General features: G+C 64.7%; 49 protein-coding genes, 1 tRNA gene and 1 pseudogene (2 of these 51 only partly in view). 25 read left to right on the forward strand and 26 right to left on the reverse strand.

The window, feature by feature from the left end; genetic code table 11:
- From FFY45_RS15010 to asnS, 9 genes are all read right to left on the reverse strand, one after another.
- Positions 1-385, reverse strand: the beginning of a protein-coding gene (locus tag FFY45_RS15010) for an FAD-dependent oxidoreductase (RefSeq protein ID WP_176341031.1). Its footprint begins 983 nt before the window's first position; 385 of the gene's 1368 nt are visible here — the first part of the coding sequence; the start codon lies at positions 383-385; its stop codon lies beyond the left edge, outside the window.
- 171 nt (positions 386-556) lie between these two features.
- Entirely contained in the window at positions 557-1828 is a 1272-nt protein-coding gene (gene kynU / locus FFY45_RS15015; RefSeq protein WP_176341032.1) for a kynureninase, read from the reverse strand.
- A 35-nt stretch (positions 1829-1863) separates the two neighbouring features.
- Positions 1864-4005: an FUSC family protein gene (locus tag FFY45_RS15020; RefSeq protein WP_176341077.1), complete on the reverse strand. Its 2142-nt coding sequence runs from the start codon at positions 4003-4005 to the stop codon at positions 1864-1866.
- Positions 4006-4223: 218 nt separating this feature from the next.
- Complete coding sequence (locus FFY45_RS15025) at positions 4224-4754, reverse strand: 3-hydroxyanthranilate 3,4-dioxygenase (RefSeq protein ID WP_176341033.1); 531 nt, start codon at positions 4752-4754, stop codon at positions 4224-4226.
- An 85-nt stretch (positions 4755-4839) separates the two neighbouring features.
- Positions 4840-5502, reverse strand: a complete 663-nt coding sequence (gene can / locus FFY45_RS15030; protein ID WP_176341034.1) for a carbonate dehydratase — start codon at positions 5500-5502, stop codon at positions 4840-4842.
- 91 nt (positions 5503-5593) lie between these two features.
- Positions 5594-6232, reverse strand: coding sequence for an FMN-binding negative transcriptional regulator (locus tag FFY45_RS15035; protein ID WP_176341035.1), 639 nt, complete (start codon positions 6230-6232; stop codon positions 5594-5596).
- 1 nt (position 6233) lies between these two features.
- On the reverse strand, positions 6234-6560 hold the full coding sequence (locus FFY45_RS15040; RefSeq protein WP_006451590.1) for a hypothetical protein: 327 nt from the start codon (positions 6558-6560) through the stop codon (positions 6234-6236).
- Entirely contained in the window at positions 6557-6862 is a 306-nt protein-coding gene (locus FFY45_RS15045) for a hypothetical protein (protein WP_115038144.1), read from the reverse strand. Before FFY45_RS15045 ends, FFY45_RS15040 begins: the two co-directional genes overlap by 4 nt.
- 117 nt (positions 6863-6979) lie before the next feature.
- Positions 6980-8374 (reverse strand): asparagine--tRNA ligase, encoded by a 1395-nt coding sequence (gene asnS / locus FFY45_RS15050; RefSeq protein WP_074057727.1) that lies wholly within the window; start codon positions 8372-8374, stop codon positions 6980-6982.
- Positions 8375-8582: 208 nt separating this feature from the next.
- On the opposite strand from asnS, the gene FFY45_RS15055 reads away from it, so the two are divergent.
- From FFY45_RS15055 to FFY45_RS15085, 7 genes are all read left to right on the forward strand, one after another.
- The gene (locus FFY45_RS15055; RefSeq protein WP_006451586.1) at positions 8583-8921 is read left to right on the forward strand and encodes a HesB/IscA family protein; all 339 of its coding nucleotides are present in this window, start codon (positions 8583-8585) and stop codon (positions 8919-8921) included.
- Positions 8922-9249: 328 nt separating this feature from the next.
- Positions 9250-9684, forward strand: a complete 435-nt coding sequence (rpsF, locus tag FFY45_RS15060) for a 30S ribosomal protein S6 (protein ID WP_006451585.1) — start codon at positions 9250-9252, stop codon at positions 9682-9684.
- Positions 9685-9695: 11 nt separating this feature from the next.
- Positions 9696-9926, forward strand: coding sequence for a 30S ribosomal protein S18 (gene rpsR / locus FFY45_RS15065; protein ID WP_005991243.1), 231 nt, complete (start codon positions 9696-9698; stop codon positions 9924-9926).
- A gap of 188 nt (positions 9927-10114) precedes the next feature.
- The gene (gene rplI / locus FFY45_RS15070; RefSeq protein ID WP_176341036.1) at positions 10115-10564 is read left to right on the forward strand and encodes a 50S ribosomal protein L9; all 450 of its coding nucleotides are present in this window, start codon (positions 10115-10117) and stop codon (positions 10562-10564) included.
- Between the two features lie 209 nt (positions 10565-10773).
- Entirely contained in the window at positions 10774-14277 is a 3504-nt protein-coding gene (gene smc, locus FFY45_RS15075) for a chromosome segregation protein SMC (RefSeq protein WP_176341037.1), read from the forward strand.
- A 56-nt stretch (positions 14278-14333) separates the two neighbouring features.
- Positions 14334-15065: a cell division protein ZipA gene (gene zipA / locus FFY45_RS15080; protein ID WP_006451582.1), complete on the forward strand. Its 732-nt coding sequence runs from the start codon at positions 14334-14336 to the stop codon at positions 15063-15065.
- Positions 15066-15073: 8 nt separating this feature from the next.
- Entirely contained in the window at positions 15074-15457 is a 384-nt protein-coding gene (locus FFY45_RS15085; RefSeq protein WP_176341038.1) for a hypothetical protein, read from the forward strand.
- Between the two features lie 401 nt (positions 15458-15858).
- On the opposite strand, the pseudogene FFY45_RS15090 reads toward FFY45_RS15085, so the two are convergent.
- Positions 15859-16984 (reverse strand): annotated as a pseudogene (locus tag FFY45_RS15090) (pyridoxal phosphate-dependent aminotransferase).
- 191 nt (positions 16985-17175) lie between these two features.
- On the opposite strand from FFY45_RS15090, the gene ligA reads away from it, so the two are divergent.
- The 6 genes from ligA (at position 17176) to FFY45_RS15120 (ending at position 28699) form a co-directional block, all read left to right on the forward strand.
- On the forward strand, positions 17176-19677 hold the full coding sequence (gene ligA / locus FFY45_RS15095) for an NAD-dependent DNA ligase LigA (protein WP_176341039.1): 2502 nt from the start codon (positions 17176-17178) through the stop codon (positions 19675-19677).
- The gene (epmA, locus tag FFY45_RS15100; protein WP_176341040.1) at positions 19674-20636 is read left to right on the forward strand and encodes an EF-P lysine aminoacylase EpmA; all 963 of its coding nucleotides are present in this window, start codon (positions 19674-19676) and stop codon (positions 20634-20636) included. The genes ligA and epmA overlap by 4 nt, the downstream gene beginning before the upstream one ends.
- Before the next feature lie 169 nt (positions 20637-20805).
- A complete protein-coding gene (locus tag FFY45_RS15105; RefSeq protein WP_176341041.1) occupies positions 20806-21492 on the forward strand; it encodes a DUF3011 domain-containing protein in 687 nt (228 codons plus the stop codon).
- A gap of 545 nt (positions 21493-22037) precedes the next feature.
- Positions 22038-23102 carry an S-methyl-5-thioribose-1-phosphate isomerase gene (gene mtnA, locus FFY45_RS15110; protein ID WP_176341042.1) on the forward strand — a complete coding sequence of 355 codons (1065 nt, stop codon included), beginning with the start codon at positions 22038-22040 and terminating at the stop codon, positions 23100-23102.
- A 212-nt stretch (positions 23103-23314) separates the two neighbouring features.
- Positions 23315-26026 carry a DNA gyrase subunit A gene (gene gyrA, locus FFY45_RS15115; RefSeq protein WP_176341043.1) on the forward strand — a complete coding sequence of 904 codons (2712 nt, stop codon included), beginning with the start codon at positions 23315-23317 and terminating at the stop codon, positions 26024-26026.
- Positions 26027-26221: 195 nt separating this feature from the next.
- Positions 26222-28699 carry a membrane-bound PQQ-dependent dehydrogenase, glucose/quinate/shikimate family gene (locus tag FFY45_RS15120; RefSeq protein ID WP_176341044.1) on the forward strand — a complete coding sequence of 826 codons (2478 nt, stop codon included), beginning with the start codon at positions 26222-26224 and terminating at the stop codon, positions 28697-28699.
- A gap of 238 nt (positions 28700-28937) precedes the next feature.
- Here FFY45_RS15120 and FFY45_RS15125 read toward each other — a convergent pair whose 3' ends face one another.
- Positions 28938-29663, reverse strand: a complete 726-nt coding sequence (locus tag FFY45_RS15125) for a hypothetical protein (RefSeq protein ID WP_023903654.1) — start codon at positions 29661-29663, stop codon at positions 28938-28940.
- Between the two features lie 113 nt (positions 29664-29776).
- Between FFY45_RS15125 and FFY45_RS15130 the strand changes: the two genes are divergently transcribed.
- Positions 29777-30964, forward strand: a complete 1188-nt coding sequence (locus FFY45_RS15130) for a hypothetical protein (RefSeq protein WP_343204109.1) — start codon at positions 29777-29779, stop codon at positions 30962-30964.
- Between the two features lie 343 nt (positions 30965-31307).
- Here the strand turns inward: FFY45_RS15130 and hutU are convergent, their stop codons facing one another.
- The 4 genes from hutU to hutI form a co-directional block, all read right to left on the reverse strand.
- Entirely contained in the window at positions 31308-32975 is a 1668-nt protein-coding gene (hutU, locus tag FFY45_RS15135; RefSeq protein ID WP_176341046.1) for a urocanate hydratase, read from the reverse strand.
- A gap of 16 nt (positions 32976-32991) precedes the next feature.
- A complete protein-coding gene (gene hutG, locus FFY45_RS15140; protein ID WP_176341047.1) occupies positions 32992-33852 on the reverse strand; it encodes an N-formylglutamate deformylase in 861 nt (286 codons plus the stop codon).
- A 67-nt stretch (positions 33853-33919) separates the two neighbouring features.
- Positions 33920-35458 (reverse strand): histidine ammonia-lyase, encoded by a 1539-nt coding sequence (gene hutH, locus FFY45_RS15145; RefSeq protein ID WP_439333539.1) that lies wholly within the window; start codon positions 35456-35458, stop codon positions 33920-33922.
- Positions 35459-35471: 13 nt separating this feature from the next.
- On the reverse strand, positions 35472-36677 hold the full coding sequence (hutI, locus tag FFY45_RS15150) for an imidazolonepropionase (RefSeq protein ID WP_176341049.1): 1206 nt from the start codon (positions 36675-36677) through the stop codon (positions 35472-35474).
- Positions 36678-36737: 60 nt separating this feature from the next.
- On the opposite strand from hutI, the gene FFY45_RS15155 reads away from it, so the two are divergent.
- On the forward strand, positions 36738-38108 hold the full coding sequence (locus tag FFY45_RS15155) for a formimidoylglutamate deiminase (RefSeq protein ID WP_176341050.1): 1371 nt from the start codon (positions 36738-36740) through the stop codon (positions 38106-38108).
- 4 nt (positions 38109-38112) lie between these two features.
- Positions 38113-38886, forward strand: a complete 774-nt coding sequence (gene hutC / locus FFY45_RS15160) for a histidine utilization transcriptional repressor HutC (RefSeq protein ID WP_074057953.1) — start codon at positions 38113-38115, stop codon at positions 38884-38886.
- A 36-nt stretch (positions 38887-38922) separates the two neighbouring features.
- On the opposite strand, the gene FFY45_RS15165 is transcribed toward hutC, so the two are convergent.
- The 3 genes from FFY45_RS15165 to FFY45_RS15175 form a co-directional block, all read right to left on the reverse strand.
- Positions 38923-39918: a restriction endonuclease gene (locus FFY45_RS15165; RefSeq protein ID WP_176341051.1), complete on the reverse strand. Its 996-nt coding sequence runs from the start codon at positions 39916-39918 to the stop codon at positions 38923-38925.
- A 242-nt stretch (positions 39919-40160) separates the two neighbouring features.
- Positions 40161-40721, reverse strand: a complete 561-nt coding sequence (locus tag FFY45_RS15170) for a phasin family protein (protein ID WP_023903663.1) — start codon at positions 40719-40721, stop codon at positions 40161-40163.
- A 251-nt stretch (positions 40722-40972) separates the two neighbouring features.
- The gene (locus FFY45_RS15175) at positions 40973-41248 is read right to left on the reverse strand and encodes a polyhydroxyalkanoic acid system family protein (RefSeq protein WP_176341052.1); all 276 of its coding nucleotides are present in this window, start codon (positions 41246-41248) and stop codon (positions 40973-40975) included.
- Between the two features lie 171 nt (positions 41249-41419).
- On the opposite strand from FFY45_RS15175, the gene FFY45_RS15180 reads away from it, so the two are divergent.
- Positions 41420-42229, forward strand: coding sequence for an FHA domain-containing protein (locus FFY45_RS15180; protein ID WP_176341053.1), 810 nt, complete (start codon positions 41420-41422; stop codon positions 42227-42229).
- Here FFY45_RS15180 and msrQ read toward each other — a convergent pair.
- Positions 42171-42827 (reverse strand): protein-methionine-sulfoxide reductase heme-binding subunit MsrQ, encoded by a 657-nt coding sequence (gene msrQ / locus FFY45_RS15185; protein ID WP_176341054.1) that lies wholly within the window; start codon positions 42825-42827, stop codon positions 42171-42173. The genes FFY45_RS15180 and msrQ overlap by 59 nt on opposite strands.
- Before the next feature lie 152 nt (positions 42828-42979).
- Entirely contained in the window at positions 42980-43948 is a 969-nt protein-coding gene (gene msrP, locus FFY45_RS15190) for a protein-methionine-sulfoxide reductase catalytic subunit MsrP (protein ID WP_176341055.1), read from the reverse strand.
- Positions 43949-44127: 179 nt separating this feature from the next.
- Between msrP and serC the strand changes: the two genes are divergently transcribed.
- The 3 genes from serC to aroA all read left to right on the forward strand — a co-directional run bounded on the left by serC (position 44128) and on the right by aroA (position 47918).
- Positions 44128-45213 carry a 3-phosphoserine/phosphohydroxythreonine transaminase gene (gene serC, locus FFY45_RS15195; protein WP_176341056.1) on the forward strand — a complete coding sequence of 362 codons (1086 nt, stop codon included), beginning with the start codon at positions 44128-44130 and terminating at the stop codon, positions 45211-45213.
- 66 nt (positions 45214-45279) lie between these two features.
- Positions 45280-46479: a prephenate dehydratase gene (gene pheA, locus FFY45_RS15200; RefSeq protein WP_095574583.1), complete on the forward strand. Its 1200-nt coding sequence runs from the start codon at positions 45280-45282 to the stop codon at positions 46477-46479.
- Positions 46480-46601: 122 nt separating this feature from the next.
- Positions 46602-47918, forward strand: coding sequence for a 3-phosphoshikimate 1-carboxyvinyltransferase (gene aroA, locus FFY45_RS15205; protein WP_176341057.1), 1317 nt, complete (start codon positions 46602-46604; stop codon positions 47916-47918).
- Here aroA and FFY45_RS15210 read toward each other — a convergent pair.
- Complete coding sequence (locus tag FFY45_RS15210; RefSeq protein ID WP_176341078.1) at positions 47902-48369, reverse strand: energy transducer TonB; 468 nt, start codon at positions 48367-48369, stop codon at positions 47902-47904. The genes aroA and FFY45_RS15210 overlap by 17 nt on opposite strands.
- Positions 48370-48730: 361 nt before the next feature.
- Positions 48731-49396 (reverse strand): energy transducer TonB, encoded by a 666-nt coding sequence (locus tag FFY45_RS15215; protein ID WP_176341058.1) that lies wholly within the window; start codon positions 49394-49396, stop codon positions 48731-48733.
- Between the two features lie 111 nt (positions 49397-49507).
- Here FFY45_RS15215 and serS point away from each other — a divergent pair, with 111 nt between their 5' ends.
- The 5 genes from serS to FFY45_RS15240 all read left to right on the forward strand — a co-directional run bounded on the left by serS (position 49508) and on the right by FFY45_RS15240 (position 54927).
- Positions 49508-50788: a serine--tRNA ligase gene (gene serS, locus FFY45_RS15220; RefSeq protein WP_176341059.1), complete on the forward strand. Its 1281-nt coding sequence runs from the start codon at positions 49508-49510 to the stop codon at positions 50786-50788.
- 487 nt (positions 50789-51275) lie between these two features.
- Positions 51276-52292 carry a LysR family transcriptional regulator gene (locus FFY45_RS15225; protein ID WP_176341060.1) on the forward strand — a complete coding sequence of 339 codons (1017 nt, stop codon included), beginning with the start codon at positions 51276-51278 and terminating at the stop codon, positions 52290-52292.
- A 324-nt stretch (positions 52293-52616) separates the two neighbouring features.
- Positions 52617-52706 (forward strand) — tRNA-Ser (locus FFY45_RS15230).
- Between the two features lie 83 nt (positions 52707-52789).
- Positions 52790-54304 (forward strand): site-specific integrase, encoded by a 1515-nt coding sequence (locus FFY45_RS15235; RefSeq protein ID WP_176341061.1) that lies wholly within the window; start codon positions 52790-52792, stop codon positions 54302-54304.
- Between the two features lie 338 nt (positions 54305-54642).
- Complete coding sequence (locus FFY45_RS15240; RefSeq protein ID WP_176341062.1) at positions 54643-54927, forward strand: hypothetical protein; 285 nt, start codon at positions 54643-54645, stop codon at positions 54925-54927.
- Between the two features lie 105 nt (positions 54928-55032).
- Here FFY45_RS15240 and FFY45_RS15245 read toward each other — a convergent pair whose 3' ends face one another.
- The 4 genes from FFY45_RS15245 to FFY45_RS15260 form a co-directional block, all read right to left on the reverse strand.
- Entirely contained in the window at positions 55033-55317 is a 285-nt protein-coding gene (locus FFY45_RS15245; protein ID WP_176341063.1) for a hypothetical protein, read from the reverse strand.
- Positions 55318-55446: 129 nt separating this feature from the next.
- Positions 55447-55827: a hypothetical protein gene (locus FFY45_RS15250; protein ID WP_176341064.1), complete on the reverse strand. Its 381-nt coding sequence runs from the start codon at positions 55825-55827 to the stop codon at positions 55447-55449.
- Positions 55824-56138 (reverse strand): hypothetical protein, encoded by a 315-nt coding sequence (locus tag FFY45_RS15255; RefSeq protein ID WP_176341065.1) that lies wholly within the window; start codon positions 56136-56138, stop codon positions 55824-55826. The genes FFY45_RS15250 and FFY45_RS15255 overlap by 4 nt, the downstream gene beginning before the upstream one ends.
- A gap of 42 nt (positions 56139-56180) precedes the next feature.
- Positions 56181-56559 carry the 3' portion of a hypothetical protein gene (locus tag FFY45_RS15260; protein ID WP_176341066.1) on the reverse strand. Its footprint extends 374 nt past the window's final position, so only the last 379 of its 753 coding nucleotides appear in the window; its start codon lies beyond the right edge, outside the window; the stop codon is at positions 56181-56183.

Below are 56559 nucleotides of genomic sequence, written 5' to 3' on the forward strand. Positions count from 1 at the left end.
GCACACGTGCACCGGCCTGTTCGGCCAGATCCAGCAACGCGACATTCAATGCGGCGCGGTGGATCGACCAGATCACTTCGCTGTCGTCGCGCCCGTAGCGTTGCAGCTGCGGCTCGCCAACCAGCGGATGCACCATGCGCCCGCGCATCATCACCGCCTTGGCCATTACTGCGTCTTCGGCGCCGGCCTGGCGTAGCGCGTGGCGGCCGCGTTCGGCCAGCGCCAGGTTGATCGAGCGGCCGGACTCGTAGCCCTTGATGCGCGGATCGCCGCGGCGCTCGTAGACGGTGACCTGCCAGCCGCGACGCGACAGCAGGATAGCCAGCAGGCAACCGGCCAGGCCGGCGCCGATCAGGGTCAGGGAACGAGGAGAGACTGCGCTCAATGCGGTATCCGGCAGCGGCCGGACGCGGGTGCCGGCGGAGAGGGAGAAAATGAAGCGGCTGGCAACAGCGCAAGCCGGTCAGCCAGGTGCGGGCTTGGAGTGTACGTGCGCGTGTGCCGGTTCCGGCTCACGCGCACACCTGTTCGATGGCACAGTCTGTGCCGTACGTGCTCAGGCGGCGGCCCAGGTTTCCACCTGCTCGACCAACCGGTGCAGATCGCAGAAGCGGTTGTACAGCGGCACCGGTGCGATGCGGATGACGTCCGGCTCGCGCCAGTCGCCAAGCACGCCGACCGACTGCAGATACTCGAACAGCGAGCGCCCTTGCGCGCGCCCGCCTGCCACCCGCAGCGACAGCTGGCAGCCACGCTGCGCAGGGGCGGCCGGGGTGACGATCTGCAGCACCTGCGGCACGCGTGCGTGGATCAACTGTTCCAGATGGCCGGTGAGCTGTTCGGATTTCGCACGCAACGCCGGCATGCCGGCCTGGTCGAACACATCAAGCGACGCACGCAGCGGGGCCAGCGCCAGTACCGGCGGATTGCTCAGCTGCCAGCCTTCGGCACCAGGCGAGGGCACGAACTGCGGGTCCATGCGGAAGCGGGTTTGCTGCTCGTGTCCCCACCAACCGGCCATGCGCGGCAGGTCGCTGTTGGCGTGGCGTTCGTGCACGAAACAACCGCCCACCGCACCGGGCCCTGCGTTGAGATATTTGTAGTGGCACCACACCGCGAAATCCACGCCATCGTCGTGCAGCGTCAGTGGGATATTGCCGACCGCATGCGCCAGATCGAAACCCACCGCGGCGCCTTGCGCGCGCGCCAAACGCGCGATCTCGCCCAGCGCGAAGGCCTGGCCGGTGCGGTACTGGATGCCGGGCCACAGCACCAACGCAAGACGCGGGCCATGCAATGCGATGGCTTCGGCAATCGCCGCCATCGACAAGGTACCGTTGGGCTCATCGGCTTCCACTTCGATCAGGTGCGTGGCCGGATCCAGCCCATGCAGGCGCAATTGCGATTCCACCGCATGGCGGTCAGAAGGAAACGCACCGGCTTCGATCAGGATCGCGCCGCGCTCGGGCGTGGGACGGTAAAAGCTGGCCATCATCAGATGCAGATTGACGCTCAGCGTGTTCATCGCAACGACTTCGCCGGGCAGTGCACCGACCACACGTGCCAGGCCATCACGCACCAATTGGTGATACGTCAGCCATTGCGTGGGGCCGGTGAAGTGGCCTTCCACCGCGAGTGCGCCCCACTGGTCGAGCACTTCGGCCACCATTGCGCGCGCGGCGCGCGGCTGCAGGCCCAGCGAATTGCCGACGAAATAGGTCTGATCCTGGCCGCCATGCTGCGGGAACACGAATGCATCGCGCAAGCGGCGCAGCGGGTCGGCGGCGTCCAGTGCATCGGCATGGGCGCGGGACAGCGGGTCGGTCATCGTCAAGGCTCGCAGCGCGGGTCGGTGAGCTCAGTTTACCCGCCGGCAGTGGGGGCGCCGTCATGCACGGCCGGTGCCTCTGCAGAGGCGCCGGTTGACGCTGGTCGGGCCGGGCGCAACAGATGGGTCAAGGTGCCGATGCTGTCGGTGATGCGGTCGATGGTGTCGGCCAATGCAGCGGTGGTGGGCGAGCTGTCGGGCAGCGCGGCCAACGCATCGGACAAACGGCGCTCGGCGCTGCGCAAGGTAGCCGCTGCGGGGATGCCGCCGTGGATCAGGCAGTCGATCAGGTCCGTCAGCGCCTGATCGGCCTGTTCCGCAAATGCGGGCAATGCCGCCAGCGTGGGTAAGGGGTGGCCATCGCGCAGCACCGCTTCCAGCGACAAGGTGGCGCGGATCAGCCGGTTGCCGTTGGCCAGCAGCGATTCGGCGAGTTTGAGTTCGTGCAGATTGCGCCGGCTGCGTGGCTCGCCGCGCAGCCGTTCGATCGAGGCCTGCGCATTGGTGCGTGCCACACGTGCGGCGGCACGGGTATCGCTTAAATCCTCCATCTGGCCGAGCAACAGATGGCGTAGATGATCACGATACGCGCTGAGCAGTTGCGCCAGCGATGCGCGGATATGCCGGCGTTCGCGCGTGGGCCACAACGCATAGGCGATCAACGCCCATGCGCTGCCGGCCACCGTCGCCTGCAGACGCGCACCGATGGCGTCGCCCGGCGCCACGCCTTCGAACGACAGCAACAGCACCAGCATGCCGGTCAGAAACGCGACACCGATACCGTAATTCACCTGCGTCAACAAGCGGAAACCCAGGCAAAACAGCGCCAGCAACGCCAGCCGGATGCTGGCGCCATCCATCGCAAAATGTGCGAGTAACGTGGCCACCAACAAGCCGACGAAGGTACCTGCCACGCGCAAGGCGCCGAAGCTGAAAGTGCCGCCGAAATCCGGCTTGAGCACGATGGCGGTGGTCATCGGAATCCAGAAGCCGTGCGGAATCTGCTGCCAACGCTGGAAGGCGATCGCCAGTGCCAGACACACGCCGCAACGCAATGCATGCCGAAACGCCACCGAGGACAGATCCAGATTTGCGCGCAAGGTGGCCAAGGTCGCCGCTGGCCGCAAGGCTGCCGGCAAGCGCGCTTCGGCCAACTGCGCCTGGATCTCGCCACGGCTGCTGGCCCAGTGCGCATTGCGGATCAGGGCGCGCAACTGACCGCCTAGGCCTTGCGCGCGCGCCACCGCCACACGCACCAGCCGGCGTTCGCGGGTATCGGCGTTGTCGTGCTGAAACTGCGCCAGGGCGGCGACCAGATCGTCGAAGCCGGTCATCGAGGCATCCGCCGCTGACGGGTCTTCGCCAACGGTCATGGCATGCGCGAGTTGTTCCAGCACGATGGCGCTGCGTTCGAGCACGCGTTCGATGGCCGGGCGCGCCTGCGAGTCGGTCAGGCGGGTGTCGGCATCGGCCAGCGACAGCAGCTCCAGCCGTACCCGATCGCAGAGCTCGGCAATGATGCGAAAGCTCTGCACGGCGATCGCGCGCGAGCGATGTTCGCCGTGCAGCATCACCATCGCATCGAGCACTTCCTGCGTTGCCGGTGGCGCTGCGCTGGCTTCCGGGCGCTGGCGTGCGATGCCTGCCAGCTGGCGCATCAGATCGGCCAGTGCGAAGCGTTCCGGGCGATAGCGTTGCAGCGGCCACGCGGCCAATGCCAGCACGACCTGAAGCAGGCCGCCGGCGAAGATCAAAGCGGCCACGCCCGGTGCCTGCGCGATCGGCAAGCGCATATCGGCACTGACCACCAGCAGGATCATGCTGGTCAGGCCCACGCGCGCGGCCACCGGGCCGAGTGCCACCAGCAGCCCGCCGCCCAGGCCGAGCAACAAGCCGGCGACCACCAGGGCAGGGGTGTTGTGGCCGACCCAGATGCCCAGCAACGCGGCCGCACCGGCGGCCAGCGCGGCCATCAACATGCGTTGCAGGCGCGCGCGATACGGGCCGGGCTGGTCGGTGAACATGGTGTTGAGCGCGCCGGTGCACACCGCCAGACCCGCAGCGACATGCCCGGTGGCTACGCCCACCGCCAGTGGCAGCACCACTGCGGCGGTGTTGCGGAGCGCGACACGCAGCGGCACGTCACGCGGTTTGAGGTCGATCAGTGCGCGCAGCATGGCATCGTTGGCAGTGCGTTCGAGCGGCATGCACGTCGCGCGTGTGCACGGATGACAGTTGCGCGGATGACAGACAGGCGTGTTGTTGGCCGGCGTGCAGTCGCTGCGTCGCCTGCCATTGCAACCTCGCCGCACGACGCGCGCAACGGCCACTGTCGTTCGAGCGCCGTCGAGCGCCTCCCGCTACGCGTGTTCTGCATCGTCACCCTTGGCGCCACTTACGCCTCAGTTGCGGCATAACGCTCGGGCGCCGGATGCACGTGCCCGCACTGGGTGCAGGTGCGCAGCGCAAGCGAGCGGTAAAAATGATCGAACACCGGCGGAAAATCGGTTTCGATGTTCTGCAGCGGAAACATCGCTTCGTATAGTTTGTGATTGCACTGCGGGCAATACCATTGCAGGCCGTCCTGCTCGTTGGGCAAGCGCTCGCGCTCGATCACCAGGCCGATCGAGCCGGCCGCGCGCTGCGGCGAGTGCGGCACCTTCGGTGGCAGTAGAAAGATTTCGCCGGCGCGGATTGGAATGTCGCGTGCCACGCCTTCGTCCTGCACCTTCAGCACCATCTCGCCTTCGAGCTGGAAGAACCACTCCGGGCCTTCATCGTAGTGATAGTCGGTGCGCGCGTTCGGCCCGCCGACGATCATGATGATGAAGCCGTCCTGCTGGATGCATTTGTTGCCCACCGGCGGTTTGAGCAGGTGGCGGTGTTGTTCGATCCAGGCATGCAGGTTGATCGGCGGGACCAGCATGGACGTTCCTCGGCAAAGAAGACCTCCAGCATAGCCAACCGACGGCGCCGATGGGCGCCACGGTGAGATGGTGTGCGAGTGCGACTCAGCGTTCGGTGTGATCGGCCTGAATCTGCGCCAGCGCCGTGTCGTAACGCTCCTGCAGCAGCTCGGAGCGGTCGATCGACATGCCCAGATCGTGCACGCGGCCATCGCGCAGGCTATAGACCCAGCCATGCACGCACAGCTCCTGGCCGCGCTCCCATGCATCGCGCACGATGGTGGTGCGGCAGACATTGACCACTTGCTCGAGCACGTTGAGCTCGCACAACCGCGCGTGCTGCGCCGGCAATTCACCGGCATCGTGCAGGCAGGCCTCGTGCTTGTCGGCCACATCGGTGACGTGGCGGATCCAGTTGTCGACCAGGCCCATGCGCTTCTGGGTGAGGCTGGCGAAGACGCCGCCGCAGCCGTAATGACCTACCACCAACACGTGCTTGACCTTGAGCACGTCCACCGCGAACTGGATCACCGACAGGCAATTCAGATCGGTGTGCACCACCACGTTGGCGATATTGCGGTGCACGAATACCTCGCCCGGCGCCATGTCGATGATCTGGTTGGCCGGCACGCGCGAATCCGAGCAGCCGATCCACAGATATTCCGGGGTCTGCTGGGTGGACAGCTTGGAGAAGAATTCCGGGTCTTCGCGACGGATGCGCTCGGACCAGGCCTGGTTGTTTGCGAGTAAATGGTTGAGCTCGTTCATGCGCGCAGTATTCCAGAGCAAAGAGGGCAGGGTGTGTTCGAGAGAGGAGCCATAAAGCGGTGGTGCAGAAATCGACTGTGTGCCGTGCCGGTTAGGCGGTGCCATTGCGTGCGCGTAAGGCATCGCGCATCAGCGTGGCCAGCTCGCGTGACTCGCTGGAGGCTTGTTGTTCCAGTGCATCGCTGACCGCAGCGACATTGCCGGCCGGATGGTTCTGACTGAGTTTGAAGGTAAGCTCGATGCGGCTGGGCACGAAGCGAAAACCGACCAGGCCGCGCAGTTGCCGGCGGTGGCTGTCGCGCTCCATCTCGAACAACCAATCGCTGCCCACACGCTGTTCGAAATGCGCGCTCATGCGGCCGATCAGATCGCCGACCTCCCGCTCATCGGTGATCTGGCTGCAACGGCCATGCAGATGCGCCACCGCGTAATTCCAGGTCGGCACGCGCGCGGCAGGCTCCTTGTCCAGATACCAGCTGGGCGACACGTAGGCGTGCGGTCCCTGCACCACGATCACCGCATCGCCGGGCTGGCGTGCCTGCGGGTTGGGGCGCGCCCAGTGGCCTTCGATGACAACTGCTTGGTCATCGCGCCGGTACAGCACCGGCAGATGCGTGATTGCCGGCTGGCCGTCCTCGCCCTGGCTGATCAGGGTGACGAACGGGTCGCGCGCGATCAGCCAGTCCAGCAAGGCCAGATCGGTCTGCACAAACGCACGTGGGGCGTACATGTCAGGCGCGGCCACCCAGGGTCACGACCATGCGTTCGCGCAGATCCGCATCGTCTTCGCCGCGCGGCGGCGAGACTTCGTTGAGCGAGAAACCGCGCATCAGCGCGTCTTCTTCGTCCAGCCCGTCGAGCGAGACGAATTCGGCATCGAACAAGGCCGCACGGGCGCTGTCTTCGCTGTCGTAGGGCAGCGTCTTGCCGTCGCTGTCCAGCACCTCGGCGGTGCCTGCCTCATTGACGCGCAGGCGTGCCCAGATCAGCGTGCGGCCGATCGTGGCCAGCCACCAGGAATCCTGTTCGCCCTGGGCAGTGTCTTCGTACGTGTTCATTGCATTACCTTGGAAAGCAGGCCGAGCAGGGCCGCCATGCCCAGGCCGAAAAAGATGGTGAGCAGCGACAGCCAGGCGGGAGTGGCCAAGCCGGACAGCGCGCTGTCGTGGTGGCTGCGGTAGCGCCGCGTCAGCAACCAGCGCAGCGCCGTGGGACTGATGAAGGCCGGGTCGCCGAAGCTGGCCAATGCCTCCGGGTGACGGTCGCGCATGTGTACCAGCGTCAGCGGCCAGAAGATCAGCAACGCGGTGAGCCCGGCCACTGCGACACCGACAAAACACAGTGCGAAGAACAGCGTCATGTGGAGTGCTCCTGGGGCGGGGCGTCGAAGCGGCAGATGCGTGCAGTGATGTGGGCCACGCACGTCTGCGTCCCTGGTGGACGGTGTCTGATCGCCAGGGACGCAGCAGTCGTCACATCAGAACTCGGCGCTGCCCGGCGCGCGCGGATACGGGATGGCGTCGCGGATATTGCTCAGCCCGCACACGTACACCACGAGCCGCTCGAACCCCAGGCCGAAGCCGGCATGCGGCACCGAGCCGTAGCGACGGAAATCGCGGTACCAGCTGTAGTGCTCCTTATCCAGGCCGAATTGCGCCATGCGTGCATCCAGTACATCCAGGCGCTCTTCGCGCTGGCTGCCGCCGATGATCTCGCCGATGCCCGGTGCCAGCACGTCCATCGCCGCGACGGTCTTGCCGTCGTCGTTCAGGCGCATGTAGAAGGCCTTGATGTGCTCTGGATAGTTGGTCACCACCACCGGACGGCCGATATGTTCTTCGGTCAGCCAGCGCTCGTGTTCGGTCTGCAGGTCCAGGCCCCATTCGACCGGGAAGTCGAACTTCTTGCCGGAGTTCTGCAGCAGCTTCACCGCCTCGGTGTAATCGATCTGCTCGAACGGCGCATTGATGAAGGCTTCCAGCTTGCTGATCGCGTTCTTGTCCACGCGCTCGGCCAAAAACGCCAGGTCGTCGCCGCGCTCGTCCAGCACCGCGCGGAACAGGTACTTGAGGAACTGCTCGGCCAGGCGCGCGTCCTCGGCCAGGTCGGCAAAAGCGATTTCCGGCTCGATCATCCAGAACTCGGCCAGATGGCGCGTGGTGTGACTGTTTTCGGCGCGGAAGGTGGGGCCGAAGGTGTAGACCTTGCTCAGCGCCAGGCAATACGCCTCCACGTTGAGCTGGCCGGACACGGTCAAGAAGGTCTCCTTGCCGAAGAAGTCGCGGCTGAAATCGACCTCGCCCTTCTCGTTGCGCGGCAGGTTGGCCATGTCCAGGGTCGAGACGCGGAACATCTGCCCGGCACCTTCGGCGTCGGACGTGGTCACGATCGGGGTGCTGATCCAGTTGAAGCCGTTCTGGTGGAAGAAGCGGTGCACCGCCTGCGCCAGGCAGTTGCGGATGCGGGTGACCGCGCCGAACAGATTGGTGCGCGGGCGCAGATGCGCTACCTCGCGCAGGAACTCCGGCGACATCGGCTTGGGCTGGATCGGGTAGGTCAACGGGTCCTCGACCCAGCCGACGATCTCGACACCGCTGGCCTGGATCTCGAACGACTGGCCCTTGCCCTGCGACTTGACCAGCACGCCCTTGGCGATCAGCGAGCAGCCGCTGGTCAGGCGCTTGACCTCGTCGAAATTGGGCAGGGTGTCATTCGCCACCACCTGGATCGGAGCGAAGCACGAGCCATCGGTCACGTTGATGAAGGCCAGTCCGGCAGATCCGCGCAGCGTGCGCACCCACCCCCGTACCGTGACTTCGCCGCCTTCGGGGAGCTTCCCCGCAAGCGCATGTTCAACGCTGACCACCGTCATGACTTGTCCTCGCCGTAGCGACTTTGAATGGTCTGCGAGTTTACTGGCTGCGGGCGCGCTGGCGCGAGCATCTGAACCGCTTGCGGGTCGAGGTGCTTGTCGCAGGCCTGCTGTGCCCCCATTTGAGGGAGGTGCCGCAGCTGAGGGCGCCGCCGAAGGTGTTGCGGCCTCGCTATACTTGCCACCATTGTTTTTCGGAGCACCTCCCATGGCCATCAGCCTCACCCCCGCCGCGCTGGAGCGCGTGCAGCGTTTCGTGCAGCAGACCCCGGGGACGCTGGGCCTGCGCTTCGGCGTGACCAAGACCGGTTGCTCCGGCTGGGGCCACATCACCGACCTGGCGCGCGACCAGCGCGATGACGACGCAGTGTTCGAGCAGGACGGCGTGCGCATCTTCGTCGACCCCACCAGCCTGCCGCTGGTCGATGGCACCTGCATCGACTTCGGCAAGCACGGTCTCAGCGAGACCTTCACCTTCAGCAACCCTAACGCCACTGCCGAGTGTGGGTGTGGGGAGAGCTTCACGACGGCAGCCGAGCACCGCTGATCCCTTCTCCCCTCGGGAGAAGGTGCCCGAAGGGCGGATGAGGGTACGAGCGAAGCCTCGCGTGGTTGAACGACACGAGTGGCTTTGCCCCGTACCCTCACCCCAACCCCTCTCCCGGCGGGAGAGGGGCTTAAGCAGTCGCTGCGCAGACATCACATTCGTACGCTTGGTCGTCGGCCCAGGCGGTTGCGGCTAAGCACCTGAACTGCCATACTTTCCTGCTTCCTACCCGGTTCTGGGCAGGAATCCTTGCTCCACCGGCCGCCTTGCGCGGTTCACCGGGGAGCTGTCCGGCCCACGTGGCCACATCCGAAAGGTAATAACAAACATGAGTCGTCATTACGAAGTCGTGTTCCTGGTCCATCCGGACCAGAGCGAGCAGGTCCCGGCCATGATCGAGCGCTACAAGTCGCTGATCGAGGGCGGTAACGGCACCATCCACCGTCTGGAAGACTGGGGCCGTCGTCAGCTGGCTTACCCGATCCAGAACCTGGTGAAGGCGCACTACGTGCTGCTCAACATCGAAGTCGACCAGGCCGTGCTGAGCGAGCTGGTGGAAAGCTTCCGCTTCAACGATGCGGTGCTGCGTCACCTGGTCGTCAAGCGCGATGGCCCGGACACCGAGCAGTCGCTGATCATGAAGAGCAAGGACGAGAAGGGCGACAAGCCCGAGCGTAGCGAGCGTCGTCGTCGTGATGACGATGAGGGCGATGCTGCACCTGCCGCCACCGATACCGACGGCGACAACGCCGAAGCCGCTTAAGGAGCGCTGTCATGTCCAAGTTCTTCCGTCGTCGCAAGTTCTGCAAGTTCACCGCCGAAGGCGTGAAAGAGATCGATTACAAGGATCTCAACACCCTGCGTCAGTACCTCACCGAGAACGGCAAGATCGTGCCGAGCCGCGTGACCGGTACCAAGTCCAAGTACCAGCGTCAGCTGGCTACGGCCGTCAAGCGCTCGCGTTTCCTGGCGTTGATTCCGTACACGGACAATCACGACGTCTAATCCGAGTCCCTCGGAAGAGCCCGCACATCCATGTGCGGGTTATTAAAATATAGAGGCCGGTCATTCGAGATGCGGTGTTGATCGTGCTCTTGCGATTCCCAAATCCCGATTCCCGAATCCCCGTCTTTTCGGACAGCAAACGTTGCGTCGGCCAAAGCGCCGGCGCTAACGAATAACGGAGCACCACCATGGATCTGATTCTTCTGCAGAAAGTGACCAACCTGGGCAACCTGGGCGACAAGGTCAGCGTCAAGCCGGGTTACGGCCGCAATTTCCTCGTGCCGCAGGGCAAGGCCGTTCCGGCCACTGCTGCCAACGTGGAAGCGTTCGAAACCAAGCGTGCCGATTACGAAGCCAAGGCCAACAGCATTCTGGCCGATGCACAGAGCCGCGCCAGCAAGTTCGAAGGCGCGAGCGTCACCATCGGTGCGCATGCGTCCACCGAAGGCAAGCTGTACGGCTCGGTCGGCCCGCGCGACATCGCCGAGGCGTTCACCGCCGCCGGCCTGCCGCTGGAAAAGAGCGAAGTGATCCTGGGCGAAGGCGCATTCCGCAATGTCGGCGAGTACGACGTTGTGCTGCACCTGCACGCCGATGTGGAAACCTCGGTCAAGGTCATCGTCGAATCCGACGCCTGATCCACGCCGCACGCTGTATCCGAAGGGCGCCTTGTTAGGCGCCCTTCGTCTTTATGGCGCCGCCGCCAGCGATGGCCGGCCCGTTATACTCATGCTCCATTGCCGGTTCCACGGCCTGCTGATCTTATGGATCAAGGGTTTAGGGACTGGCTTCACAGGAAAAAGCGCCTGCCGGCTTCGTCCGCGCGGTGCCCGGAACCTCCAGTCCCATGCGCCTGTCCACGATCAAACTGTCCGGTTTCAAGTCGTTCGTCGACCCGACCACGTTGCATCTGCCCACCAACATGACCGGCATCGTCGGGCCCAATGGTTGCGGCAAGTCCAACATCATCGATGCGGTACGCTGGGTGATGGGCGAAAGCTCGGCCAGCCGCCTGCGCGGCGACTCGCTGACCGACGTGATCTTCTCCGGTTCCTCGGCGCGCAAGCCGGTGTCGCAGGCGACGGTGGAGCTGATCTTCGACAACTCCGATCACACCATCACCGGCGAGTTTGCCTCGTTCAACGAGATCTCGGTCAAGCGACTGGTCAGCCGCGACGGCACCAGTGCGTATTACCTCAACGGCACCAAATGCCGACGCCGCGACATCACCGACCTGTTCCTGGGTACGGGTCTGGGTCCGCGCAGCTACTCGATCATCGAGCAGGGCATGATCAGCCAGATCATCGAGGCGCGCCCGGAAGACCTGCGCGTGTATCTGGAAGAGGCCGCCGGCATTTCCAAGTACAAGGAACGCCGCAAGGAAACCGAAACACGCATTCGCCACACTCGCGAAAATCTCGATCGCCTGGGCGATCTGCGCGAAGAAATCACCAAGCAGCTGGCGCATCTGCAGCGCCAGGCGCGCCAGGCCGAGCAGTACCAGGCCCTGCAGGAAGAGCGCCGGATCAAGGACGCCGAATGGAAGGCGCTGGAATACCGCGGCCTGGATGGCCGGTTGCAGGGCCTGCGCGAAAAATTGAATCAGGAAGAGACCCGCCTGCAGCAGCTGATCGCCGAACAGCGCGATGCCGAAGCGCGGATCGAAACCGGCCGCGTGCGTCGCGAGGAAGCCGCCGAAGCGGTGGCCAAGGCGCAGGCCGATGTCTATCAGGTCGGTGGTGCATTGGCGCGCATCGAGCAGCAGATCCAGCATCAGCGCGAGCTCTCGCATCGCCTGCACAAGGCACGCGATGAGGCGCAGAGCCAGCTGCAGGAACTGACCCAGCACATCAGCGGTGACTCGGCCAGATTGGCGGTGCTGCGCGAGGCAGTGGACGCGGCCGAACCGCAGCTGGAACAACTGCGCGAAGACCACGAATTCCGCCAGGAATCGCTACGCGAAGCCGAAGCGCGCCTGGCCGACTGGCAGCAGCGCTGGGAAACCCACAACCGCGACACCGGAGAAGCCTCGCGTGCCGGCGAAGTGGAGCGCACGCGTGTCGATTATCTCGATCGCCAGTCGCTGGAAGCCGACCGCCGCCGCGAAGCATTGGTCAACGAGCGCGCCGGGCTGGATCTGGATGCGCTGGCCGAAGCGTTCGAGCAGATCGAGCTGCGGCATGAAACGCAAAAGACCTCGCTGGACGGGCTGACCGAGCAGGTCGAAGCGCGCAAGCACGCGCTTGGAGGGCTGCAGGAACAGCAACGGGCCAGCCAGGGCGAACTGGCCGAAGTACGCAAGCAGGCGCAGGCCGCGCGTGGTCGGCTGTCGTCGCTGGAAACCCTGCAGCAGGCCGCGCTCGGTCAGGAGCAGGGCGCGGCGGTGGCATGGCTGAAATCGCGCGGGCTGGATTCGGCCGCGCGTGTCGGCGAACGCATCACGGTCGAAAGCGGCTGGGAAAATGCGGTCGAAGGTGCGTTGGGGCAATTGATCGAAGGCGTGCTGGTGGATGCGCCGGAGCAACTGGTCGACGCGCTGGGCGAGTTGGGCGACGGCCGCATCGCGCTGGTGTCCAATGCCAGCGACAACGCCACCTTCGCACCGACCTCGCTGGCGGCCAAGGTGCAGGGGCCGATCGCGATCCGTCGCCTGCTCGCGCGCCTGCATGCGGCCGAGGATCTGGATGCCGCACGCACGCTGCAGCGCAGCCTGCCCGAGGGCGATTCGGTCATCACCCGCAATGGCGAGCGGCTGGGCGAGGGCTGGGTGCGCGTGTCGCGTTCCGGTGCCGCCAAGCAGGGCGCCTTGTTGCGCGAGCGCGAGATTCAAGAATTACGCGCGCAGATCGAAACCTTGCAGGAGCGCGAAGCCGACCTTGAGCAGCGCCTGGGCAGCTTCCGCGAGCAGTTGCTGGCTGCCGAGCAGCAACGCGAAGATGCGCAGCGTCAGTTGTACATGGCGCACCGCAGCGTCTCCGAGCTGGCCGGTCAGCTGCAGAGTCAGCAAGGCAAGGTCGATGCCGCACGCACGCGCATCGAACGCATCGAAAGCGAGTTGTCGCAGCTGCTGGAAACGCTGGACACCAGCCGCGAGCAGGCACGCGAAGCGCGCGCCAAACTCGAAGACGCGGTGACCCTCATGGGCGATCTGCAGGGCACCCGCGCGGCTTTGGAAAACGAACGCCGTCAGCTCACCGATGCGCGCGACCAGGCCCGCGACGCCGCACGTGGCGTGCGCGATGCGATGCACGCACTGGCACTCACGCTGGAATCGCAGCGCACGCAAATCACCTCGCTCAGTCAGACGCTGGAGCGCATGGACAGCCAGCGCGGCCAGCTCGATACGCGCCTGGAAGATCTGGTCGCCCAGCTCAGCGAAGGCGATTCGCCGGTGGAAACGCTGGAGCACGAGCATCAGGCCGCCTTGAGCGAGCGTGTGCGCACCGAGCGCGTACTGAGCGAAGCGCGCACCATGCTGGAGAGTGTTGACGGCGAACTGCGCAGCTACGAACAGACCCGTCAGCAGCGCGACGAACAGGCACTGGGCCAGCGCGAGCGCATCTCGCAGCGCAAGCTCGATCAGCAAGCCCTGGTACTCAGCGCCGAACAGCTGGAGGCTGCGGTGGTGAAGGCCGGCTTCGTGCTCGAAGACGTGGTCAACGGCTTGCCCGAATCGGCCAATCTGGCCGAGTGGGAAGCAGCGGTCGGTCAGATCGATGGGCGCATGCGGCGGCTGGAACCGGTCAACCTGGCCGCGATCCAGGAATACGGCGAAGCGGCGCAACGCTCGGAATATCTCGACGCGCAAAACCTGGATCTCAACACCGCGCTGGAAACCCTGGAAGAGGCGATCCGCAAGATCGACCGCGAAACCCGCGGCCGTTTCAAGGACACCTTCGACCGCGTCAATTCCGGCGTGCAGGCGCTGTATCCGCGGCTGTTCGGCGGCGGGCATGCCTATCTGGAACTTACCGGCGAAGATCTGCTCGACACCGGCGTGACCATCATGGCGCGCCCGCCGGGCAAGCGCGTGTCCAGCATCTCGCTGCTGTCTGGTGGCGAAAAGGCGATGACCGCGGTGGCGCTGGTGTTTGCGATCTTCCAACTCAATCCCGCGCCGTTCTGCCTGCTCGACGAGGTCGACGCGCCGCTGGACGAAGCCAATGTCGGCCGTCTGGCCAACATGGTTCGGGAAATGAGCGAGAAAGTGCAGTTCCTGTTCGTCAGCCACAACAAGGCGACGATGGAGGCCGCGCGTCAGCTCTCCGGCGTGACCATGCGCGAGCCGGGCGTCAGCCGTCTGGTCAGCGTTGACCTGGAAGAAGCCGCACGTTTGGCGGGTGCGGCATGACGTGCCATGCTTGTTGGAATATCGACACCTGTCACTCTTATGCGGAGGCACGCTGAATGTCCGACATGGCCATGATCCGGATCGGGATCCTGATCGCTGGACTGCTGCTGGTCGCGGCCATCTTTCTGTTTGGTCGCCCGAAAAAATCGCCGCAAGGGCGCCGGGTCGACAAGGACGACGGGCAGCCGCGCGAACGCCGCGAGCCGGTGATTTCCGGCGAGCCGGGCGTGGAGGGCGACCCGTTCGAGCGCACTGAAGGTGCCGAGCAGAGCGAACTCAATCTGGACGATGCAGATGCGGCCGGCGGCAACGATGTCGGCAAGCGTCCGAACCAGGACTTCGACAAGATCGTCTCGCTGTTCGTCGCGGCCAAGGCCGGGCAGGTGCTGCGTGGCGAAGACGTGGTGGTGGCTGCCGAGAAAACCGGGTTGGTGTTCGGCCACATGAATGTCTTCCACCGCTTGGTGGAAGGGCACCCAGAGCGCGGGCCGATCTTCAGCATGGCCAGCATCCTCAAGCCCGGCAGTTTCGACATGGCCAACATCCGCGAGATGCAGACCCCGGCGATTGCGTTTTTCCTCACGCTGCCGGCGCCGATGACTGCGCTGGATGCCTGGGAAAAAATGCTGCCAACCGTGCAGCGCATGGCCGAACTGCTCGATGGCGTGGTGCTGGACGACAGCCGCAATGCGCTGGGCCGTCAACGTGTGGCGCATATCCGCGACGAACTGCGTGCTTACGACCGCCAGCATCAGGCGCCGCCGCTGACCAAGTCGCCGCGCTGGTAAGTTGAGCGATGTTGAGCCTGCAGGGCGTGTTGGCAGTCGCGTTGTTGCTGGTGCTGTGGGCGATATTGGCGATGCCGTTGTTGTGGATCTTTACAAGGATCGCCGCACGCCTGCGCAAGCGCCCGCGTCGTTCGCCCTGGCTTGAGTACGGTTTTGCAGCTGCAATCACGCTGCTTGTTGCGCCAGTGCCGACGCCCTTCATCAGCGTGTTGATGCCGCATGCCATCGCGCTGCTGGATCGCCGTTACTACACGCACCTCCTGCAAGGCCCGCCGATGCTGCGCGAGCTATTGCTATGGAACGCCAGCTCGATGGCATTGACCTTTGTGATTAGCTACCTCTGGCTCCGGCGCACGCTGCGCGCTCCGGAGCCAGAGGCGTTGGATCAGTAGGAATCCAAAGCCCCTCTCCCGACGGGGCGAGAAGGCGCGACTTTCGCGCCGCAGGTGCGCATGCCTTGGAGTGCCCGCGCTCGAGCCGCAGGCGCAGGGGTCGGGGCAAGGACGAAGCTCTCGTGCAGCCGGGCAACGCCGGGCTTCGCGCGTACCCTCATCCGCCCCTTGGGGGCACCTTCTCCCGAGGGGAGAAGGGAATAACGCAGTACGCACTCAGAGCAGCGTCATGCAATGCGACTGATTAAAGCCCCTCTCCTGCGGGAGAGGGTTGGGGTGAGGGTACGGGGCGAAGCCCTCGTGCAACCGGACAACACTAGGCTTCGCACGTACCCTCATCCGCCCCTTCGGGGCACCTTCTCCCGAAGGGAGAAGGGTAAGCGCTTCGCTTTACTACGCGATCAGCGTTTCGCCTTGGCAAACGCCTCGCGAAAACGCAGCATCTCTGCCTCGGTGCCGACGCTTACGCGCACGCGCTTGGGCCAGATCGGCCAGCTGCGGCCGACGATGACGCCCTGTTTCTGCATCGAATCGGCGAACACGCTGGCGTCGCGCTTGACGTCGAGCAGGAAGCAGTTGGCCTGCGTGGGCAGGCAGGTGTAGCCCTTGGTCTTGAGCCAGGCGATGGTGTCGTCGCGCACGCGCGCATTTTCCGCGCGACGGGTCTGCACCAGTTGCGGGTCGCGCAGGCTGGCGATGCCGGCGGCCATTGCCGGGACCGACAACGGGTTGCTACCCAAGCTGGCGAGCTTGGTCTGCAGCCCCGGCGGCGCCAACGCAGCGCCCAGGCGCAGGCCGGCCATGCCGTAGAGCTTGGAGAAGCTGCGCAACACGATCAGGTCCTGGCGCTGACGCACCAGATCGGCCACCGACGGCTCGTTGCTGTAATGGATGTAGGCTTCGTCGACCACCAGCACCGCGCTGGCCGGCTTGTTGGTCAGCAGCCACTCGATCTCGGCACGCGGGGTGATGGCGCCGGTGGCGTTGCCGGGGTTGCATAGATAGATCAGGCCGGCGGTTGGGTCGGCCTTGGCCATCGCCTTGACGTCGTGCGCGCCATCGGCCCGCAGCGGCACCTTGCGCACCGGCACGCCGCGCGCGTTTGCGCTGTCGACGATGGGATCGAAGCTCGGGTCGGCCACCACCAGCCCGGCACGGGCCGAGGTGAACAGGCTGCCGGCACGATTCAATGCGTCCCTGGAACCGGGAAAACAACGCCAGATGGTCGCCTGGCAGCTGCAACTCGCCAGTCATCAGATTGCGCAGGTCCTGCTCCATCTCGAACAGGTAGCGGCCCGAATGCGCCAGCGAGCGCGTCGCGGCATCCAGCGCGGCCGGCGCCGGCCCGAGTGGATGCTCGTTGAGGTTGAGATACACCGCACCGGCGGCCGGCGCCACGCTGGGCGTTGCCGCTGCGGCTGCGCGCTTGCGGGCTGCCTCGGCGGCGGGTGCCAGTCCCAGTGCGGACACCGCCACGCCAACGCTGGCGAGGCTGAGAAACGAACGGCGCGAGACGGGCAACGACACGGGTGAACTCCAGACGGGTGGGCGGCAGAGGGCGCCACGCTATCGGGTTTGTGCTTGTCTGCCTATCGGGAAATACCCGTAGGGCTTGCTGTCGACGGCGGCTGCGTGGTCGCGGCAGTGGCCGGGCCAGCTCTTGCGCATCGGCACGGCCCGTTAGAATAGGCGGCCCCTCAAGCCAGCCCAGCGATCGTATGACTGTCAGCCCGGATCCCGCGCAGCGTGTCGACGCCCTGCGTCATCGTCTCGAGGACGCCAACTACCGGTATCACGTGCTCGACGAGCCGCAGATGGCCGACGTCGACTACGACCGCCTGATGCGCGAACTGGAGGCGTTGGAGGCCACGCATCCGCAGCTGGCCAGCGCCGATTCGCCAACCCAGCGCGTCGGCCATCTGGCTGCCTCGCGCTTTGCCGAAGTGCGGCATGCCTTGCCGATGTTGTCGCTGGGCAATGCCTTCAGCGATGAGGAAGTGGCCGAGTTCGTGCGGCGCATCAGCGAGCGGCTCGAGGTCAAGCAGCCGCTGTTTTCTGCCGAGCCCAAGCTCGATGGTCTGGCGATCAGCCTGCGCTACGAAAACGGCGAGTTCGTGCAGGGCGCCACGCGTGGCGACGGCGCCACCGGCGAGGATGTCAGCGCCAACCTGCGCACCGTCAAGGCGATTCCGCTGCGTCTGCGTGGCGAAGGGTGGCCACAAATTCTGGAAGTGCGCGGCGAGGTGTATATGCCGCGCGCCGCATTCGAAACCTACAACGCGCAGATGCGGCTGCATGGCGGCAAGGTATTGGCCAACCCGCGCAACGGCGCCGCCGGTTCGCTGCGGCAGCTGGATGCGCGTATTACCGCGCAGCGCCCGCTGAGTTTCTTCGCGTATGGCGTGGGCGAAGTGAGCGAAGGCGCATTGCCGCAGACCCATTCGGCGATCCTGGCGCAGCTGCGCGAATGGGGGTTCCCGGTCAGCGCCCTGGTCGAGGTAGTGCATGGCAGCGACGGGCTGTTGGCGTATTACCAACGCATTGGTGCCGCGCGCGACGGGCTGCCATTCGATATCGATGGCGTGGTCTACAAGCTCGACGATCTGGCCGGGCAGCGTGAGATGGGCTTTGTCTCACGCGCGCCGCGTTGGGCGATTGCGCATAAATTCCCGGCGCAGGAGCAGTCCACCACGGTGGAGGCGATCGAGATCCAGATCGGCCGTACCGGTGCGGCCACGCCGGTGGCGCGCCTGAAGCCGGTGCATGTGGCCGGGGTGATCGTCACCAACGCCACGCTGCACAACGCCGACCAGATCGCGCGGCTGGATGTGCGCGTGGGCGATACGGTGATCGTGCGGCGTGCCGGCGATGTGATTCCGGAAGTGGCTGGTGTTGTCGCCGATCAACGGCCACCCGGCACGCAGCCATGGCAGATGCCCACGCAATGCCCGGTATGCGGCTCGGAGATCGTGCGCGAGGAGGGCGAGGCGGTATGGCGTTGCTCCGGCGAGCTGACCTGCCCGGCGCAGCGCAAGGAAGCGTTCCGGCATTTCGTCTCGCGCCGCGCGATGGATGTCGATGGCCTGGGCGAAAAATTCATCGAGGTGCTGGTCGACAGCGGCGTGGTGCAGGGCGTGGCCGATCTGTATTTGCTCAGCGTGGATCAGCTGCTGCAGTTGCGCCTGATCAGCACCGCCGAAAGTCCGCACGCCTTCTTGCGCGAGGCGCGCGAGCATCTGGCCACCGGTGCGTATGCGCAGCTGGAAAACACGGTAGTCAGTATCGGTGTGGATCTGGCCGGCGAGCGCGAGGCGCCGCAGACCTGGCAGGCCGATCTATTGCGCGCCGGCCTGCCGCCCTTTGACTGGAACCGCAAGAAGATCGCCACCAAGTGGGCGGAAAACCTGATCGAGGCGATTGAAAAATCGCGGGACACCACGCTCGAACGTTTCCTGTTTGCGCTGGGCATCGAGCATGTCGGTGAAAGTACGGCCAAGGCGTTGTCGGCCTGGTTCGGCGATCTGGAGTTGATCCGCCACCTGCCGTGGCCGCTGTTCAAGCGCGTGCCGGATATCGGTGGCGAGGTGGCACGCTCGCTCGGGCACTTCCTGGATCAGCCCGGCAATCAGCAGGCCATCGACGATCTGCTGCAACGTGGCGTGCGCATTGGCGATGCACATCCGCCTTCGCCCAAGCTGCGCGACGCGCTGAGTTTTGCCAGCGTGCTGGAAGACATGGATATCCCCAAGGTGACGCCGGTGCGTGCGCAGCAACTGGCCGCCGCGGTGGACTCGTTCGATGCGTTGCGCAGCGCCGGTGCCGATGCCTTGCTGCAGGCCGGCGTGCCTGCGGCGGTCGTCGCCTCGGTGCAGCAATGGCTGGAGCGGCCGGAAAACGCGGCCTTGGCCAGCGCCGCGCAGCAGGCGATGGAAACGGTGCTCTCGCGCCTGCCCGAAGCCGATGCGCTGCAGACCGGCCCGCTCGACGGCCAGACCGTGGTCATCACCGGCACCTTGGCCGCATTGACGCGCGATGCCGCCAAGCAGCGCCTGGAAGCGCTGGGCGCGAAAGTCGCCGGCAGCGTCTCCAAGAAAACCGCGTTTCTGGTGGCTGGCGAAGAAGCCGGTTCCAAGCTCGACAAGGCGCAGTCGCTGGGCGTGGACATCTGGGATGAGGCGCGGCTGCTGGCGTTTCTCGGCGAGCACGGCCAACAGCCATGAGGGCGACGCAGATCGATCTGGCCGCGTTGCAGTTACGCGCGCGGCTCAATGCGCTGATCCGCGCGTTCTTCGCCGAGCGTGGCGTGCTGGAAGTGGAAACGCCGGTGCTCTCGGAGGCCGGCAACACCGAGCCGAATATCGACAGTTTCAGCACGCGTTTCAGCGGGCATGTGGATGCCGGCGCAGCGGTACGTTGGCTGCGCACCTCGCCGGAGTATCCGCTCAAGCGCCTGCTCGCGGCCGGGGTGGGCGATTGCTACGAGCTGGGGCGGGTGTTCCGCAATGGCGAAGCCGGCGGCCGCCACAATCCCGAGTTCAGCATGCTCGAGTGGTACCGGGTGGGCTGGGACGATCGCGCCTTGGCGCAGGAGACCATCGCGTTGGTGCAGCAGGCGCTTGCGTTGGTCCAGCGCCAGGCGCGCGTGCAGGTGCTGAGCTATCGCGACCTGTTCCTGCAGCAGTTGGGTATCGACCCGTTGCTCGATCCGATCGAAACGCTACGCACGCCGTTGCACGACATCGCCATCGATCCGCACGGCCTGACCCGCGACGACTGGCTGGATCTGCTGATGACCCATCGCATCCAGCCCAGCTTTGCCAACGACACGCTGACCGTGGTGCACGACTGGCCGGCCAGCCAATGCGCATTGGCGCGCATCCGCCACGACAGCCCGCCGGTGGCCGAACGCTTCGAGCTGTATCTGGGTGCTTACGAGGTGGCCAACGGGTATCACGAGCTCAACGATGCGCAGGAGCAACGTGCACGTTTCCTGCGCGACAACGCGGTGCGTGCCGCGCGCGGGGTGCAGCAGTTGCCATTGGATGAACGCCTGCTCGCGGTGTTGTCGCAGCTACCCGATTGTGCCGGTGTGGCGGTCGGCGTCGACCGCTTGTTGATGGCCTTGCGTGGCACCGCGCAGATAGCGGATGTGCTCGCGTTCGAGTTCGCCCGCGCCTAGCGCCGGCGCAGCCTGCTCGGGCCGTGCCGCCGACTCCATGGCGTATCGCAGGCACGAAGTGCCATCCAGTTGTCATCGGCACCGTATTGCTTTCTTCACATCGATGATGCTCTCATCCTCACGTCCACGGGGGCGCGGCGCAGAGTGTGTTTGGGTGAGGAGTGTCGGCATGAAGTGGCTGGTCAGCTTATGCGGTTTGTGGTGCTTGCCGCTGCTGATGCTCGCCGATGCGCGTGCCTCGGATCGCGCCTCCGGCGTGGTGCGCTGCGAGTCCAAGGACATGGCTCGTACGCACTGTGCGATGGATACCGAACACGGCGTGCAACTGGTGCGCCAGCTGTCCGAAACCAGTTGTATTCGCGGCAGCGAGTGGGATGTGGAACGCGACGGCGTGTGGGTCGAGCAGGGCTGCCGTGCGGAGTTTGCCTCTGCGCGCGCGCCAGCCTCGCCGCAGATGCGCCGGGTGGTGCGCTGCGACTCCAACGGCGGCAAAGTGGCCTGTCCGGTGATCCTGCGCGGTGCGCCAGTCCGCTTGTTGCGTCAACGCTCGATGTGGCCGTGCAAGGAGGGCCGCACGTGGGGCACCCGCCGTAACGAAATCTGGGTGTCACGCGGTTGCGATGGCGAGTTCGAAGTCGGTGCCGAAGATGGTTCCGGCTTTGTGGCCGTGCCGCGCATGGTCACCTGCGAGTCGAAGAAGAGCTCGCGCCGCACCTGTGGGGTGTCGGTGGAGCGCCAGGTGCGTCTGGGCCGGCAGATCTCCAAAAAAGAATGCGTGGAAGGCCAGACCTGGGGCTGGAGCCGCGATGGGGTGTGGGTGAACGACGGCTGCCGTGCCGAGTTCATCGTCGACTGAGCGGCTGACGAACCTGCTGCGTATTGGTCTATTGCAGAGCGGTGGATCTTGGCTTTCGCTGCACAGGGCGGCTGATCTGCGGTTTGGCTGCAGGGCCCTTGCCCGCCCACCATCGCGGGACACGCTGCAAGTACGTCCTTGTAAGCTCTTACGCGGCATCCATGCCGCGTAAGGTCCCGCGACGGTGAGCGGGCAAGGACCGTGGAGACGGTCGGTGTGCATGCTTGCAAGCAAAGCATGGTGTGTTGTTTGGATAACACCGCGACGGATCAGCTTCACAGCGCAACGCGATCGACGGGCAGGTTTCAACAAAGCAACCGGCAAACTTCCTGGTGCGGTGCCCTCGCCGATTGCGGGACCGTGTGGCGGCATGGATGCCGCCACCGAGCCTACATGGACGTACTTGCGGCGTGTCCCGCGAGCGGCGAGGGCACCGCGCGCTCGACCAACCAGGCTTTTGCGCCTGATGCATTGCTGCGCTCGGACGACGGGCTGAGCAATGCCGGTCCACTGACTGGGCTGCCCGCGCGCCTTACAATAGCGCCATGAACGACAGCGCCCACATCGATTACGCCCGCTACGACCACATCCGCCCACTGCTGTGGACCGGCGATGCCCTGGAATTGCTCGACCAACGCAAGCTGCCCTTCGTTGTGGAGCATGTGCGTTGCGAGAGCAGCGATGCGGTGGCCGAGGCGATCCATTCGCTGGCGGTGCGCGGTGCCCCGGCGATCGGGATTGCGGCCGGCTGGGGCGTGGTGCTGGCGGCGCGCGACATTACTGCCGATGACGGCAGCGCGGCATTGCAGAAGCTCGAACCGGCGCTGTTGCGGCTCAATGCCGCGCGTCCGACCGCGGTCAATCTGGCCTGGGCGCTGATGCGCATGCGTCGCGTGCTGGGCGCTGCCGGCGCCGACTGGCGCGCGGTGATCGCGCGCGAGGCGCAGGCCATCGCCGATGAAGATCTGGCAGCCAATCGGCACATGGGCGCACTCGGCGCTGCGCTGATCGCGCCGGGTAGTGGCGTGCTGACCCACTGCAATACCGGCTCGCTGGCCACCGCCGGCTTCGGCACCGCGCTTGGCGTGATCCGTGCCGGCATGGCGCAGCAGCGCATCGGCAAGGTGTTTGCCGGCGAGACCCGCCCGTGGTTGCAGGGCGCGCGCCTGACCGTGTGGGAGCTGCAGCAGGATGGCATCGACGCGACCTTGATTGCCGATTCGGCCGCCTCGCACCTGATGAAATCCGGCCTGGTGCAATGGGTGATCGTCGGCGCCGACCGCATCTGCGCCAATGGCGATACCGCCAACAAGATCGGCACCTATCAGCTGGCGATCGCCGCGCGCCACCACGGCGTCAAGTTCATGGTGGTGGCGCCGTCGTCGACGGTGGATATGGCGACCGCCAGCGGCGATCAGATCGAGATCGAGCAGCGCGACCCGGGCGAATTGTTCGGGGTGGGCGGGGTCAGAACGGTGGCCGATGGCATCCATGCCTGGAACCCGGTGTTCGACGTCACCCCCGGCAGCTTGATCGATGCGATCGTCACCGAGCGCGGGGTGATTGCGCAGCCCGACCTGGCGCAGATGCAGGCCGCATTCGGCGCCTGAGCCCGGCGCGGTGCGATAACGCTGCCAACACCGCGCAAACGCCCTGCAAGTGCTTGTTTCTGGCTGGTAAACCGGCGGCATCGGGCTGCCCCTTCGTGGTACAATCCGGGGCTTGAATCGATCGGCGGGAGCGTGGGGCCGGCAGCCTGTTATAGGGTGCTCCCCGACGCGGCTTTCCGGCTCGCCCGCCACCTCAAAATTACGGAACCCGAATGGCAGAAACCGCCAAGGAAATCATCCAGGTCAATCTGGAAGACGAGATGCGCAAGAGCTATCTCGATTACGCGATGAGCGTGATCGTGGGTCGCGCACTCCCCGATGCCCGTGATGGCCTCAAGCCTGTGCATCGCCGCGTGCTGTTTGCCATGCACGTGCTGGGCGCGCACAGCAACAAGGCGTACTTCAAGTCGGCGCGTATCGTCGGCGACGTCATCGGTAAATACCACCCGCACGGCGACCAGTCGGTGTACGACACGTTGGTGCGCATGGCGCAGCCATTCTCGCTGCGCTACATGATGGTCGACGGCCAGGGTAACTTCGGTTCGGTCGATGGCGACTCTGCCGCGGCGATGCGTTACACCGAGTCGCGCATGTCGCGACTGGCGCATGAGCTGATGGCCGACATCGACAAGGAAACCGTCGATTTCCAGCCCAATTACGACGAAAAGGAACTGGAACCGACGGTCATGCCGACCCGGTTTCCGAGCCTGTTGGTCAACGGCTCGGCCGGTATCGCGGTGGGCATGGCCACCAACATCCCGCCGCACAATCTGACCGAAGCGATCAACGCCTGCATCGCCTTGATCGACACGCCGGAGCTGGATGTCGAAGGCCTGATGGAGTACATCCCGGGCCCGGATTTCCCCACTGCCGGCATCATCAACGGCACCGCCGGCATTGCCGCCGGCTACCGCACCGGGCGTGGCCGGGTGCGCATGCGCGCCAAGGCCGACGTGGAAGTGGCCGATAACGGCCGTGAAGCGATCATCGTCACCGAGATCCCGTATCAGGTGAACAAGGCGCGGTTGATCGAGAAGATCGCCGAGCTGGTGAAGGAAAAGAAGCTCGAGGGCATCAGCGAGCTGCGCGACGAGTCCGACAAGGACGGCATGCGCATCTACATCGAGGTCAAGCGCGGCGAGTCGGCCGAGGTTGTGCTCAACAACCTGTATCAGCAGACCCAGATGGAGTCGGTGTTCGGCATCAACATGGTGGCGCTGATCGACGGCCGCCCGCAGTTGATGAACCTCAAGCAGATGCTGCAGGCGTTCATCCGCCACCGCCGCGAAGTGGTCACCCGCCGCACCATCTTTGAACTGCGCAAGGCGCGTGCGCGTGCGCATGTGCTGGAAGGCTTGACCGTCGCGTTGGCCAACATCGACGAGATGATCGAGCTGATCAAGACCTCGGCCAATCCGCAGGAAGCGCGCGAGCGCATGCTGGCCAAGACCTGGGAACCGGGGTTGGTCGGCGCCTTGCTGGGCGCAGCCGGTGCCGAGGCCTCCAAGCCGGAAGATCTGCCGCCGGGCGTGGGCCTGATCAAGGGCTTTTACCAGCTCACCGAAGTGCAGGCCTCGCAGATCCTGGAAATGCGTCTGCATCGCTTGACCGGGTTGGAGCAGGAAAAGCTGACCGACGAGTACAAGCAGTTGCTCGAGGTCATCCAGGGCCTGATCCGCATCCTGGAAAACCCCGACGTGCTGCTGCAGGTGATCCGCGACGAGCTGATCAATATCCGCGAAGAGTACGGCGACGAACGCCGCACCGAAATCCGTCACAGCGAAGAAGATCTGGATATTCTCGATCTGATTTCGCCGGAAGACGTGGTGGTGACGCTGTCGCACGCAGGCTATGCCAAGCGTCAACCGGTGAGCGCGTACCGCGCGCAGCGTCGTGGTGGTCGTGGTCGTTCTGCGGCAGCGACCAAGGAAGAGGATTTCATCGATCAGCTGTGGCTGGTCAACACGCACGACACGCTGCTGACCTTCACCAGCAGCGGCAAGGTGTTCTGGCTGCCGGTGTATCAGTTGCCGGAGGCCGGCTCCAATGCGCGCGGCCGTCCGATCATCAACTGGATTCCGCTGGAACCCGGCGAGCGCGTGCAGGCGGTGCTGCCGGTGCGCGAATACGCCGACAATCGCTATGTGTTCTTTGCCACGCGCAACGGCACGGTCAAGAAGACCCCGTTGAGCGAGTTCGCGTTCCGTCTGGCGCGCGGCAAGATCGCCATCAACCTCGATGAGGGCGATGCGCTGGTCGGTGTTGCCTTGACCGATGGCGACCGCGACGTGCTGTTGTTCGCCTCCAATGGCAAGACCGTACGCTTTGGCGAATCCACGGTGCGTTCGATGGGCCGTACCGCCACTGGTGTGCGCGGTATCCGTCTGACCAAGGGCGAAGAGGTGGTCAGCCTGATCGTGGCCGAGCGTGCCGGCGGTATCGAAGGAGATATCGAGGAAGAGGGTGTCGAGGACGTTGTGGAGACCACAGACGTGGCCGATGCCGCAGTGATCGAGGTCGCCGATAACGACGACACGGCCTACATCCTCACCGCCACCGAGAACGGCTACGGCAAGCGCACACCGCTGGCCGAGTATCCGCGCAAGGGACGTGGCACGCAGGGCGTGATCGGCATCCAGACCACCGAACGCAACGGCAAGTTGGTGCGTGCGGTGTTGCTGGGCGGCACCGACGAAGTGCTACTGATTTCCGATGGCGGTACGCTGGTGCGCACCCGCGGCTCGGAGATCTCGCGCGTGGGTCGCAACACGCAGGGCGTCACGCTGATCCGTCTGTCCAAGGGCGAAAAGCTGCAGGCGGTGGAACGTCTGGATGCCTCGCTGGATGAAGTGGAAGACGTGGTGGACGATGCAGCCGTCGCACCGGCAGCAAGCACCAGCGAGTTGCCGCCGACCGAAGCGTGATCGCGCCAAGCGAGTAACGCAGTTGAAGAAAGACGCCGGCGCACAGCCGGCGTTTTTTATTGCACGCGGTGACATCTGCAACGCAGTGTTTTTCGACGAGGGCCGCAAAGAACGCGGCTCTTTCACCGTTGCGGGTCGAAGGTGGTTGGCGGTGCGGCGGCGTTGCGTCGCCGCAGAATCGAAGAGGAACAACTGATGACGATCGTGCATCGTCCTTCCCGTCGCGGCCATTGGGCGCTGGCGACATTGGGAGGCGTGATTGGAGTGCTCGGCGCTGTGCTGCTTGCAGGCGGCGTGTGGTTGGCGGCGCTGGGCGGCTCCTGGTACTACGCGCCTGCGGGCGCGGCCATGCTGGTTGCCGGCGTGCTGCTGTTTCGCGGTCGCAATGCGGGCGCGTGGTGGTTTGCTGCAGTGGTCGTGGCGTCGTTGCTGTGGACAGGGTGGGAATCGGGCAGCGATTACTGGCGTTGGGTGCCGCGTGCGGGCTTGATCGTCGGCCTGGCGTTCGTGCTGGCGCTGCTGCTGCCCAAGTTGGAGCGCCCGGTGTCGCGTGCGGTTTCGCACAGCGTGGCCGGCGTACTGGCGGCGGTGTTTGTGGTGGCCTTCGCGCTGGCGTTCGTGCCGTTTGGGGTGACCGAGGCCGACGGCGCGTTGGCGCATGCGGCCGGTGTTGCCGCGAGCCTGGTCAATCGCAACACGCCGGCATCGTCTGCAGCGTCTGGCGTGCAGCCGGCCAATGCACCGGCCGATGACGACTGGGCCGCGTATGGACGCAGCCAGGCCGGGCTGCGTTATTCGCCGCTGCAGCAGATCAATCGCGACAACGTCGCTCAGTTGAAGCAGGCCTGGCTCTTCCACACCGGCGATCTGCCGAGCAAGCGCTGGGGCGCGGAAACCACGCCGTTGAAAGTGGGCGACAGTCTTTATTTGTGCACCGCGCGCAATCAGGTGATCGCGCTGGATGCATCCAGCGGGAAGGAGCGTTGGCGCTACGATCCCAAGGTTAAGGACGAGGCAATTCCGTATACGGCCGCCTGCCGTGGCGTGTCGTATTACCAGGTGCCGGCGGCCGCCAACGATGCCGCAGGAGCGGTGGCAGCGGATGCCTCAGCGCTGTGCCGCACGCGCATCATCGAAGGCACGCTGGATGGTCGCCTGATCGCACTGGATGCACGCAGCGGCAAGCCGTGCGCGGACTTCGGCAACAACGGCCAGGTCGATATCACCGTGGGGATGGGCGAGACCCCGCCGGGCTATGTGTCGATCAATTCGCCACCGGCGATCGTGCGCGGGGTGGTGGTCACCGGGCATCAGGTGCTGGATGGGCAGAAGCGTTACGAGCCCTCCGGTGTGATCGAGGGCTTCGATGCGGTGACCGGCAAGTTGCGCTGGGCCTGGGACATGACCCATCCGGACTGGAACGGCGCACCGCCGCCGGGCCAGAGTTGGACGCGTGGCACGCCGAACATGTGGACCACCGCCGCGGCCGACGAGCAGTTGGGCTATGTGTATCTGCCGATGGGCAATTCCACCGCCGATTACTGGAGCAGCTCGCGTACGCCGCAGGAGAATCGCTATGCGACTTCGTTGGTAGCGCTGGATGTCACCACCGGCAAGCCGGTGTGGAATTTCCAGACCACGCATATCGATGCCTGGGATTACGATCTGGGGTCGCAGCCGAGCCTGATCGACTTCCCCAAGGACGGGGTCAAGGTGCCGGCGGTGTTGTTGCCGAGCAAGCAGGGCGAGCTGTACGTGCTGGACCGGCGTACTGGCAAGCCGCTGGTGGGCGTGCAAGAACGTGCGGTGCCCGGTGGCGGCGTGGAGCCGCAGATGCGCGCCAAAACCCAGCCGTTCTCGCTGTATCACACGTTGCGCAAGCCGGATCTGACCGAGCGCGACATGTGGGGGATGACGCCGATCGATCAACTGGTGTGCCGCATCCAGTTCCGCAAGGCCAGCTACAAGGGCATCTACACGCCGCCGGAGGCCGACCGGCATTCGATCGAATATCCCGGTTACAACGGCGGGTCGGATTGGGGCAGTGTGGCGGTGGATCCGCAGCGCGGCGTGATCGTGGCCAACTACAACGACATGCCCAACTACAACCTGCTGGTGCCGCGCGCCAAGGCCGATAAACTGGGCTGGGCACCGCGCGATGAAGTGCGTGGCGATGCGGGCGGTGCGGAAGGTGCGGGCGATCCGCAGGCTGGCACGCCATATGCGATCAACGTCAATGCCGGCTGGCGTTTGCCGTTCACCAAGTTGCTGTGCAAGGAGCCTCCTTATGGCGGCATCCGCGCGATCGATTTGGCCAGCGGCAAGACGCTATGGGACCGTCCGTTCGGCAGTGCGCGCGGCAATGGGCCGTTCGGTATCCGCTCAGGGTTGCCGATCGAGATCGGCACGCCGAACAACGGCGGTTCGGTGGTGACGGCAAGCGGGTTGATCTTCATTGCCGCAGCCACCGACGACCTGATTCGCGCCATCGATCTGTCTACCGGCAAGGAGCTGTGGCACGCCAAGTTGCCGGCCGGTGGTCAGGCCAACCCGATGGTGTATGCCTACGGCGGCCGCGAGTATCTGGTGATCATGGCCGGTGGCCATCACTTCATGGAAACGCCTGCAGGCGATGCGGTGGTGGCGTATGCGTTGCCGCAGAAAACGCCTTGATTTGAGCCGTTCTCGAACCTGCTCGCCAGAGTTCGTTAGCCGTTCCTAAAGCTTGAAACAAAAAAAGCGCACCGTAAGTGGTGCGCTTTTTTTATGAGCAGTCGCAATGTACGTTTCAGCCAACGATGCTCATCGATACGCTGTCAGACAGCCATGCATCTACGTGTTGACCTAACAGAACACCGTGCCCACGCTCTTGCGAATCCCGAATCCCGAATCCCGAATCCCGAATCCCGAATCAAGCCACATTCGCCGCAACTGCTTCTTCCATCACCGCATCTTGCGCGTCCTGCGCCAGCGTGGCCTTGACGATGATCGAGCGGATGGCGTCGGTGGCATCGGACAGTGGCACATCGCTGCTCAGACGCTGAAAGGTGTCGCGGCTGTTGTAGCCGGAACCGTCCTTGAGATAGTGGTCGTACATCGACAGCAGGTCCTGGCAGGCCGTGATCAACGCGGCGACGTTACCGCGCACCAGCGCATGGCCGATCTGGTCGAAGCTGTGCAAGCAGTCCGCCAACCAGTGCAGGTCGTAGCGAGCGGTGTTCGGTTCGGGGGCATTGTGGCCGCGGCTGTAAGCGCTATAGCGACGCAGGCTGCGCGCAACGCGTGCCACATGCGCAAACAAGGTGCCGATTTCGTTGGCGATGTCCAGTTGCTGCACCATCACCATCGGAATCACCTGGGCCGTGGTCGCCTGTTGCTCGGCCGCGTTCTGTTCCTGCTGCTCCAGTGACTGTTTGAGCACCGCGTAGCTGCGCTGCAGCGATTCCAGCTCCAGGGTGCTGGCGGCCGCGCGTGCCTTCAATTGCGACAGCGCAGCCTGGTAGCGGGCAAGACTGTCCTGGGTGTTCGCAAGCTGGCCGGACTCGGCACGCAGTTGCCGGCCACGCACGAACGCCAGCCCGGTGGCGATGAGCGCCCAGAGTGCGAATGCAGGCACCAGGTAGATCAGGATGCCCATGGAGGCTCCTCGAAACGTTGCATACCTTGTCGGCCTGATCCCGGCAGTCTTGAGGGCAATTGTCGAGAATGTGACGGGCTACGGTGGTTTTGCCGTCAAAGCAGGCCGCCAGCGTGCAGGTCTGCGCACCTCTGACGAAGGACACGTTGCGAGCGGTATCCCTGCATGCTCGAATCAACGTACTCGCCAGCCCAGAGTTCCGCATGCGCAGATGGAGTGATTGCTGGCCGACCAAACTGCGGAACATGCGCGCAGTCGCACCGATCTGGATGTTGCTGTGCGCCACTGCGCATGCCGCGCCACCCACACCGCCATCGACGTCATCGACGCACGTCCAGGTGGGCTACAGCGAGGCGACGGATCTGTTCAACCTGCTGGATAACCTGTCGGACTGGTTGCCGGGTTTTACGGTGCCCGTCTACCGCAGCTACATGGAAGTCCATGGGGGGCTGGATCAGGCGGACCTTGCCGCGCTTGCCGCCTATGCGGATTTCCGCCGCCGCACCTCGGGGCTGGCAAAAGACGACGATCTGGAGGTGGTCGACCGAGTCTTTGCGCCAGACGTCACCCGTGAGGCGGATCCGTTCTCCCGACATTTCCTGGGGAGCGAAGACTTCGAAGCGTCGGCGAACGCCGCCATTGCAGAGCAGTCGGCAGATGATCAGAGACTGTTGCGCGCGTATTTTGCGCGGTTCGTTCCGCGTGCCAGCCGTTTGATCGCAGTTGCACCCCGTTTCGAGCAACAGATGCGCGTGCTGAGCGAGGAGCTGTCCAACCCGGCCGTTTCCCGGTTGGCATTGCAGATGCGTGATTTCTTTGCGGTGCCGGAACCTCCGGTGTTCGAGGCACGATTCGTGTGGTGGCCGGAGATGGATACCACCCAGGCCAAAGTGCGTGGACGCACGATGCTGCTCTATTCGCAGCACGATGCGCTCACCGGCACGGCATCGATGGACTGGACGCCGATCGTGTTGCACGAGTTGAGTCATTACTTGTCTGCGGGGCAGCCCTCCGCGCGTAAACGCATGCTCGCTGCCAATTTCTTGCAGCTGTGTCCGGGTGCGGCCAATTTGCGTAACCCGCTCAACGCGCTGGAAGAGCCATTGGCGATTTACTGGGGGCAGTATCGATTCGAACACGCAGTGCGTGGACGTGCCTTGCCGATGGCGTCGCAGTGGTATATCCAGGCGGATGCAGATCGCGCGGCGAAGGCGATCGCAGCTTCTTACCCGGCAAGCGGGGCGGTGCCGCTGCTCGATGACAGCGCATTGCTGGCTGCTGCTGCATCGGCCTGCAAGTAAACAGAGCTGGAAACCAAAGCCGACTGAGGCGATGCATTTCCTGCAGAGTATCTGGCTCGCTCATCTGGAGAGTGGCTTGTAGATGTCGAGTCCATTTAGAGCGGCTAACAAAACGCGTGTAGAGCGATTGATCTGCAGCTTGGCTGCGGGGCCCTTGCCCGCCCACCATCGCGGGACACGCCGCAAGTACATCCATGTAGGCTCTTACGCGGCATCCATGCCGCGTAAGGTCCCGCGACGGTGGGCAGGCAAGGACCAGTCGAGATGGTCGGTGTGCATGGTTGCGAGCAGTGCACACAGCCTGCCGACAGCGTGCGGTATACCGCGCTGTCGGTGGGCGAACTCAGCCAAGAATCCCTGGCAAATCCAGCCCTTTCTCCTTGGCGCATTCGGTGGCGATGGCGTAGCCGGCATCGGCGTGGCGCATGACGCCGGTGGCCGGGTCGTTCCAGAGCACGCGTTCGATCCGCTTGTCGGCTGCTTCGCTACCGTCGCAGACGATCACCATGCCGGCGTGCTGCGAGAACCCCATGCCGACGCCGCCACCGTGGTGCAGCGACACCCAGGTGGCGCCGCTGGCGGTGTTGAGCAGGGCGTTGAGCAGCGGCCAGTCGGACACCGCATCCGAGCCGTCGGCCATGGCTTCGGTTTCGCGGTTGGGCGAGGCGACGCTGCCGGAATCCAGATGGTCGCGCCCGATGACGACCGGCGCCTTCAATTCACCACTGCGCACCATCGCGTTGAAGGCCAGACCCAGCCGGTGCCGGTCGCCCAGACCGACCCAGCAGATGCGCGCAGGCAGGCCCTGGAAGGCGATCTTTTCAGCAGCCATGTCGAGCCAGCGATGCAGATGCGCATCGTCGGGAATGAGTTCCTTGACCTTGGCATCGGTCTTGGCGATGTCCTGCGGATCGCCACTGAGCGCGACCCAGCGGAACGGGCCGACGCCGCGACAGAATAGTGGCCGGATGTAGGCGGGCACGAAGCCGGGAAAGTCGAACGCGTTGTCGACGCCTTCCTCCAGTGCCATCTGGCGCAGGTTGTTGCCGTAGTCCACGGTGGGCACGCCCAGCGCGTGGAAGGTGAGCATGGCGCGGATGTGGCTGGCCATCGACTCGCGCGCGGCTGCTTCCACTTCCTTGGGCGCGCGCTCGCGCTTTGCGTCCCATTCTTCCACGCTCCAGCCCTGCGGCAGGTAGCCGTTGACCGGGTCGTGCGCGGAGGTCTGGTCGGTCAGCAGGTCCGGCTTGATCCCGCGTATCAGCAGTTCGTCGAGCACGTCGGCCACGTTACCGAGCAGGCCGACCGACAGCGGCTTCTTCGCCGTGCACGATTCCTCGATCAGGCGCAGCGCTTCGTCCAGCGAGTCGGTCCAGGTGTCCAGATAACCGGTGCGCAGGCGCATGTCGATGCTGGAACGGCGGCATTCCACCGCCAGGCACGAGGCGCCGGCCATCACCGCGGCCAGCGGCTGCGCGCCACCCATGCCGCCGAGGCCGCCGGTGAACAGCCACTTGCCGGCCAGGTTGCCGCCGTAATGCTGGCGGCCCATCTCGACGAAGGTTTCGTAGGTGCCTTGCACGATGCCTTGCGCGCCGATGTAGATCCAGCTGCCGGCGGTCATCTGGCCGTACATCGCCAGGCCCTTTTTATCGAGTTCGTTGAAGTGGTCCCAGGTGGCCCAGCGCGGCACCAGGTTGGAGTTGGCGATCAGCACGCGTGGCGCATCGGCGTGCGTGCGAAACACGCCGACCGGCTTGCCGGATTGCACCAGCAAGGTCTGGTCGTCGTCCAGGCGGGTGAGCGCGGCGACGATCGCATCGAAGGATTCCCAATCGCGCGCGGCGCGGCCGATGCCGCCGTACACCACCAGTTCCTGCGGGCGCTCGGCCACGTCCGGGTCCAGATTGTTCATCAGCATGCGCAGCGGTGCTTCGGTGAGCCAGCTCTTGGCGGTGAGCGTGGTGCCGGTGGCGGCGCGGATGACGCGGGTTGCGTCGTGACGGGTCATGCCGGATTCCTTGCAATCAACGGTGCGCCGCAGGCGGCGTGGTGTCGGAGGAGGGGGGTGTTGCGTTGGCGAAGTGCAGGCAGGTCAGCAGTACGTGCCGCAGCACGGCGCGTAATGCCACTGCGTGCGCTGGCTGCCACGGCGTGGGCCAGGTGTCTGGCGTGATGTTGTCGGGCTCGCGCATATAACCGCGGCAGGCCAGCTCCATCTGCAGCGTATGCACGCCGCGCTCGGGCTGCGCGTAGTGGCGGGTGATCCAGCCACCCTTGAAACGCCCATTGCGCACGGTGCTGGAGCCACTGCTGCGGCACAGCCGTTCTACCGCATCGGTCAGGTCTGGATCGCAACTACGGTCGTCATTGCTGCCGATATTGAACTGCGGCAACTCGCCGTCGAACAGATGCGGAATATGCGAGCGGATCGAATGCGCGTCGTAGACCACGATCTTTGGGTGTTGCGCGCGCAGGCGCGCAATCTCGATATCGAGCGCAGCGTGATAAGGATCGAACCAGCGGGTACGGCGTCGCTCGATCTGCGCCTGATCAGGTGCGTCACCGTCTGCGTACAACGGCTGATTGTCGAAGGTGGTCAGCGGGCACAGACCGGTGGTGTTCTGGCCCGGATACAACGATGCGCCGCTCGGGTCGCGATTGACGTCGATCACCGAGCGCGAGATCGCGGTACGCACGGTGGTGGCACCGAGCGATTGCGCGAAGTCGTAGAGCTGATGCACCCACCAATCGGCATCGCGGCGCGCCAGCCACGGCGACACGAATTGATCGGCCACGTCGTCAGGTAGCTCGGTGCCGGTATGCGGGAAGCTGACGATCAGTGGCGCGTCGCCGCGGTGAACTTCGAGCCAGGGCAGGGCGCTCATCGTTGCGTGCCTTGCATCAGTGCAATCGTCCAGACGTCTTGATAGCGCGTCTTGTCGGCCTGCCGATTCATGCGTCCTGCTCCACGCCCGGCAATGCCATCGCCACCACACGCGCCAGTGCACCCGAGCGCACCAGCGCGCTGGCAGCCAGCATGTCGGGATGGAAGTAGCGGTCGTCCTGCAGCATTGGCACCTGCGCGCGCAGCAGTGCGCGTGCGGCTTCCAACGCGGCGCTTGAGCGTAGCGGCGCATGGAAATCGCAGCCCTGCACGGCGGCGAGCAGCTCGATGCCGATCACATGCGTGGCGTTCTCTGCCATCGCCAACAAGCGACGTGCGCCGTGCGCTGCCATCGACACATGATCTTCCTGATTGGCCGAGGTCGGAATCGAATCGACACTGGCCGGATACGCGCGCTGCTTGTTCTCCGACACCAAGGCGGCAGCAGTGACCTGCGGAATCATGAAGCCCGAATTCAAGCCCGGGCGCGGGGTGAGAAATGCTGGCAGGCCGGACAACGCAGGGTCGACCAGCATCGCGGTGCGGCGTTCGCTGATCGAGCCGATTTCGCAGACCGCCATCGCCAGCATGTCGGCGGCAAATGCGACCGGTTCGGCGTGGAAGTTGCCGCCCGACAAGGCCTCGCCGGTGTCGCTGAACACCAACGGATTATCGGACACGCCATTGGCCTCGATTTCCAGCGTGCGCGCGGCCTGACGCATGATGTCCAGCGCCGCGCCCATCACCTGCGGCTGGCAGCGCAGGCAGTACGGATCCTGCACGCGTACATCGCCGAGCCGGTGCGATTCGCGAATGCTCGAATCTGCCATCAGCGCGCGCAGCGCTGCAGCGGTGGCGATCTGCCCAGGCTGCCCGCGCAAGGCATGGATGCGCGCATCGAACGGCGTATCCGAGCCCTTGGCCGCTTCCACCGACAAGGCGCCAGTGACCAGCGCGGCCTGCAGCACGGTTTCGATCTCGAACAAACCGGCCAATGCGCAGGCAGTGGAAAACTGGGTGCCGTTGAGCAGCGCCAGGCCTTCCTTTGCGCCGAGCACGCGCGGCTGCAACTGCGCCTGTGCAAGCGCCTCGGCGGCAGGTAAACGTTGCTCGCCGACGAAGGCCTCGCCAACGCCGATCATCACTGCGGCCAGATGCGACAGCGGCGCCAGATCGCCGGAGGCACCGACCGAGCCCTGGCACGGCACCACCGGCGTGATGCCCAGACGCAGCATCGCGTCCAACAGCGCCAGCGTCTGCGGCTGCACGCCGGAGGCGCCTTGGGCCAGGCTGGTGAGCTTGAGCGCCATCATCAGCCGCACCACCGGTACGGGTGTGGGCTCGCCGACACCGGCCGCGTGCGACAGCACGATATTGCGTTGCAGGGTCTGCAGGTCTTCGCGCTCGATGCGCACGCTGGCCAGTTTGCCGAAGCCGGTATTGACGCCGTAGACCGGCTCGCCGCGCGCGACGATGGCCTCCACCGTCTGCGCGCTGCGCAGTACGGCCGCTGCGCAAGTGTCGTCCAACACGACCTCGGCGCCGCGATACAACGCACGCCATTGCGCCAGGGTGACCTGGCCGGGCTGCAAGACAACAGAACTCATGACGACTCCGGATTCAGCAGGAATGCCCGCGCCAGACGCGGGCATGAAGTGGGTTGAAGCCCATGCGGTAGACCAGATCGGCCGGCGCGTCGATGTTCCAGATCGCCAGGTCGCAGTGCATGCCGGCGCGCAGCCGGCCAAGCCGTTCGCTGCGTCCGAGCGCACGTGCAGCCTCGCGGGTAAAACCGGCGATGCATTCGTCCACGGTCATGCGGAACAAGGTGGCGGCCATGTTCATCGCCAACAGCGGGCTGGTCAGCGGCGAGGTGCCTGGATTGCAATCGGTGGCCAGGGCCAGCGGTACGCCGGCGGCGCGCAACGCGGCGATCGGCGGCAGCTGGGTGTCGCGGGTGAAATAGAACGCGCCCGGCAACAGCACCGCCACCGTGCCGGCGCTGGCCATCGCGGCAACGCCGTCGCTGTCCAAGTATTCGATGTGATCGGCCGACAGCGCGCCATAGCGTGCGGCCAGTGCTGCGCCGTGCTGGTTGCTCAGTTGTTCGGCATGAATCTTGATGCCCAAGCCGTGCGCTTGCGCGGCGACGAAGACCTGTTCTGCCTGCGCGGTAGAGAACGCCAGGTGCTCGCAGAACACGTCCACGGCCTCGGCAAGACCTTGCGCGGCGATTGCCGGAATCATCTGCGTGCAGACCGCGTCGATATAGGTCTGCGCATCGCCGCCCGGTGGCACCGCGTGGGCGCCGAGGAAGGTCGGCACCACTTCGACCTTGCGCAGCGCGGCGAGCTGGCGTGCCACGCGCAGCTGTTTGGTTTCGTCCTCCAGCGTGAGCCCGTAGCCGGATTTGATTTCCAGCGTGGTCACACCTTCGGCAAGCATGGCGTCCAGGCGCGGCAGGCTGGCGGCCAGCAGCGCTGCGTCGTCGGCCGCGCGGGTTGCGCGCACGGTGGCCACGATGCCGCCGCCGGCCGTCGCGATTTCGGCGTAACTGGCGCCGCGCAGACGCTGTTCGAATTCGTTGGCGCGGTTGCCCGCGTAGACCAGATGGGTGTGGCAATCGATCAGGCCGGGGCCGATCCAGCGACGCTGGCAATCGTGCGCGGTGTCGGGCTCCAGCGCCGGGGCCTGTGTGGCCGGGCCGGCATAGGTGATGCGGCCGCCCTGGCAGGCAACCACGCCATCGTTCACGATGCTCAGGCCGCCATCGGCGGCGTCCAGTGTCATCAGTTGCGCGTTGTGCCAGAGGACGTCGCAATGCATGGCGCAGGCTCGTGGTGTCTGATATGTATATACAATAGGACCGGCAATCGAGGGTGTCCAGTGGCAGACCAACAGGTGCAGGCGGTGTGGGCAGCGCGGGTGCTTTTGCCTGATGGCTGGGCGAGCGGTGTGCGGATCGCGCTGGCGCAGGGGCGTATCGCCTCGGTGCAGACCGAGACTGCTATGGCCGCCACCGATACCCGTGCCGAGGTGCTGCTGCCCGGGCTGGGCAACCTGCACAGCCACGCGTTCCAGCGCGGCATGGCCGGCCTGACCGAAGTGGGCGGGCGCAGCGGCGACAGTTTCTGGAGCTGGCGCGAGTTGATGTATCGCTTCGTCGACCGGCTGGACCCGGACAGCCTGCAGGCGATCGCCGAACAGGCCTATGTGGAAATGCTCGAAAGCGGCTTCACCCGCGTTGGCGAATTTCATTATCTGCACCACAGCCCCAGCGGCGCTGCGTATGCGCAGGCCGGCGAAATGTCCGAGCGCATCGCCGCCGCTTCCGCCACGACTGGCATCGGGTTGACGCTGTTGCCGGTGTTCTATGCGCATTCGGATTTCGGCGGTGTAGCGCCAAGTACAGCGCAGCGTCGTTTGATCCACGACATCGACGGTTTCGCGCGCTTGCTGGACGACTGCACGCGCAGCCTAAAAGCCTTGCCCGATGCAGTGCTCGGGTTGGCGCCGCACAGCCTGCGCGCGGTCACGCCAGAACAACTGGCCGCGCTGGTGCCGCTCACCACTGGCCCGATCCACATCCATATCGCCGAGCAGCAGCGCGAGGTCGATGCGTGTCTGGCCTGGTCGGGCATGCGCCCGGTGCAGTGGCTGCAGGCCAACGCGTCGGTGGATGCGCGCTGGTGTCTGGTGCACGCCACGCATGTGGATGCAAGCGAACTGCAGGCGATCGTCGATAGCGGTGCGGTGGTCGGGCTCTGCCCGATCACCGAGGCGAATCTGGGCGACGGGCTGTTTCCGATGCAGGCATTTGCTGCTGCGGGCGGGCGGTTCGGGGTGGGTTCGGATTCGAATGTCTTGATCGATGCGGCCGAAGAACTGCGCCTGCTCGAATACGGCCAACGCCTGCAATTGCAGGCGCGCAATGTGCTGGCGCAAGCTGGCGTTTCCAGCGGGAGGTGGTTGTTCGACCAAGCCAGCGACGGAGCGGCGCAGGCCTTGGGTATTGCAAACGGTGGAATCCGTGTCGGCGCATCGGCCGATCTGCTTGAGCTGGATCTCACCCATCCGGCGCTGCTGGCGCGCAGCGACGATGCCTTGCTCGACAGTTGGCTGTTCGCCGCACGCGGCAGTGCCGTGCGTACTGTCTGGCGCGCCGGGCAACAGGTGGTGCGCGACGGGCAGCATATGGATCGCGCGCGCATTGCCACGCGTTTTGCCGGCGTTTTGCGATCGCTGCTGAGCAACTGAGCGGATGCGCGCACAATGCGGTTCTGACCGGAGACCTGCTTTGACCGCCCACCCCATCGCCGCGCCCGGCACCCTGCATCAACGCATCCGTCAGGATCTGGAACAACGCATCCACAGCGGCGACTGGCCGCCCGGTCACCGCGTGCCGCCCGAACACGAGTTGATGACGCAGTACGGCTGTTCGCGCATGACGGTCAACAAGGTGCTCGGGCTGCTCGCCGACGCCGGCATGATCGAACGTCGCCGCCGCACCGGCTCGTTCGTGGCGCGGCCGCATCCGCATCTGGAACAGGTGGCGCTGTCGATCCCGGATATCGAAGTGGAGATGACCACGCGCGGCCATGCCTATCGGTTTTCGTTGTTGTCGCGGCGACTGCGCAACCTGCGTCAGCGCGTGCCGCAGGAACGCGCCCTGGGCAGCACCGGCAAGGTGCTGGCGCTGGAAAGCGTGCACCTTGCCGATGGCAGCCCGTTCGCGCTGGAGCAACGCGTGATCGACACCACCACGGTGCCGGAGGCGTTATTGCAATCGTTCACCGACGTGGCACCGGGCAGTTGGCTGTTGCGCAACGTGCCATGGACGCGCGCCGAACACCGCATCAGCGCGGTCAATGCCGACGCCGCGCAGGCGCAACGCCTGCAGGTGGACGATGGCGCCGCATGTCTGGTGATCGATCGCCACACCTGGCGTGGCGATCAGCCGGTCACCTACGTGCGCCAATGGTTCCTCGGCGGCTCGTACGATCTGGTGGCGCGGTTTGCGCCGGGAATGCGCTGAGATTCGCGGCGGCTGACCAACGCGGCAATCACCCACTCAAATCGTCGTGCACTGACGCCAACGCACTGGCTCGTCCACACCTGTGCGCGGGTTGAGTTGCACACGCACGGTGCGCAGGTACGGGTAGCGTTCCAGTTCGCGGCAGATCAGCGGCCATGCGGCGGCGTCTTCGACCGTGCGGTCCACCGCCAACGTTGCCTGAGTGATCCAGATCCCGCGGAGTAGACCGGGCGTCTGTGCGAGCGCTTTGGAAACCTCGCGTTGATAGCCCTGCATGGTCGCTGCATCCGGTTCCTTGCCGCTTGCGAATGGCATGGCTGCCGGAGTGGATGCCGTTGTCGGCGCAGCCTGCGACGTAGCAGTAGCAGCGGAAGGCGCAGCACGCACGGGTGCGGCAACCGGTGGGGTAGGTGCAATTGCAGTTTGCGTCAGCGCCGCTTCCTGCAGCGCCGGCTGCAGTGCCAGCACAGCGACCAGCGCCAAGGTTGCGAGAGCCACACCGGCGATGACGCTGTGGCGGATCGCGCGGCGCCTTGCCATGCGGACCACGCCGGTTTCCATGTCGCCGGGCAGGTAGGGTTTGAGCAGTGGCCACAGGCGCGTGCCGTCCAGCACTTCGATGGATTGCTTGTCGGCGGCCGCGATGCCTTCGCGCTCCATGCGGCCCTCGGTCACCATCACACCGCCGCCGGCACCGGCCAGCCGCGCCATCGCGCCCAACTCGTTGACCGCCGCCACGCCGATGCGATAACCGCGCCCGTGCTTGCAGGCAACCAGGCGGGTGCCGTGGTCGGTCTGCATCATGAAATCGGCGGTGGGCAGGCCGTCCTGCGGCAACCGGGTCGGTTGCCAACCGCGTTGGTCCTGCAGCACGCGCAGCACCAGGGCGGAAAAATCACGCCAGTGCATCGCTGCCAGGGCGCGCACGCCCTCGGTGGTTTCGTCGGCGCGACGGCGCACCAGCCAGACATAAGCGCACACCGCCAGCCACAGCAAGAGGGCGGCCAACAGCGCCAAAATCCAGGAAGGCATCAAAATCAAACGAAGTTATGGCGCGTATAACGAAATGGTGCGCCTAGAAGAATCCCTCGCGGCAGATTCGTCAATGGATCGCGCGCGGCGAACTCACGAGCCGTGATCCAGATAGCGAAAGACCCGCCAGTCCGAAGCCGTGAGGGGAGGGGAGCAAACGGACTTCGTGTTACAGGACTGGCGGGTCCTTCTCGATTGTGTGGAAAATCATGCTGCTTTGCAACATTCGCCGGGTGCCAGGCTTATTCGCCGTCGAAAGCAGCGGTGTTTCCGGTTGAGGCGCTGCCTGGCGTGGTTGATCCAGTGCCGGCCGTGTCGCTACTGGCAGCCTGCGCCGCTTGATTGGCGGTACGGTTGGCACGCTTGGTGGCGGCGGTATTGGCACGCACCTGGGCCTTCAACGATTCCACTTCTCGACGCAGGTTTTCCAGCTCGTCCTGTTCGGGGATGTTGAGGGTGCGCAGCACGCCCTTGACGCGTTCGTCGAAGGCCTTGCCCAGCCGGTCCCAGCCACGCACGGCGGTGTCGCGTGCCTGCTCGAACTGGGTCTCCACCTCTTCGCGCAGTTCATCGACGCTTTCGCTGGCCTTCTGCTGGCCCGTGCGCTCATAGGCCGCGCCCTCGCGAACCAGGGAATCGAACAATTTGCCGCCCTCGGTCTGGACGCGACCCAGCGCGCCGAGCCCGGCCAACCACACCGTCTGTGCCGATTCGCCAAGCCGGCGCGAAATCTGCTCTGCCTGCGCCTGGAACCCATGGGCCGCGTTGTTGCGGTTGCCGTTCTGATCGTATCCGGTCGTCATGCGATGCTCCTGTAGGTTGCTAAAGCGACGTTGCTTTCACCCTAGTTCCGACGCTGCATCGGGCAGGTGAAGCATTGCCTGCTGGCGTCTATCTAGGTCATGTGTGCGCGAGACGCGTTTTCAAGCATCCGCGCATCCAGCGTGATGCGGGTGACCTGGCGCTGAAGGGCCGGGACCTTCAGCGCGGCCTGCTCAAGTTCGCAGGCCCCAGGCTTGGCCCGCTTGGGGCAAGGACCATCAGACCGGCCTGCTCAGGCGAGTTTTTCGCTCAGCAACCGTCTGATTTCCGATTCCACCATCGGCTGCACCGCCGATAACAGAAAGCCAAGCTCGGCGGTGACATGCACCTGCTGCGGCAGCAAGGTGATCGCCCCGTCCACACCGGCACGCGCGATGCGCAAGGTATCGCCTTCCCAGTGCGAAGCGATGCCGTAGCGATCGGTCAGTTTGCGTGCCGCCTCGTCGATCGCTGCGCGGGCCTGGGCCGGCGTCAAGGAATGGTCGTGGCGGATATCGATGCTGGACATGGCGTGGATAGGTGAGACGAAAGGAGCGCGCATTGTGCGCATGCGCGGGCCAGGCTCCAAGTGCGGCTGCTTGCAGCGGACCAGGAACGACGCGCAAACACCGCGCCTGTTGGGCGGACGCCGGTCACGTTGTTGGCCGCTGCAAGGGGCAGACCTGCTAGGCTACGGCGGGTGCGCGATCTGCAAGTTCATTTCACTCACCGGCAGCAGCCGGATCATTCTCTCAAGCCCGGCGTCCACCGGATCGTCCGTCATGCCTCCGGCAGCGTGCGGGTGGTGGACGATGCGCAGGGCGCGTTGCTGTTGGCGCAGTTCTGCCTGGACCAGCGCGGCCTGTGGCTGCAGGTGGCCAACGGAATCCGCGGCATCCATGTCAACGGACGCCCGGTACGCCGCATGGCACTGCTGCGCCCCGGCGATGCGATCTACGCCGACGGCGTGGAGATGCTGCTGCGCAGTGCGCCGTCGAGCGCGCCGGCCAACGATGTGCCAGAGGACGACGCCGGCCTGAGCGAGGTCTGCCTGTTGTTGCGCGGGTTGGGTGGCCGTCATCACGGGCGCAGCTTCACGCTGGATCGCTCACGGCTGGTCGGCAGCGACCCGGCCGCAGACATCGTTATCGACGACCCGGCCTTTGCGGCCCAGCATGCACGCCTGGAACGCCACGGCGACCGCGTGCTGATCCGCGATCTGGGGTCGGAAGAAGGCAGCTGGATCAATGGCGTGCAGGTGCGCGACGGCTGGCTGCAGGCCGGCGACCAGGTCGTATTCGATGCCCGCCACCGGTTTGTCGTCGAGGTACCGCGTACCCATCACGGCACCACCTGGGATATCCCCGACACCGAGCCGTTGCCACCGCCGCGCGCCACCACCGAACCGACGCATGCGCCGGTCAAGGTCGCGCGCTGGCCGTGGCTGCTGCTCAGCGCGGTGTTGCTGGCGGCGGCGCTGAGCGCCTTGCTGTGGTTCGGCGCGCGCTGAGTTTTTTCCAGGCCCGCCAGCCCAGCAATACCGCAAGAATCCCGGCATACAGCGCCGGTTCGCGGATATCGGATTTCACCAGCCACCAGAAGTGCAGCACCGCCAACAGCCCGATCGGGTAGATCAGCATGTGCAGGCGGCCCCAGTTGCGCTTGAGCCGACGCATCCAGCCCTGGGTGGAGGTGATCGCCAACGGCAACAGCAACAGCCAGGCCGTGAAGCCGACGGTGATATAGGGCCGTTTGATGATCTCTTCGAAGATCTGGGTCCAGAAGCCGCGCAGATCCAGGCTCAGGTAGGCCGCCAGATGCACGCTGGCGTAGAAGAACGCGTACAGCCCGAGCATGCGGCGGAAGCGGATCAGTACCGCCTGGCCGGTGAGCTGGCGCAGTGGCGTGACTGCCAAGGTGATCAACAGGAAGCGCAGCGCCCATAGCCCGGTGCGGTGCTCGATCTCGGCGACCGGATCGGCGCCCAGCGCATCGCTGCCGGTTTGCCACACCTGCCAGAACTGCCAGCCGAGCAATGCGATCGGCGCCAACGCGGCCGCATGCAGCAGCGTCTTGGCAGCGATCAGGGAGGTGGATGTCTTGGCCATGCGATCTCGAAGAAGGAAGCGATGCCGCGCGGGCATGAAGCGTGCACGGACATGAAACGTAGGAGCGCACCTGGGCGCGACGGGCTTTGCTGGTAATGCCCGTCGCGCCCGGGTGCGCTCCTACGATGGGTCGATATCAGATCGTTTGTTGCCTAGAACCACTTCTTCAAATCCATCCCCGCGTACAACGAAGCGACCTGATCCGCATAGCCGTTGAACGGCTTGGTCGCGATGCGCTCGGCGAACAACTTGCTGGCGGTGCCGGCGATACGCCGCTCGGTCTTCTGGCTCCAGCGCGGATGGTCCACCGCCGGATTGACGTTGGAAAAGAACCCATATTCGGACGGCTGCAGATCGTGCCACGCGGTCTCGGGCATCTTCTCGACGAAGCGGATCTCCACGATCGACTTGATGCTCTTGAAGCCGTACTTCCACGGCACCACCAGCCGCAACGGCGCGCCGTTCTGCTGCGGCAGCGGCTTGCCGTACAGGCCGGTGGCCAGCAAGGTCAGCGGATGCATCGCTTCATCGATGCGCAGGCCTTCGCGATACGGCCAGTTGATCGAGCGGTAGCGCACGCCGGGCATTTGCTGCGGGTCGGCCAGCGTGGTGAACGCCACGTACTTGGCCTTGGAGGTCGGCGCAAAGCGCTTGAGCACCTCGCCCAGCGGTACGCCGGTCCACGGAATCACCATCGACCAGCCTTCCACGCAGCGCAGCCGGTAGATGCGTTCTTCGGCAGGAATGCCCTTGAGCAATTCGTCCAGCGACAGGCTGCCCGGCTTTTCACACTCGCCGCTGACCTTCACCGACCACGGTGACAGCTTCAAGGTCTTGGCGGCCTTCGAAGGGTCGGTCTTGTCGGTGCCGAATTCGTAGAAATTGTTGTAGCTGGTGACGTCTTCCAGCCGGGTCAGTTCCTCGGCGGTACGGAAGCCGCTGCGCGCTTGCGCCGGCGTCACCACGGTTTTGGGCGGAGGCGGCGGGTCGGCCTCGGCGCACCCGGCCACGCCCAGAGCCGGGGTCAGCGCGAACAGCTGCAGCAGCCGGCGCCGGTCGCGGTAAACGGCCTCATCGGTGATCTCGCTGGACGGCGTCTTCAAGACATCGCGAAGGGACATGGCTCGCTCCTGACAGTGGCTGCAGATGAGAATAACGGACCACGGTGACGGTGCTGCCCATGGACGCTGCAACACCATACGTCGGCGTCGGTGAGAAGGATGCAGCTGCAACTTTTCTGCAACGCTGCCAAGGCCGATGCGCTGCGGCATACTAGAAGGCTAGCTCGACAAGGTGTGCCATGACACGCGCGTTCAATTTCAGTGCCGGCCCTGCGACATTGCCGGAATCGGTCCTGCGGCAGGCGCAGGCGGAGATGGTCGAGTGGAATGGCGTCGGCGCCTCGATCGTGGAAATCAGCCACCGCAGCGCCGATTTCATGGCCGTGGCGGCCGCGGCCGAAGCCGATCTGCGCACCCTGTTGTCGATTCCCAACGACTACGCGGTGCTGTTCACTGCCGGTGGCGCCACCACCATCCAGGCGCTGCTGCCGCTGAATTTCGCCGCGCCCGGTCAGGCCGCCGACTATGTGATCAGTGGGCACTGGGGCAAGACCGCGATCAAGCAGGCCGCGCCTTATGTGGATGCACGGATCGCTGCCGACGGCCAGGCGGAAGGCTTCACCGATATCCCGCCGGTGGCCAGCTGGACTTTGTCGCCGCACTCGGCCTATGTGCACATCACCGCCAACGAGACCATCCATGGCGTGGAGTTTCGCGACACGCCGGATGTGGGCACGTTGCCGTTGTTCGCCGACTTCAGTTCGTCGATCGCCTCCGAGCCGCTGGACATCTCGCGCTACGGATTGATCTACGCCGGGGCGCAGAAAAATCTTGGGCCGGTCGGCATCTCGGTGCTGATCGTGCGGCGCGACCTGCTCGAACGTGCCGGCCAGCCGCGCGCGGATATCTTCAACTACGCCTCGCACGCGGCCCGCGATTCGATGCTCAACACGCCGCCGACCTGGAACTGGTATCTGCTCGGCCTCAACGTAAAGTGGATGCTGGAGCAGGGCGGGGTGGAGGAGTTCGCGCGTCGCAATGCGGAGAAAGCCGCGCTGGTGTATGGCGCCATCGATGGCTCCGGCGGCTTCTATCGCAACCTGATCAAGCCCGCCGTGCGTTCGCGCATGAATATCCCGTTCTTTCTGCCCGATGAGCAGTTGGATGCGTTGTTCGTCAGCGAATCCAAGGCGGCCGGCCTGTTGGCGTTGAAGGGGCACAAGGCCGTCGGCGGCTTGCGTGCCTCGCTCTATAACGCGATGCCGGTGGCAGGCGCGCAGGCGCTGGTGAGCTTCATGCACGACTTCCAGCAGCGGCACGGCTGAGTCTTCTCTTCGACTGCGGCAACTGCCGCGCAGGCGCATGCGCCGTTATTCAAGGAATGCCCAGCGATGGCTCCCAAGTCCAACAAGCCCACCACCGCGACTGGCGGCAAGACCAAGCCGGCGAGTAAATCGGTAGAGAAATCTGCGGAAAAAGTTGCAGGCAAGCTTGCAAAGCCGGCGGTCGCCGCGCCAGTGCTGGCCGACGTGCGCGCCAAGATCGACCAGATCGACCGCACCATCCAGGAGCTGATCGCCGAGCGCGCCAACTTCGCCCATCAGGTCGGCAAGGCCAAGGGCAAGCTCGCCGCGGCGGTGGACTACTACCGGCCCGAGCGCGAGGCGCAGGTGCTGCGCATGGTGGTGGACCGCAACGAAGGCCCGCTCAGCGATGAAGTGCTGGTGCACGTGTATCGCGAAATCATGTCTGCGTGCCTGGCCCAGCAGGAACCGTTGAAGATCGGTTACCTCGGCCCGGAAGGCACCTTCAGCCAGCAGGCGGTGCTCAAGCACTTCGGTCGCTCGGCAGTGGGCCTGCCGATGGCGACCATCGAAGAAGTGTTCCAGGAAGTGGAAGCCGGCAACGCCGATTTCGGCGTGGTGCCGGTGGAAAATTCCGGGCAGGGCACCATCCAGGTCACGCTGGACATGTTCCTGACCTCCAACCTGAAAATCTGCGGCGAAGTCGAGCTGCGCGTGCATCAGTACCTGCTCTCGCGCAATGGCCGGCTGGAAGATATCGAGCGTATCTACGCGCACTCACAGTCGTTCGCGCAGACCGCCGGCTGGTTGCGTTCGCACCTGCCCAAGGTCGAGAAAATCGCCGTCTCCAGCAATGCCGAGGGCGCGCGCCGCGCCCGCAATGCCGAAGATGCCGCGGCGATCGGTGGGGAGAGCGCCGCGCACGTGTATGGCTTGAAGAAAGTCATCATGAAGTCGATCGAAGACGACGACGACAACACCACGCGCTTTCTGGTGATCGGCCGGCAGATCTTTCCCTCGTCCGGGCACGACCGCACCTCGGTGCTGGTGTTCATCCACGACAAGCCGGGCGCATTGTTCGACGTGCTCAGCCCATTCGCGCGGCATGGCATCAGCATGAATCGCATCGAGTCGCGGCCCTCGCATCAGGCCAAATGGGAGTACGGCTTCTTCATCGATCTGGCCGGCCACGTGGAAGACGAGGCGATGAAGCAGGCGCTGGCCGAACTGGAAGCGCACTCGGCGCAGATCAAGGTGCTGGGCTCGTATCCGGTGGCGATTCCGTAAGCGCTTTTCCTCTAAGCCGGTAACAGCTGACGCGCCGCCATCTGCAAGGCGACGGCGCTACCACACCATTCTTCAAAGCGCAGTGCCGTGCATGGCGCTGCCGCAGCAATCGGACCACACGCATGAGCAGTAATACGCAACATTGGATCGCGCAGCAGGGCAGCGCACTGCAGGGCAGCCTGGCCATTCCCGGCGACAAATCGGTCTCGCATCGCGCGGTGATGTTCGCCGCCTTGGCCGATGGCATCTCGCAGATCGATGGCTTTCTCGAAGGCGAAGACACGCGCTCCACTGCGGCCATTTTCGCCAAGCTCGGCGTGCGCATCGAAACGCCGTCGGCATCGCAGCGCATCGTGCACGGCGTGGGCGTGGATGGCCTGCAGCCGCCGAATGAGGCGCTGGACTGCGGTAACGCCGGCACCGGCATGCGCCTGCTCGCCGGCCTGCTGGCCGCGCAGCGCTTCGACAGCGTGCTGGTGGGCGACGACTCCTTGTCCAAGCGCCCGATGCGGCGCGTGACCGGCCCGCTGGCGCAGATGGGCGCCCGCATCGACACCGAAGAAGACGGCACGCCGCCATTGCGCGTGCATGGCGGGCAAGCGTTGCATGGCATCGACTTCGTCTCGCCGGTGGCCAGCGCACAGGTCAAATCCGCCGTGTTGTTGGCAGGGTTGTATGCAAAGGGCGACACCTCGGTGACCGAGCCGCACCCAACGCGCGATTACACCGAACGCATGTTGTCCGCATTCGGCGTAGAGATCGATTTCTCGCCAGGCAAGGCGCGTCTGCGCGGTGGTCAGCGGCTGCGTGCGACCGATATCGCGGTGCCGGCGGATTTCTCGTCGGCAGCGTTCTTCATCGTTGCCGCAAGCATCATTCCCGGTTCTGAAGTGGTGCTGCGTGCGGTGGGCTTGAATCCGCGTCGCACCGGGCTGCTCGCTGCGTTGCGGCTGATGGGCGCGAATATCGTCGAAGAAAACCACGCCGAACATGGCGGCGAGCCGGTGGCCGATCTGCGCGTACGCTACGCACCGCTGCAGGGCGCGCAGATTCCCGAAGCGCTGGTGCCGGACATGATCGACGAGTTCCCGGCCTTGTTCGTGGCTGCTGCTGCGGCGAACGGGCAGACGGTTGTGACTGGGGCGGCCGAATTGCGGGTCAAGGAATCCGATCGTCTGGCGGCCATGGCCACCGGGCTACGCACGCTTGGCGTGCAAGTCGACGAGACGCCGGATGGTGCGACCATTCACGGCGGCAGCATCGGTAGCGGTGTGATCGAAAGCCACGGCGATCACCGCATTGCGATGGCTTTCGCCATTGCCGGTCAGCTCTCGACCGGCACCGTGCAGGTGAACGATGTCGCCAATGTCGCGACCTCGTTTCCAGGTTTCGATACCTTGGCGCAGGGCGCCGGGTTCGGGCTCAACGTTCGGACGTAAATTCGACCGGCACCTGCACGCTGCTGACGACCGCGTGGCCGTCGCGTGTCGCAGGTTCAAAGCGCCATTGCCCCAGGCTCTCCATCACCGCAGCATCCAGACGCGGGTCGTCGCTGCCGCTGCGATCGACGATGGTCACATCGCTCACCTGGCCCTGCACATCCAGTTGCAGACGCGCGGTGCGGCTGCCTTCGATGCCGGCTTGCGCAATGTCGGCTGGATAGCGCGGCATCGCGTTACCCGGCAGCGGCTTGGCTTCTTCGCTGCTGACCGGTGTACGCGCCGGCTGGTGCGCAATCATGGTCATCGCACGCGGGCCTTCGGAGGTAGGCAGGATCTGGCGGCTTGCCGCCGGCAACGGGCGCATGTCCTGCGCAAACGATTCGTCGCCATGCCGCGTCCACCACCAGGTCGGCAATACCACCAGCACCGCCAGCAGGGTGGCCCACAACCACGGCGATGCGCCATCTGCATCGTCTTCGCGCACACGCTCACGCACGTGCGCGGCCTGTTGCGGCAGCGATTGCGTCTGGTGTGAAGAAGGATTCGAGGTGAAGGACATGGCCGGCCTCCTGGCGCATCTGTGGGATGACACGGCCAGTCTGGTCGGCGCTGCCTGAGGGGGAGCTAAGGCAGGGCGCCAATGAAGGGCTAAAACTCGGCAGGCGTTCAGCTTTGTCGAACTGGCAAATCACCCGTGCCGCTGCCAGATTGGCGCGCCCGGCAGACCAGATTCCGATGCATGCGCTGATGCGTCAACGCTTTGCGCGTGGCCATCTGATGACCATCTGCGACGGTGCTGTCCGCAGGTCTTACTGCGCCGGCTTGAACTCGAAGGGGATATCCACACTGCCGGCAATCGGCTGGCCATTGCGCTGCGCCGGGTGGAAGCGCCACTGACGCACCGCTTCCATCGCGGCGCGGTCCAGATCGCGCGAACCGCTACGCTGCACCAGTGTCACGCCGCCGGGCTTGCCCGCTGCGTCTACGTCCACCCGCACCACCACATCGCCGGCATCGCCACGACGCAACGCGGCCGAGGGGTACCGCGGCGGCGGCATCTGGCCCTGCATCGGTACCGGGCGATCGCCGCCTGCGGCTACCGTAGTATTTGTGGGTGCTGTGGTGCCAGGCGCTCCAGGACCGGTGTCTTCGGGCAAGGGCATCGGCGCGGGTGTGGCAGGCGGCGCAGTGTCCACCAGGGTCGCGGTTTCTTCGGGCGGCTTGGCCTGCGGCATGTCGCTGGCGCCGTCCTGGGCCGGCAGCGGCGCGGGTAGCGGCTGGATATCGTCGGTGGCTGGGGCACCTGCGCTCGGCTGGGCCGGCGAGGCCTTGTAGAAGTCGTCCTTGCGGCCGGTGGCCCACACCAACAGGAACAACAGCAGCCCGGCAACGAAGGCGATACCGGCAATTTTCAGGGTGTGGCGGGGCAGACGTAGAACGATCTGGCGATCGGACGCAGGGCGGGGCGCGGGCATAGGGCTCACCTGAAGGATCGGGTCAATTCTGGCATAGCGGCGGTGAATCGATCGCAGCAGGTGGCGGAACAGGCGATAATCTCGCGCTTCCTACTGACCCACAGACTTCCGATGCTAGATCCGGCCCTGCTTCGCCAACATCCCGCCGACCTTGCCGAGCGCCTGCGCAGCACGCGCAGTTTCGCCCTGGACACCGCGGAACTGGAGTCGCTGGAAGGCGAGCGCAAGCGCATCCAGGTGCGCACGCAGGAGCTGCAGAGTCAGCGCAATTCCAAATCCAAGGCGATCGGGCAGGCCAAGGCCAAGGGCGAGGATGTCACCGCGCTGATGGCGGAAGTGGCTGGTTTCGGCGATGAGCTCAAGGCTTCCGAAGACGCGCTGGATGCGATCCGCGCCAAACTCGAAACCATCGCGCTGGGCCTGCCCAATCTGCCGGCCGACGATGTGCCGCACGGCAAGGACGAGAGCGAGAACGTCGAGCAATCGCGCTGGGGCACGCCGCGCCAGTTTGATTTCGCGGTCAAGGATCATGTGGAACTTGGCGCGCCGCATGGCTGGCTGGATGGCGAAACCGCCGCCAAGTTGTCGGGCGCACGTTTCACCGTGTTGCGCGGGCCGATCGCGCGTCTGCATCGCGCGCTGGCGCAATTCATGCTCGATCTGCATGTCGGCGAGCATGGCTACGAAGAGACCAATGTGCCCTTGCTGGTCAACGCCGAGTCGATGCGTGGCACCGGGCAGTTGCCGAAGTTCGAGGACGATTTGTTCCAGACCGAAGTGGGCGAGTCACGCCGCTATCTGATCCCCACCTCGGAAGTGCCGCTGACCAATATCGTGCGCGACGAGATCGTCGATGCCGAGCGCTTGCCGCTGCGCATGACCGCGCATTCGATGTGCTTCCGTGCCGAAGCCGGCAGCGGCGGCCGCGACACGCGCGGCATGATCCGCCAGCACCAGTTCGAAAAAGTGGAGCTGGTCACCGCCTGTGCGCCGGAAGACAGCGATGCCGAGCATCAGCGCATGACGCGCTGCGCCGAGGTGGTGCTGGAAAAACTCGGGCTGCCGTATCGCAAGGTGCTGCTGTGCACGGGCGACATGGGGTTTGCTGCGATCAAGACCTACGATCTGGAAGTGTGGCTGCCTTCGCAGGACACCTATCGCGAGATTTCGTCGTGTTCCAATTGCGGCGATTTCCAGGCGCGGCGCATGCAGGCGCGCTGGCGCAATCCGACCAGCGGCAAGCCGGAGCTGATGCACACGCTCAACGGCTCGGGCACCGCCGTGGGCCGCGCAATGATCGCGGTGATGGAGAACTACCAGAACGCCGATGGCTCCATCGATGTGCCCGAGGTGCTGCGTCCGTATATGGGCGGGATCGAGCGGATCGGGTAAGCGCGGCTGACAAAAGGTGCTGAAAGCGGGCTGCGCTCATCGCCAGGCGGGCGCGTCCGTTGTTCGGCAGTGGCAAGTGCCACGCGTGCATGCCGGTGTTGAGCGGGCTGTTCGTACTCACCGACGAGTGTTCGCTACGTTTTGTTAGCCACTCCAAGTGCTGCTGCCGATACGGCCGTGCAGCCGACAGATGTACGCGACCTGGCCGTTTCCAAAAACATTGAAGACAACGGGGCCGTCACTGGCCCCGTTTGCGTTTTTACGTGAAGAGCTCATGCGCTTCGTCTGGCAGATCACCTTTGCGGATCCTGCGGTCACGACCCATTGGCGCCAACGCCGGTGCGCTGCGCGCTTTCGCGGCAAGACGAGAGGTCCTCGACGCCAAGCATTCCATATCCCGGAAGCCCGGCAGACCGGGAATCCGATGCGACCGCGGTCGTTGCCCTGTTGGGATAAAGGTGCTTAAATATCACTTATCGTTCTATCCATGGATACCTGCGCCATGCACGACCTAAATGACCTGTACTACTTCGCGATGGTGGTGGACCACGGCGGCTTCGCTGCGGCCGAGCGTGCGCTCGGGATCCCCAAGTCGCGCCTGAGCCGGCGTATCAGCCAGCTCGAAACCGACCTGGGCGTGCGCCTGCTGCAGCGCTCCACGCGCCGCTTTGCGGTGACCGACGTCGGCACCAGCGTGCATCGCCATGCCCAGACTATGCTGGCCGAAGCCCAGGCCGCGCGCGAGGTGGTGGATCGTCTCAGCGCCGAGCCGCGTGGCCTTGTGCGTGTGAGCGTTCCGGTCTCGCTGGCGCAGATTCAATTGCCCAAGCTGTTGCCGGAATTTCTGACCAAGTACCCCAAGGTGCGGCTGCAGCTCAACATCAGCAACCGCCGCGTCGACGTCATCAATGAGGGCTACGACATCGCACTGCGCGTGCGCTCGCGCCTGGACGACGACGGCAGCCTGGTGATGCGCAGCTTCGGCCAGGTGCAGGAATTGCTGGTCGCCAGCCCCAAGTACCTGGACCGCGCCGGCCGCCCGAAAGACCCGAGCGAGCTGGCCAACCACACCACCATGAGCACCAGCGAAGACGAAGCGCATCAGCGCTGGGAACTGCACGGCCCCAACGGCGAGATGCGCCGCGTAGACCTGCAGCCGCGTCTGGCCGGTTTCGATTTCCCGCTGTTGCAGTCGATGGCGCGCGATGGCTTCGGCATCACCATGTTGCCGGAGACCGTGTGCGCCCAGGCGGTGCGCAGCGGCGAACTGGAAGTGGTGCTGCCGCACTGGTCGCTGCCGCAAGGCATCTGCCACGCCGTGTTCGCCTCGCGCCGCGGCCTGCTGCCGGCGGTGCGCGTGTTCATCGATTTCCTGGCCGAGCACCTGCCGCGCGAGATCGAACGCTCGCGTCTGGATTGCGGCGGCAACTGCGCCGAACTGGCCGAAAAGCTCAAGCGTGCCACCGGTACCGCACCGCGTCTGGCCGTGGCCGAAGCCGGCTGAGCGCTGCGCCTGGCCGCCGAGGCCGGCTGACACGCCATTCGGCAGTCAGCTCGCTTCAGATGCCCGGTTTGGCTGCGGCCGGCAGACACGCAACGGTAGCGGCCTGCCACGATTGACGGCGTAGCGCGCTGCGCGATTCAAAAGCGCGGCGCAACTAAGCAAAGCGCGCCCGGGCATGCGAGAATGCGCGCCCGGGAGCGATCTCGGGGGTGGGTGACACCGCACAAGCGGTGGTCACCATCAGCGTCACCCGCAAAGCGCGTGGCGCCTGCGTGATACACCGATGCCATCGGCGACCACGCAGAGCAGAATCAAAGCAGCATCGGAGAGATGGCCGAGCGGTTGAAGGCACCGGTCTTGAAAACCGGCGAAGGGTCAAACCTTCCGTGGGTTCGAATCCCACTCTCTCCGCCAGTCACGTCTAAGTTATTGATTTTAATCATTAATTTTTTAGGCGGATTGATTGGAGGCAAGAAGCATGCAGAGGAAAAACTCGCATGCGCATCCCTCATCATTTGAGCCGGTCGTCCACCGGCCGCTGGTCGTTCGTCCAACGTGTGCCCGTCGATTTGCAAACCGTGATGGGCTGCCGGCTTATCAAACGCACCTTGCAAACGAAGGACTTGCCGCAGGCTCACGTGCGTGCGGTCGTGCTGGGGGCGGGCTATGCTCGGCTCTTCGCACAGTTGAAGGATCAACGCGTGACCAAGCTCAGCAAGTCGGACGCGGATCTGCTCATTGCGCGTCTGACGAGCGCAGAAAATCTTCAGGACCTGACGCTCAACCGCACCCGCCAGCCCGATGGGGTGGTGACGGAGCAGTGGCAGATCGACAGCCCGAAGGACTTGAAGCTGTATCGGCAGCTCATGGAGTTGGAAGCGATGGCCGGCGCTGCCTTGCAGGCTCGGGCCCACCCGGTTGCCGTGCCAACCATGTTTGGCTCAACGCATGCTGGCCCAAGTAGGCAGTCATCTGCGCCGGCCATCGAAACGATGACGCTGGGCAAGGCACGTGACGCGTTCCTGGCGACGCTCAAGCCGTCCACCCTTCCCAAAACTTACACGATCAAGAAAACGGCCATCGAGGCGCTGGTATCGTTCCTGAGGCCGGAGATGAAGGTTCATGCCATCACGCGCTCAGATTTGGCGCGTTGGTATCAGGACATGCGGGAGAAGGGGGCGTCCACGCCCACCCTGACGAACAAGCAGTCGTATATCGGTGGGCGGGGAGGCTTTTTTGAGTGGGCGATGGCGTCAGGCCACTACCCGAAGGGCGACAACCCGGCGAGCGGCCACGTGAGCTACTCCCAGCGCGAGAAGCGTGCCCGGAAGAAGCTGGGCTTCAAAGCCTACGATAGGGCGCAGATCCAGGCTCTGTTCGCGCCCGAGGCGCTGGCCAAGCTTTCTGAATCGGCCCGCTGGGCTTCGCTGATTGGGCTCTACACCGGTGCGAGGGCATCCGAGGTCGGCCAGCTGCTCATCAAGGACGTGTTCCAGGAGGATGGCATCCCATGCATCCGGGTCTCCGACGAGGGCGAGCACCAGAAAGTGAAAACTGAGGTGAGCCTTCGGACGGTGCCGCTACATCCCGAGCTAATCAAGACGGGCTTCCTAGATTGGGTCGATGGGAAGCAGAAGGCGGGTCAAACAAGATTGTTCCCGGCGGCCAAGGCCACGGCCGTGAACGGGCAGGGCAACTGGATCACCAAGGCGTTTAGCAGGCACCTGGCTGAGGTGGGGAAAAGCTGGGAGCCGGCGAAGCGTGGGTTCCACTCGCTCAGGAAGACATTTATTCAGGAACTCCAAGGCGCTGGAGTGGTATCAGAGCTCAGGGCTCAAATCGTGGGGCACGAGCTGGATGATGAACATCATGCTACCTATAGCCGCGATTTTACGTCGCTAGAGAAGCTCTTTGGCATCGGCCCACACTCTCCTGGGCTCACAGCAATATCGTACAAGCTCTGCGTGGAAAAGATCGCTGTAGCATCCCATGCTGTTCAAAGAAGGCGCTAGGGGCGAAACGCAGAGTGGCCGTCTGGAGCACTCTTAATTTCTTTACATTTGACCGGAAGTGTGAATGTGATAGCCTAATTATGGGTAGTTCTTGTGGAGCATGTGATGACTGACGACACCTACAACTCATGGCTGCTTAAAGTGGCTCGCATACAGCAACACGCAGTCGAAAACCCACACACTTTTACGTCGCTCGACGCTTACTGCGAAGAGATGGACGAGATTGACCGAAAGCTTGACTCGCCGGAACTTGGCCAGCCTGCTCCTAGGCGAGATTTTAGTCGGTGAGGGTTTATCGTGTCCTCATTTCCGACGACGCGAAACTGACAATCGAGAGAATGAAATCTGCACTGAAAGGGCAGGCTAGCGACAAGACCATTCGAGATTTTGCGAAGAAGCTGCGCAATGGTGCGAAGAAGCTCTCCGGCGCGAGGCGAGGTCGACGGGTACAATGTGGCAGCCAAGTGTTCTGGGTTGCTCCCATTTCGGGGACGACTTGGGATGTCGCGTTCGATGTCGATGAAGGCTCATCCGTAATTAGGGTCATGGACTTCCATCCTTCAGGTGTTGTCACTTCAGAGACCAACGAGCCTGATGATGAGGCAGAGGATGTTTCCACGTGAGAGCAGGCCGATAGTGGCTGTCGCATACGGCTTCTATGCTGCGTCATTATTCAAGTAAAAAGGGCCGCAACGCGGCCCTTTTCTGTAGTGTCTCCGAGCGAGATGTCAGTTAAACAGTTGCCCATAGAGCACCATCAGCAGCATCGGCAGCCCACTCAGCAGCCCGAACATCCAGAACGCGCCAAGCAGGGTCAGCGAGGTCATGATCCACCACTGCCACCAGGTGAAGCCGTGGTCTCGTTGTCGAGCTTCCCACGCCGCGACCGCCTGAAGGCGTTCTACCTTCCGTGTTCCTCGCCATGTCACAAGCGGCCCGACGACGAATCCGAAAGGTCCGAGGAAGAACAATGCTCCCGAATACCACCAAAAGAACCTGGTGCGCGGGGTCATCAACTTGCGGCGGCGGAGGCAGCTTGGTCTAGGAGAAGAGGGGCGCGCTCATTTGGCGTAGCTTTGCTGCAGGGCCTGAGCCGGGTGCCTTGGTAGGGCAACCCTCCCCTCCCCAATTAATGTTTGGGTCTATCGGGTCAGCTGCAGCCACAACACAAGCAGCGCCATCGGTAGACTGCTCAGCACCGAGGTGACCCAGAAGGCCGCCATGACGGTCAGTGGGGTCATGACCCACCACTGCCACCAGCTGAAGCCACGATCGCGCTGACGGGCCATGTGAGCCTCGAAAGCGTAGAGGCGCTCTGCTTTTCGCAAACCTCGCCGAGCCATGAGCGGCCCAACGATAAAGCCGAATGGGCCCAGGAAGAGCAGACTGAGCGAGTACCACCAGAAGAATCGGTTGTGCGGTGTGGTCACCTTTTTAGGGGCAGCGCGCATGGCGCCGTCCCCATCAAGCCCACCCACAGCGCCGGCTGACGTTCCCATCATCGAATTCGATTGGGTCTTCATTTGGCGTAGGCCCTCCAGGCCCCGTCTTCTTTGGCGTAGCGCAGGTTTTTGCTCACGGGGATGGGCACTTGGCGGCCTCCGATGTCGATCGCCACCTTGCCCCTCGTGTCGCAGCGGTAGCCGTCGACGCCTTCCGCTTCCACGCAGCCGGAGAGCTCGAACTGTTGAACGTCGGTGACCTGGCCGGCACCGCTGTCTTTCAGCAGTCGGACAAAGGCCTCCTTGGCGTTGTCAGAGGAGGGCTTGCCGCCGCAGGCGGTCAGGCCCAGTGCCATGGTCAATGCGACCAAGCCGTTCCATGCGTTTTTCATGTCGTTCCTTTATTGAGTAATGGGAGCAGGGACGGAGGCGGCTTACTTGTCGCGGTTCCCGTCGGGCTTGAACCCGGCGATCCACATCCGGCTGTCCTTGAACGGGGTCAGCATTCCTGAGGGGCCGGGGTGCAGATCCGCGGTCTGGATGAAGCCGCTGACAAAGGCCACACGCAGCGACACATCCACAGCACGGTCAGCGACGCCGGGGCGGCTCACGTTGACCACGAACGGCTGTGTAGGCGGGTTGGGGCCGGTAGACCGCTGAGCGCCCGTGTTGGGCCTGCTGGGCGGCACGCGAATGCCGGTGAGCGTGTCCCTGCCTTTCCACAGGGCTGCGCTGTTGAGCTCCGCCGTTTCGCCCAGGTCGTCGGTCTCCGTCACCGCGGCATCGAAGCAGGTGCGGAAGGTCTCGGTCGTC

The sequence above is a fragment of the Xanthomonas hortorum genome (assembly GCF_011305375.1).
GTDB classification, from domain to species: domain Bacteria; phylum Pseudomonadota; class Gammaproteobacteria; order Xanthomonadales; family Xanthomonadaceae; genus Xanthomonas; species Xanthomonas hortorum_E.

Excerpts from the sequence above, each read along its gene's own strand:
- kynU (WP_176341032.1), bottom strand. The coding sequence starts at position 1,828 with ATGACCGACCCGCTGTCCCGCGCCCATGCCGATGCACTGGACGCCGCC.
- FFY45_RS15020 (WP_176341077.1), bottom strand. The coding sequence starts at position 4,005 with ATGCTGCGCGCACTGATCGACCTCAAACCGCGTGACGTGCCGCTGCGT.
- FFY45_RS15025 (WP_176341033.1), bottom strand. The coding sequence starts at position 4,754 with ATGCTGGTCCCGCCGATCAACCTGCATGCCTGGATCGAACAACACCGC.
- can (WP_176341034.1), bottom strand. The coding sequence starts at position 5,502 with ATGAACGAGCTCAACCATTTACTCGCAAACAACCAGGCCTGGTCCGAG.
- FFY45_RS15035 (WP_176341035.1), bottom strand. The coding sequence starts at position 6,232 with ATGTACGCCCCACGTGCGTTTGTGCAGACCGATCTGGCCTTGCTGGAC.
- FFY45_RS15040 (WP_006451590.1), bottom strand. The coding sequence starts at position 6,560 with ATGAACACGTACGAAGACACTGCCCAGGGCGAACAGGATTCCTGGTGG.
- FFY45_RS15045 (WP_115038144.1), bottom strand. The coding sequence starts at position 6,862 with ATGACGCTGTTCTTCGCACTGTGTTTTGTCGGTGTCGCAGTGGCCGGG.
- asnS (WP_074057727.1), bottom strand. The coding sequence starts at position 8,374 with ATGACGGTGGTCAGCGTTGAACATGCGCTTGCGGGGAAGCTCCCCGAA.
- FFY45_RS15055 (WP_006451586.1), top strand. The coding sequence starts at position 8,583 with ATGGCCATCAGCCTCACCCCCGCCGCGCTGGAGCGCGTGCAGCGTTTC.
- rpsF (WP_006451585.1), top strand. The coding sequence starts at position 9,250 with ATGAGTCGTCATTACGAAGTCGTGTTCCTGGTCCATCCGGACCAGAGC.
- rpsR (WP_005991243.1), top strand. The coding sequence starts at position 9,696 with ATGTCCAAGTTCTTCCGTCGTCGCAAGTTCTGCAAGTTCACCGCCGAA.
- rplI (WP_176341036.1), top strand. The coding sequence starts at position 10,115 with ATGGATCTGATTCTTCTGCAGAAAGTGACCAACCTGGGCAACCTGGGC.
- smc (WP_176341037.1), top strand. The coding sequence starts at position 10,774 with ATGCGCCTGTCCACGATCAAACTGTCCGGTTTCAAGTCGTTCGTCGAC.
- zipA (WP_006451582.1), top strand. The coding sequence starts at position 14,334 with ATGTCCGACATGGCCATGATCCGGATCGGGATCCTGATCGCTGGACTG.
- FFY45_RS15085 (WP_176341038.1), top strand. The coding sequence starts at position 15,074 with ATGTTGAGCCTGCAGGGCGTGTTGGCAGTCGCGTTGTTGCTGGTGCTG.
- ligA (WP_176341039.1), top strand. The coding sequence starts at position 17,176 with ATGACTGTCAGCCCGGATCCCGCGCAGCGTGTCGACGCCCTGCGTCAT.
- epmA (WP_176341040.1), top strand. The coding sequence starts at position 19,674 with ATGAGGGCGACGCAGATCGATCTGGCCGCGTTGCAGTTACGCGCGCGG.
- FFY45_RS15105 (WP_176341041.1), top strand. The coding sequence starts at position 20,806 with ATGAAGTGGCTGGTCAGCTTATGCGGTTTGTGGTGCTTGCCGCTGCTG.
- mtnA (WP_176341042.1), top strand. The coding sequence starts at position 22,038 with ATGAACGACAGCGCCCACATCGATTACGCCCGCTACGACCACATCCGC.
- gyrA (WP_176341043.1), top strand. The coding sequence starts at position 23,315 with ATGGCAGAAACCGCCAAGGAAATCATCCAGGTCAATCTGGAAGACGAG.
- FFY45_RS15120 (WP_176341044.1), top strand. The coding sequence starts at position 26,222 with ATGACGATCGTGCATCGTCCTTCCCGTCGCGGCCATTGGGCGCTGGCG.
- FFY45_RS15125 (WP_023903654.1), bottom strand. The coding sequence starts at position 29,663 with ATGGGCATCCTGATCTACCTGGTGCCTGCATTCGCACTCTGGGCGCTC.
- hutU (WP_176341046.1), bottom strand. The coding sequence starts at position 32,975 with ATGACCCGTCACGACGCAACCCGCGTCATCCGCGCCGCCACCGGCACC.
- hutG (WP_176341047.1), bottom strand. The coding sequence starts at position 33,852 with ATGAGCGCCCTGCCCTGGCTCGAAGTTCACCGCGGCGACGCGCCACTG.
- hutH (WP_439333539.1), bottom strand. The coding sequence starts at position 35,458 with ATGAGTTCTGTTGTCTTGCAGCCCGGCCAGGTCACCCTGGCGCAATGG.
- hutI (WP_176341049.1), bottom strand. The coding sequence starts at position 36,677 with ATGCATTGCGACGTCCTCTGGCACAACGCGCAACTGATGACACTGGAC.
- hutC (WP_074057953.1), top strand. The coding sequence starts at position 38,113 with ATGCGCGCACAATGCGGTTCTGACCGGAGACCTGCTTTGACCGCCCAC.
- FFY45_RS15165 (WP_176341051.1), bottom strand. The coding sequence starts at position 39,918 with ATGCCTTCCTGGATTTTGGCGCTGTTGGCCGCCCTCTTGCTGTGGCTG.
- FFY45_RS15170 (WP_023903663.1), bottom strand. The coding sequence starts at position 40,721 with ATGACGACCGGATACGATCAGAACGGCAACCGCAACAACGCGGCCCAT.
- FFY45_RS15175 (WP_176341052.1), bottom strand. The coding sequence starts at position 41,248 with ATGTCCAGCATCGATATCCGCCACGACCATTCCTTGACGCCGGCCCAG.
- msrQ (WP_176341054.1), bottom strand. The coding sequence starts at position 42,827 with ATGGCCAAGACATCCACCTCCCTGATCGCTGCCAAGACGCTGCTGCAT.
- msrP (WP_176341055.1), bottom strand. The coding sequence starts at position 43,948 with ATGTCCCTTCGCGATGTCTTGAAGACGCCGTCCAGCGAGATCACCGAT.
- serC (WP_176341056.1), top strand. The coding sequence starts at position 44,128 with ATGACACGCGCGTTCAATTTCAGTGCCGGCCCTGCGACATTGCCGGAA.
- pheA (WP_095574583.1), top strand. The coding sequence starts at position 45,280 with ATGGCTCCCAAGTCCAACAAGCCCACCACCGCGACTGGCGGCAAGACC.
- aroA (WP_176341057.1), top strand. The coding sequence starts at position 46,602 with ATGAGCAGTAATACGCAACATTGGATCGCGCAGCAGGGCAGCGCACTG.
- FFY45_RS15215 (WP_176341058.1), bottom strand. The coding sequence starts at position 49,396 with ATGCCCGCGCCCCGCCCTGCGTCCGATCGCCAGATCGTTCTACGTCTG.
- serS (WP_176341059.1), top strand. The coding sequence starts at position 49,508 with ATGCTAGATCCGGCCCTGCTTCGCCAACATCCCGCCGACCTTGCCGAG.
- FFY45_RS15225 (WP_176341060.1), top strand. The coding sequence starts at position 51,276 with ATGGATACCTGCGCCATGCACGACCTAAATGACCTGTACTACTTCGCG.
- FFY45_RS15235 (WP_176341061.1), top strand. The coding sequence starts at position 52,790 with ATGCGCATCCCTCATCATTTGAGCCGGTCGTCCACCGGCCGCTGGTCG.
- FFY45_RS15240 (WP_176341062.1), top strand. The coding sequence starts at position 54,643 with ATGAAATCTGCACTGAAAGGGCAGGCTAGCGACAAGACCATTCGAGAT.
- FFY45_RS15245 (WP_176341063.1), bottom strand. The coding sequence starts at position 55,317 with ATGACCCCGCGCACCAGGTTCTTTTGGTGGTATTCGGGAGCATTGTTC.
- FFY45_RS15250 (WP_176341064.1), bottom strand. The coding sequence starts at position 55,827 with ATGAAGACCCAATCGAATTCGATGATGGGAACGTCAGCCGGCGCTGTG.
- FFY45_RS15255 (WP_176341065.1), bottom strand. The coding sequence starts at position 56,138 with ATGAAAAACGCATGGAACGGCTTGGTCGCATTGACCATGGCACTGGGC.